We start from the raw sequence: 57,671 nt of genomic DNA, 5'->3' as shown, positions 1-57,671 counted from the left end.
CCCAGGGCCGGGAAATCTTCGGCCGCCTGACCGTGGAAGAAAACCTGCTGATGGGCCTGTCACGCTTCCCCGGCAGCGAAGCCAAGCTGGTGCCGGAGTTTATCTACGAGCTGTTCCCGGTACTGCGCGAGATGAAGCAACGCCGTGGCGGTGACCTTTCCGGCGGCCAGCAACAACAGCTGGCCATCGGCCGCGCGCTGGCCAGCAAGCCGCGCCTGCTGATCCTCGACGAACCCACCGAAGGCATTCAGCCTTCGGTGATCAAGGAGATTGGAGTGGTGATCAAGAAGCTCGCCGAGCGCGGCGATATGGCCATCCTGCTGGTCGAGCAGTTCTATGATTTTGCCGCCGAGCTGGCCGATCAGTACCTGGTGATGAGCCGTGGCGAGATCGTTCAGCAGGGCCGTGGCGAAACCATGCAGGCCGATGGCGTGCGCGGACTGGTGGCGATTTGAAGCAACCTGTAGGAGCGAGCTTGCTCGCGATTACGATTCGTGAGCAAGCTCGCTCCTACAGAACAATAAGACCCCATCCCCCGACAAAGATAACCATGAACGCACCTGCCCCCACCGCCCTGTTTACCCCCAGCTGGCACGCCGAGCTGGAGCTGGGCTATGGCCGCGATGGCGACTGCACGCGGCCGACCCTGCGTCGGCATAAGGGCCCGCTGCGGGTGCAAAAGCACCTGTACGGCGAAGGCCCACAGGTGTGTCAGCACATCATCGTCCATCCCCCGGGCGGCATCGCTGGCGGTGATCGTCTGGATATCTCGGCCACGGTCGGCAGCAACGCCTGGGCGCAGCTGACCAGCCCCGGTGCCGCCAAGTGGTACCGCGCCGCCGGCCCGGCCTACCAGAGCCTCAAGCTGCGCGTCGAAGCCGGTGCCACCCTGGAATGGCTGCCGCAGGAAACCATCGTCTATGCCGCCGCCCAGGCCGAGCTAACCACCGATATCGAGCTGCTCGGCGATGCCAGGCTGCTCTACTGGGACATCGTCGCCCTCGGCCGCCCTGCCAGTGGCGAACGTTTCGACGCCGGGCACTTTCAAGCGCAGCTGAATATCCGCCGCGACGGCCAACTGCTCTGGCACGAACGCCAGCGCGTGGTCGGCGGCGATGGCCTGCTCGACTCGCCCATCGGCCTGGACGGCAAACCGGTCTTCGCCACTCTGCTGATCAGCGGCGAAATCCACAGCGAACTGCTCGAACGCTGCCGCAACCTGCCTCATCCCATCTCCGGGGCGGTGCGCGGCGACCTCACTCAATTACCCGGCCTGCTGGTGGCCCGCTGCCTGGCCAGCGAGGCCCTGCACGCCCGCGCCTGGCTGATCGAACTCTGGCACCTGCTGCGCCCGGCCCTGCTCGGCCGCGCCGCCGTGCCCCCACGTATCTGGAGTACCTGATGGACCTGACCCCGAGAGAAAAAGACAAGCTGCTGATCTTCACCGCCGGCCTGGTGGCCGAACGGCGCCTGGCCCGTGGGGTAAAGCTCAACTACCCGGAAGCCATGGCCTATATCAGCGCCGCCCTGCTCGAAGGCGCGCGAGACGGCCAGACCGTGGCCGAGCTGATGCATTTCGGCACCACCCTGCTGAGCCGCGATCAGGTGATGGAAGGCATCGCGGAAATGATCCCGGAGATCCAGGTCGAAGCCACCTTCCCGGACGGCACCAAGTTGGTGACCGTCCACCAACCGATAGCCTGAGGAAATCGTCCAATGTCTACTGCGCTTACCCATGCTGCGTTGCAAGCCGGCTCGGATTGCTCATTGACAGGCGTCAACTCCGCATCCTCGCCGACTTGCGCCTTGCCTGAGCTGCGCTCGCTACGACCTTGAACGACTTCCTGGAGACTCTGAAGAATGATTATTCGCGATGCCCGCGACGACGACCTGGAAGCCATCCGCGAGATCTTCAACGACGCGGTACTCAACACCACAGCAATCTGGATGGACGCCACCGTCGACCTGGCCAACCGCCAGGCCTGGCTGGCCGCGCGCCGCCAGCAGGGCTACCCGGTGCTGGTGGCGGTAGACGCCGACGACAGCGTGCTCGGCTACGCCGCCTACGGCGACTGGCGGCCCTTCGATGGCTTCTGCAACACCGTGGAGAACTCCCTGTACGTACGCGCCGACCAGCGCGGCCGTGGCCTCGGCGTGCTGCTGCTCGGCGCGCTGATCGAGCGCGGCAGGGCCGGCGGCAAGCATGTGATGGTCGCCGCCATCGAGAGCGGCAACCTCGCCTCCATCGGCCTGCACCAGCGCTTCGGTTTCGTCACCACCGGGCAAATGCCCCAGGTAGGGCGCAAGTTCGGTCGCTGGCTCGACCTGACCTTTATGCAACTGACCCTTAGCCCCGAGAGGAGCGCGCCATGATCCCCGGCGAATACCAGATCCAGGACGGCGAGATCGAACTCAACGCCGGCCGCCGCACCCTGCACGTGACCGTGGCCAATAGCGGCGACCGGCCGATTCAGGTCGGCTCGCACTACCACTTCTTCGAAACCAACGACGCGCTGACCTTTGAGCGCAGCGCGACGCGAGGCATGCGCCTGAATATCCCGGCCGGCACCGCCGTGCGCTTCGAGCCAGGGCAGAGCCGCGAGGTCGAACTGGTCGATCTCGCCGGCCACCGCCGCGTATTCGGCTTTGCCGGGCGGGTGATGGGCGATCTGTAAATTTCGAGGCATCTGCTATGGCCGTATCGCGGGCAAGTCGGATCGCCGCATCGCCGCTCCTACATGTGATCGCATTTCTCTGTAGGAGCGGGCTTGCCCGCGATAGTGAGCGCAGCGAACGGTTGCAAACCCAATTGAATCTGAAGGCGAACCCATGAAAATCTCCCGCCAAGCCTACGCCGATATGTTCGGCCCCACCGTCGGCGACAAGGTGCGCCTGGCCGATACCGAGCTGTGGATCGAGGTGGAGAAAGACTTCACCACCTACGGCGAGGAAGTGAAGTTCGGCGGCGGAAAGGTGATCCGCGACGGCATGGGGCAGGGCCAGCTCTGCGCCAAGGATGTGGTCGATACGCTGATCACCAATGCGCTGATCATCGACCACTGGGGCATCGTCAAGGCCGACGTCGGCTTGAAGGACGGCCGTATCGCCGCCATCGGCAAGGCCGGCAACCCGGATATCCAGCCCGATGTGACCATCGCCATCGGCGCAGGCACCGAAGTAATTGCCGGCGAGGGCATGATCCTCACGGCGGGTGGTATCGACACCCATATCCACTTTATCTGCCCGCAGCAGATCGAAGAGGCGCTGATGAGCGGCGTCACCACCATGATCGGCGGCGGCACCGGGCCTGCAACCGGCACCAACGCCACCACCTGCACCTCCGGGCCCTGGCATATGGCGCGCATGCTGCAGGCCGCCGACGCCTTCCCGATGAACCTGGGCTTTACCGGCAAGGGTAATGCCAGCCTGCCCGAGCCGTTAATCGAGCAGGTCAAGGCCGGAGCCATTGGCCTCAAGCTGCACGAGGACTGGGGCACCACCCCGGCGGCGATCGACAATTGCCTGAGCGTCGCCGACCAGTACGATGTGCAGGTGGCGATCCATACCGACACCCTCAACGAGTCCGGCTTTGTCGAAACCACGCTGGGTGCGTTCAAGGGCCGCACCATCCACACCTATCACACCGAGGGTGCCGGCGGCGGCCATGCGCCGGACATCATCAAGGCCTGCGGCTTCCCCAACGTGCTGCCCAGCTCGACCAACCCGACCCGGCCGTTCACCAAGAACACCATCGACGAACACCTGGACATGCTGATGGTCTGCCACCACCTCGACCCGAGCATCGCCGAGGACGTGGCCTTCGCCGAAAGCCGCATTCGCCGCGAGACCATCGCCGCCGAAGATATCCTGCATGACCTCGGCGCGTTCAGCATGATCAGCTCCGACAGCCAGGCCATGGGCCGCGTGGGCGAGGTGATCACCCGCACCTGGCAGACCGCCGACAAGATGCACAAGCAGCGCGGCCCGCTGCCAGGCGACGGGGCAGGCAACAGCAACTTCCGGGTCAAACGCTATATCGCCAAATACACCATCAACCCGGCGATCACCCACGGCATCAGCCATGAAGTGGGCTCCATCGAAGTGGGCAAATGGGCTGACCTGGTGCTCTGGCGGCCGGCGTTTTTCGGGGTCAAACCGACGCTGATCCTCAAGGGCGGCGCGATTGCCGCCAGCCTGATGGGCGACGCCAATGCTTCAATCCCGACGCCGCAGCCGGTGCACTACCGACCGATGTTCGCCAGCTACGCCGGCAGCCGGCATGCCACCAGCATCACCTTTATCAGCCAGGCGGCATTCGACGCCGGGGTGCCCGCACAGCTTGGCTTGAAGAAAAAAATCGGCGTGGTCAAAGGCTGCCGCGAGGTGCAGAAGACCGACCTGATCCACAACGACTACCTGCCGACTATCGACGTCGACCCGCAGAACTATCAGGTCAAGGCCGACGGCCAGTTGCTCTGGTGCGAACCGGCCGAGGTGCTGCCGATGGCACAGCGTTATTTCCTGTTCTGAGCAGCCGGCGGGTGTTGGGCTTCGCTGCGCTCAACCACAACCGACGACTTCTCCTGCCGAGTAGTCGTCGGTTAGCTTGAGCCGCGCAGCGGCGAAGACGACGCGCACCATCAACGCAGCTGGCTGTCCTTGCTACCGCGGCGGTTATAACCGCTGAACCGGGCCTGCTCCTGGTCGTGTGCGGTCTGGCAGGCCACACACAGGCGCACGCCGACGATGGCCTTGCGCCGCGCCTCGGGAATGGCCGCCGCGCATTCCTCGCAGTGGCTCAGGCTCTCGCCGCTCGGCAGCTGGCTGCGGGCACGCTGGATGGCGTCCTCGATGCTGCTGTCGATCTGTTCCTGCACCGCCCCATCGTTTGTCCAGCCACCGGCCATGACGCCCTCCTGCCCAATTTGCCCATCTGCAACAGATATGAGCGCCGGCGAACGGCTTTACAAGTGCAGGTCATCGGCGCGGCTATTCCTTGACGTCCATAAACTCCTCGGCCCAAACGATGTACTCCTCGGGCAAGGTGTATTTGTGCGCCAATTCGGAGGCGCTGAGGTCGCTGGCATCCACGCCGCGCTGTTCGCGCAGGCAGTCGTAGGTGGCCTTGATCGCCGCGAAGTAGGCTGCGTGACCGTTGACCACGATGCGCACGCCGAGCTTGGCCAGCCGCGCGTTGTCACGCAGCTTGGGGTTGCCGTAGGTGACCAGCATCAACGGGATGCTCAGGTGTTCGGCGATTTTTTCCAGGTGCTCGAAGTCTTCGATGCCGACGATGCAGATGCCATCGGCACCAGCGGCTTGATAGGCCACGGTGCGGCGGATCACTTCGTCCACGGCCAGCACGCCGGCATGGGTACGGGCGATGATCGCCAGGTCTGGATCGACCCGCGCCTCCAGCGCCGCGCGGATCTTGCCGACGCCCTCCTCGACGCTGATCAGGTCCGTGGATTTGCGTCCGAACTGCGCCGGCAACAGGGTGTCCTCGATGGTCAGCGCGGCGATCCCGGCGCGCTCCAGCTCAACCACCGTGCGCATCACGTTGAGCGCGTTGCCGTAGCCGTGGTCGGCATCGGCGATCACCGGCAAGCGGCTGACCCGGCCAATGCGGCTGGCCTGTTCGACGAACTCGCTCAGCGTAATAAGGGCAAAGTCCGGCGCGGCCAGAACCTGCAAGGACGCGACCGAGCCACCCAGGATGCCCACTTCGAAACCCAGGTCGCCAGCAATCCGCGCCGACATCGGATCGAATACCGAAGCGGTGTGATAGCAGGCATCGGAGGACAGCAGCGCACGGAAGGCGCTGCGCAGTTCATGGTGAGAGGCACGTTGCATGATCGGCATAAGGCATTTTCCAAAACGACAGTTGAATCGGCTACAGCAGTCTACCGCCTCGGCTGCGCCCGCACTGCTGGCACACCGAAGAACGGACGCAACGACACGTAAATCGGACACGTAGGCCAGGCAGGTAATGAGCGCGCAGCAATATTCCCGCCAACTCGGCGCCGCCTGCGGCCATCCAGAGCAACAGCGCGGCATAGACCAGGCGCGGCAAGCTCACCGCCAGTTGCTCGCGAAAGCGATCGCGCCTGGGGGGACTCGACAGGGTAGCGGTTGATGGCCGCGACGAGGTGACCACCAGCAAGCCGGTCAGGCGCGGCTCAGTCACGTCCCGCGGGCAGCCAATGGCGGAAAATCGCCTCATAGCTGCCGTCCTGGCGCATTCCCGCCAGTTCACGCTGCCAGGCGGCGACCACCGCTGGGTCGGTTTGCCGAGAGAAGGCAATGTAGTAGGCCGTGTGCATGAACGGCACATGGGCCTGCACCTGATCCGGAGTCAGTTCGCCCGTGGCGAGCACGTCGGCGAGGGTCGCGTCATCGGTGGCGATCAGCTTGACCCGGCCGTGCTTGAGCATCGTCACCATGTGCCTGGGCGTGGGCACGCCATACAGATTGGTGAAGCCCAGCCCAGCCAGGGTTTCGTAGCTGTACCACTGCTTGGGCAGGGCCAATGGGCCGCTGGCGGCGGCATCGGCCAGGCTGTCGATATGCAGGTTGCGCGATTTCAGCGAGTAGAAACTGGTGGTGCCAAGCATGATCGGCCCAACCCACTGGAACTTGTCCTCGCGCTCCGGGGTGCGCACGGTGGAGAAGATCGCCGTATCGGCCTGGCGCTGGGCAAGGTGATAGGCGCGCGTCCAGGGCAACACCTGAATCTGCGCGGCATGCCCGGTACGTTTGATCAATGCCTGGACGATCTCCACCGACATGCCGTGCGGCTCGCCGTCCAGGCTGAAGCCCATCGGCGGCGCTTCTTCAGTGAATAGCTGCAACTCTGCCGCGGCCGGCCCGGCTAACAAGCCCAGCAGCAGGATGCCCAGCACCCGGTGTCGCATACAACCCATCAGGCTTCACTCCTGTTTTGCACTGCCTAGCCCCATGGTTGAAAGCCTTACGCCGCGCCTGCTCGCTAGGCTGCCAGGGCGGCCGGCCCAATCTCAAGGACGTTTGGGCAACGCCAGCAACTCTTTAACCTCAGGCTTGTGGAGGTTCTCGCGGGTCAACAGCAGCACATCCAGCTCGACCTGGCGGCGTTGCGGCTCCGTGCGTTTATCGCGCAGGGCACGCTGCGCCAGGCGCACGCTCTGGTAACCCATGGCATACGGCTGCTGGAGAATCAGCGCGTCCAACTGGCCGGCCTTGAGCGCATCCACCAGCAATTGGCCACCATCGAAGCCAATATGACGCAACTGCCCCGCCGCGTTCAGGCGCAACAACGCCGCATGGGTTTCACGGGTGGTGGAACCATTCGGGGTAAACAAGGCATCGAGGTGCGGCAGTTGATCGCGCAGGGCATCGAAGGTCAGCTCAGGGTCATCGCCGAGCGCCCGATCGAACACGATGCTCAGGCCCGCGTCTTTCGCCGCCTGAGCAAACCCGCGCTGACGCTCGCTGGTGGAGGTTACCGGCGGGCTCATGCGAATCACCCCGACCCGCCCCTTGCCGCCCATAACCTGCCCCAGGTGTTGGCCCGCCAACTGCCCGGCCTTGTAATTGTTGGTGGCGATCACCGCCTGTACATCGGCGCCGCCCACATCACGGTCGATGTAGAAGGTGAGGATGCCGCGCGCCTTGAGTTCGCGCACCTTGGCGATGATCTCGATGCCGCTCGGGGCAATGATCAACGCCTTGCAGCCTCGTTCGACAATCTTGTCGATCAGCTGCAACTGCGCGTCGATACTGCCCTCGCGGCTTGGCCCGCGAAAATAGATGTCGACCCCGGTTTCAGTGGCCGCCTGTAACGCACCGGCTTCCACCTGCGTCCAAAACGCATGGGCACTGGCCGGCACCACACCGATGCACTCCTTGGCCCACGACGGGCCAGCCAACAAGGCAAACGCAGCAAACACCAGGCGGCGCCAGCGAACAACGGTGACGGGTTGCATCAACAGACTCCTGCGGTCAGATAACCGCTACACGCTGAGTAATATCAATTTAGCATCAGCTCTTTAGCAGCGCCGATAAAGCCAGCAGAGAAAACAGCCAAAATCCCGCCAGCCGCCGCAACATAGCCTTCACTACAGCGTCCTAGACGCTTGCCGACAATACGACCGCACAACTTTGTCACAGTCCAACCGACAGTCGGGCTAGCCGCCGACGCTCAGGCAGGTGATCATCGCGGTTCTTTCCTGCGTTTTGAATGACATGACCGATACCACGCAAAACTCCCCCGCCACACATAAGCCTCGCCCGCTGATGGATTTATTGATCAGCATCCTGATTCCCTCGGTGGTGCTGATGAAGCTCAGCGGCGAAGCCAACCTCGGCGCCGACGGCGCATTGATCTTGGCGCTGGCCTTCCCCCTCGGCTGGGGTGCATTCGAACTGATCAAGTACCGCAAATTCAATTTCATTGCCCTGCTCGGCCTGGTCAGCGTGCTGCTCACCGGCGGTATCGGCCTGCTGCAACTGGACAACCAGTGGCTGGCGATCAAGGAAGCGGCGATTCCCGGACTGATCGGCATCGCGGTGCTGGTGTCGACCCGCACCCGCTACCCGCTGATCCGCACCATGCTGTTCAACAAGTCGGTCCTCAATGTCGACAAGATCCATGCGCGCCTTGAGCAAGGCGGCAACACCGAGCGCTTCGAAGCGCGCCTGCTAAAAGCCACATACTGGCTGAGCGGCACGTTCTTCTTCTCCTCGGCAATGAACTACGTGCTGGCCAAATGGATCGTCACCAGCCCGGCGGGCAGCGAGGCGTTCAATGCCGAGCTGGGTCGCCTGACCCTGCTCAGCTATCCGATGATCGCCATCCCGTCGATGCTCATGCTGATGGCGATCTTCTATTACCTGTGGCGCACCATCCACGGCCTGACCGGCCTCAAGCTGGAAGAAATCATGGCCAATGCCGAGCACGAACGGCAGTCCTGATTACTGCCCTGACGGCGCATCAGGCCGCTGATGCGCCACGTACCGGTAAGGCCTGATCCTACGTGCTAACGCTGTCCGCTTACCTAGGTTTGTTCCTCTCGGCATTCGGCGCCGCGACCGTGTTGCCGCTGCAATCCGAGGCATTGCTGGTGGCGCTGCTGCTGAGCGACGCCTATTCGCTGTGGATCTTGCTGGCGCTGGCCAGCATCGGCAACGTGCTCGGCGCGCTGGTCAACTGGCTGCTCGGCCGCTACCTCGAACACTTTCGCCAGCGCCGCTGGTTTCCGCTCAGCGCGCGCCGGCTGGAACAGGCACAGGGCTGGTATGCACGCTATGGCCGCTGGTCGCTGCTGCTCAGCTGGCTGCCGATCATTGGCGACCCCCTGACCCTGATCGCCGGGGTGATGCGCGAGTCGCTCTGGCGCTTCCTGCTGATCGTCGGCCTGGCCAAGACGGCGCGCTATGCCGTGCTGGCCGCACTGACCCTGGGCTGGAGCTGAGCGCAGCCGGCGCGGCGACGAGGAAGGTTGAGGATCAGGCCCGCCTCCGGGATACTGCGTCACCTGTTCGTTGGCAAAACGCCCGTAATGGCCGTATCAGACGGCTGCGGCAACCAGGCGTGAGCACCTCATTGAGCCCACTCAATCCCGTGGTCTGCGGCATAAAGCCAGCCAACCCGCGACTGTAGCCGCACGTCGAAGGAACTCCATCACCGATGAAAAGGGCTGATCTCATCTGGACGCTGATAGGTCTTGGCGCCGTTCTGCTGTCTGGCTTCCTGCTCTACCACGAGGTGCGCAACATCTCCTTCGAGGAGATTGCCGACAGCCTGCGGGCGATTCCACAGCTGAACTGGCTGCTGGCCGCGGGCGCGACTCTGGGGGCGTACAGCGCCCTGGCCTGGTACGACCGGATTGCCATCGCCCACCTCGGCAAGAAGATTTCCTGGCGCTTCATCACCCTGTGCTCGTTCACCACCTACGCCCTGGCCCACAACATTGGCGCATCGATGTTTTCCGGGGCACTGGTGCGTTACCGCGCCTACCGCACCAAGGGGCTGACGCCCCACGAAATCGGCATCCTGATCGTCTTCTGCTCCTTCACCTTCGTGCTTGGCACCCTGCTGGCCAGCGGTTGCGTGCTGATCTTGCAACCGGAGCTGATCCATCGGGTGGCCAAGGTCACGCCACTGTTTTCCGTGGCCATCGGCGCGCTCCTGCTGCTGTTGGTCGGGTTGTATGTGCTCGGCTCCTGGCGCCACTTCAAACCCTGGCACCTCGGCAAGCTGCATATCGAATACCCGCGCCTGGGCATCGTCGCCCGCCAGTTGCTGGCCAGCCCGCTGGAACTGGTGTGCGCCGCGGCGATCATCTACTTCGCCCTGCCGGCCGAAAACAACCCGGGCTTTCTGGTCGTGCTCGGGGTATTCCTCGCGTCCTTTTCCCTGGCCCTGCTGTCCCATGCACCGGGCGGCCTTGGCGTGCTCGAGGTGACATTCCTCGCGGCCATGCCCGAGCTGCCTGCCTCAGACGTACTGGCCGCGCTGATCGTGTTCCGCGGTTTCTACCTGCTGCTGCCATTCGCCCTGTCGCTGCTGGTCGTGCTGGGCTTCGAGTGGACGCAGTGGAAGGATCGCCGAGACGCCGCCAACAACCCGCCGCTGCCCTGACCACCGGGGGCAGCATTGCGCGGCGCACTCGCATAGAATGCGCGGCCGTTTTTGTGGCCATGCCATCCATGGCGGCCACCCTCCGGGCCGTCGCAGTGGCCTGTGTGGCTAGTGGGTTAACTGAGGTTCTGAGGCAAGGCACTGCGACGCAGTATCAGGGTCTCAGACGCCGAAATTGACTCCTTGAACTAGCCATACAGGCCAGCAGGCGACGTCAAAAATTTCTCCCGGTCATTTTTCAGGAACAGCGCGCCGCATGCCTTTCACCACTCCCGCCCGCGCCTGCGGCATCGACTTCGGCACCTCCAACTCCACCGTCGGCTGGCTGCGCCCAGGCACCGAGACGCTGATCGAACTGGAGGACGGCAAGATCACCCTGCCCTCGGTGGTGTTCTTCAACCTCGAAGAACGCCGCCCGGTCTACGGCCGCCTGGCCCTGCAGGAATACCTGGAAGGCTACGAAGGCCGCCTGATGCGCTCGCTGAAGAGCCTGCTGGGCAGCAAGCTGCTGAAGAGCGAAACCACCGTGCTGGGCAGCGCCCTGCCGTTCAAGGACCTGCTCGGCTTCTTTATCGGCGAGCTGAAAACCCGCGCGGAAAACACCGCCGGCCGGCCGTTCGAAGAAGTGGTGCTGGGCCGCCCGGTGTTCTTCGTCGACGACGATCCGGTGGCCGACCTGGAAGCGCAGAACACCCTGGTGGCGGTGGCGCACAAGCTCGGTTTCAAGGACGTGTCGTTCCAGTACGAACCAATTGCCGCGGCCTTCGATTACGAGTCGGGCATCAGCCGCGAAGAACTGGTACTGATCGTCGATATCGGCGGTGGTACCTCGGACTTTTCCCTGGTGCGCCTGGCCCCCGAGCGGCGCAGCGTGGCCGACCGGCAGGACGATATCCTGGCCACCGGCGGCGTGCATATCGGCGGTACCGACTTCGACAAGCAGCTCTCGCTGGCCGGCGTGATGCCGCTGTTCGGCTACGGCAGCCGGATGAAGAGCGACGCGCCGATGCCCACCAGTACCCACCTGAACCTAGCCACCTGGCACACCATCAACGCGGTGTACTCGGCGCAGTCGCAGCGCCAACTGCAAAGCATGCGCTACGACATCGTCGACCCGACTGGCATCGACCGCCTGTTCCAGCTGATCGAACGGCGTGACGGCCACTGGCTGGCGATGCAAGTGGAAGACAGCAAGATAGCCCTGACCGAGCAGGATGCCCGCCCCATCGACCTCAGCCGCCTGGAAGACGGCCTGGTCGCCGAGCTGACCCGCGAGCTGTTTGAAGGCGCCATCGAGCCGCTGCTGGAACGCGTGCGTGCCAGCGTCAGCCAGTTGCTGAGTGATGCCGGGGTCAGCGTTGCCCAGGTCGATACGGTGTTCTTTACCGGCGGTTCCAGCGGCATTCCGGCACTGCGCCAGAGCGTCGCGGCGATGCTGCCCAACGCCCGCCATGTCGAAGGCAACACCTTCGGCAGCATCGGCAGCGGCCTGGCCATCGAAGCGAAAAAGCGCTACGGCTAAACACTGCAATAGCTCGCGGCTAAAGCCCCTCCCACTGGACCCGATGCGTTTTGTGGGAGGGGCTTTAGCCGCGACAAAACCGCAAACACCAGCATAAAAAACGCCAGCTCGAAGCTGGCGTTTTTTATTACTGCAGAATCAGCGCGGTACAACCGGCTTCTTCGGCGGCTTCTTGCCTTTGCCCTTGGCCGCGTCGGCACGCTCCTTGGCCGCCTGCTGGTTGCGCGCCTGTGCGGCCGCCTTGGCCTGCTCACGCTTGTCCCAGGGGTTACCGCCTGCTGCGCCGGTATCACGCGGCGGCAAGCCGGTGTGCTGGGTGAGCAGCGGCTTGCTCTTGGTGGTTTCCTTGGCCACCTTGTGGCTGCCAGCCGGCGTCGAGTTCTTGCGGCGCGCGCTCTGGTAGCTGTCGGTAGCCGGCTGGTGCAGCGGGATCAGTTGGTTCTTGCCCGGGCCGATCAGGTCGGCGCGGCCCATGCGGGTCAGCGCTTCGCGCAGCATCGGCCAGCCTTTCGGGTCGTGATAACGCAGGAAGGCCTTGTGCAAACGGCGCTGCTCCTCGCTCTTGACGATGGTCACGCCGTCGCTCTTGTAGCTGACCTTGCGCAGCGGGTTCTTGCCCGAGTGGTACATGGCCGTGGCGGTGGCCATCGGCGAGGGGTAGAACGCCTGCACCTGGTCGGCGCGGAAGCCGTTGCCCTTGAGCCACAGAGCCAGGTTCATCATGTCTTCGTCGGTGGTGCCCGGGTGCGCGGCGATAAAGTACGGGATCAGGTACTGCTCTTTGCCCGCCTCTTTCGAGTACTTCTCAAACATGCGCTTGAACTTGTCATAGCTGCCAATACCCGGCTTCATCATCTGATTCAACGGGCCTTCCTCGGTGTGTTCCGGGGCGATCTTCAGGTAGCCACCGACGTGGTGGGTCACCAGCTCCTTCACATATTCCGGCGACTCGACCGCCAGGTCGTAACGCAGGCCCGAGGCGATGAGGATCTTCTTCACCCCCGGCAGCGCACGGGCGCTACGGTACAGCTGGATCAGCGAGCTGTGGTCGGTATTCAGGTTCGGGCAGATGCCAGGGAACACGCACGACGGCTTGCGGCACGCGGACTCGATCTCCGGGCTCTTGCAGGCGATGCGGTACATATTGGCCGTAGGGCCACCCAAATCCGAGATAACCCCAGTAAACCCCGGCACCTTGTCGCGGATCTCTTCGATCTCGCGGATGATCGATTCTTCCGAGCGGTTCTGGATGATCCGCCCTTCGTGTTCGGTGATCGAGCAGAAGGTGCATCCGCCGAAGCAGCCACGCATGATGTTCACCGAGAAACGGATCATGTCGTAGGCCGGGATCTTCTCCTTGCCGTACGCCGGGTGCGGAATGCGCGCGTAAGGCATGCCGAACACGTAATCCATCTCTTCGGTGGTCATCGGGATGGGCGGCGGGTTGAACCACACGTCCACCTCACCATGCTTCTGTACCAGCGCGCGGGCGTTGCCCGGATTGGTTTCCAGGTGCAGCACGCGGTTGGCGTGGGCGTACAGCACCGGGTCGTTGCGCACCTTCTCCATCGACGGCAGGCGGATCACGGTCTTGTCGCGGGTCATCCGCGGGCTGGCGAGGATCTGCACCACCTTGGCTTCGTTGGGGTCCTCAACCGGGCCTTTCTCTTGCTCGATGGCGCAGGCCTGGGTGTCCTGGGTGTTGACGTACGGGTTGATGATCTTGTCGACCTTGCCCGGCCGGTCGATACGGGTCGAGTCGACCTCGTACCAGCCTTGCGGCGTATCACGACGGATAAACGCGGTGCCGCGCACGTCGGTGATGTCTTCGATCTTGTGGCCGTAGGACAGGCGCTGAGCCACTTCGACGATGGCGCGCTCGGCGTTGCCGTACAGCAGGATGTCGGCGCTGGCGTCGATCAGAATCGAGTTGCGTACTTTGTCCTGCCAATAATCGTAATGGGCGATGCGGCGCAGCGAGGCCTCGATACCGCCGAGCACGATCGGCACGTGCTTGTAGGCTTCCTTGCAGCGCTGGCTGTACACCAGGCTGGCGCGGTCCGGGCGCTTGCCGGCCATGCCGCCGGGGGTGTAGGCATCGTCCGAGCGGATTTTCTTGTCGGCGGTGTAGCGGTTGATCATCGAATCCATGTTGCCGGCCGCGACGCCGAAGAACAGGTTCGGCTCGCCGAGCTTCATAAAGTCGTCTTTCGACTGCCAGTTCGGCTGGGCGATGATGCCGACGCGAAAGCCTTGCGACTCCAGCAGCCGGCCGATGATCGCCATACCGAACGACGGATGGTCGACATAGGCATCGCCGGTGACGATGATGATGTCGCAGCTGTCCCAGCCAAGCTGATCCATTTCTTCCCGGCTCATCGGCAGGAAAGGCGCTGGCCCGAAACACTCGGCCCAGTATTTTGGATAGTCGAATAACGGCTTGGCTGCTTGCATGAGGATGACCGAAGTTTCTGCGATTTGAACGGCCGCGAAATATAGCACAAAAATTGACCAAATCCGACGACAGCGCTAGGTTTAGCGGGCATGCGCAGGCACGCAATGCGCAAGGCAATTTGTGATCACACCTGCCACTTATGGCTATACTCGGCTCAATAACGACATCGGTAATAACTAGCCGGGACAAGGAGTGTGCAGTGCCGCAGTTAGTCTCCTCGATCATCCTGCTGTTGAGTCTGGCCGGCCTATCCGCAGCGGCCAGCGGCGCCCCGTTATTGCTGAGCAATGACAGCAGCGGCGCTTCGCTGAATGAGCACATCGAGCTGCTGGAAGACGTCGGGGCGCAACTGAGCATCGCCGACATGGCCGACCCCGCCGTGCAAGCGCGCTTTCAACCGGCGGCCGGGCGCGCCACCGTGGGCCAAAGCCGCAATCCCTGGTGGGTCAAAGTGACCCTGCAACGTAGCGCAGACGCACCGCGCCAGTGGTGGCTGGAAAATGCCGGCATCACCATTTTCAACCTGCAGCTCTACCTGCCCGACGGCCAGGGCGGCTGGCAGCTTCGCGAAACCGGCGATGCGGTGCCCTACCTTGAAGGGCGCGATCACGCTTACCGGCGCATGCTGTTCAAACTACCGGAGCTGAGCAACGAACCGCTGACCCTGTATTTCCGCAGCCTCGACCCCGCCGGCAACTCCTTTCCACTGAAGATCTGGCAACTCGGCGACCTCGAGCAGCACGCGAGCAACGAGAACATCGGCTTCGGCCTGATCTATGGCGTGATCCTCGCCCTGCTGCTGTACAACCTGTTCATCCTCATCGCCCTGCGCGACAAAGCCTATTTCTGGTACGTAATGGCCACCGCCTGCGTGCTGATCTTCATCCTCAGCATGACCGGCCATGGCTTCCAGTACCTGTGGCCAGACAGCGCCGTGCCCTTCTGGCTCGACCGCATCACCCTGCCCTCGCTGTGGGGCATCTTCGTCATGCGCTTCACCCAAGAGCTGCTGTATACCAGGCGCGGCCTGATCTGGCCGCACCGCCTGCTGAATGCCGGCTGCGTGCTGTATGTCATCGCCATCGTGATCAATGCCTTCGGCTACCGCGCCGAGGGCGCCCTGATGATTGCCGTCACACCGATCGTCACCGTACCGACCGCGCTGTTCAGCGCCGGCGTGCGCTGCTATCAGGGTTTTATTCCCGCACGCTTCTACCTGCTCGGCTACGGCGCTGTGCTGGCCAGCACCGTGGTGTTGGTGATGCGTGCCGCCGGCTTGATCGAGCCGAGCAATTTCACCGCCTACCTGTTTCCCTTGTCGGTCGCTGCGGAAACCATCCTCTTCTCCTTCGCCCTGGCCTATCGCATTCAAATGCTCAAGCTGGAGAAAGCCGAAGCCTTGCAGCAAGCCGATCGTGAGAAAACCGCGCGCCTGGCGCTGTTTCAGGCCAATGCCGATGAATTGCAGGGGGCGGTGGCGCAGCGCACCGCCGAGCTGGCGGCCGCCAATACTCGCTTGCAGCAACGCGAGCAGGAGCTGGAGCATGCGGCCTTTCACGACTCACTGACCGAACTGCCCAACCGCCGCTACCTGGTCGAGCGCTGCGAGTCGGCGCTGGGCAACGCCGCCCGCCACAACGAAAGCGTGGCCTTGATGCTGATCGACCTCGATCACTTCAAACCGATCAACGACCGCTTCGGCCACGATGCCGGCGACCTGATGCTGCAGGCGATCGCCAAGCGCCTGCGCGTGCATGTGCGCAGCGGCGACACGGTGGCCCGCCTGGGCGGCGACGAGTTCGCCGTACTGATCTGCGGCGCCGATGCCGAACAGCATTCGCGCGAGATTGCCGAACGCCTGCTTGCCGAACTGGCGCAGCCGGTGCTGTATGGCGCCGAGCGGCTCATCGTCACCATCAGCATCGGGGTGGCGCTCTACCCTCAGCATGCCCAGCAGTTCGCCGGCCTCTACAAGTCCGCCGACGAGGCGCTGTACAAGGTCAAGGCCCGCGGCCGCTCAGGCTCGTCGATAAGCGGTGAGGATGGCGAATTGAGCAGCAGCGCGCGCCTGCACCTGGACGTAATCAAGGTCACCAGCGGCCTTTGACCGGTCATCCACCCGCTAGCCGTTGAACGCGCAACGGCGGGGGCGAGCACGCGCATGGCGCCGGCACTCACGCGTTGTGGTAGCGCCGCGGTACACGCCGAGTAACCTTGCTCAGCAACTCATAGCCGATGGTGCCCGCCGCATGTGCCACTTCGTCCACCGGCAACTGCGCGCCCCACAACTGCACCTCATCGCCGAGCTGCGCGGCCGGCAGGTCGGTAAGGTCCACAGCTAACATATCCATCGACACGCGCCCCACCAGCGGCAAGCGCTGACCGCGTATCAGCAGCGGCGTACCGGATGGCGCATGACGCGGGTAACCATCGGCGTAACCACAGCTCACCGTCCCGATACGCGAGGCGCGCGCGGCAGTCCAACTGGCACCGTAACCGACGCTCTCCCCCACGGCCACCTGACGAATCGCCAGCAATTGCGCGCTCAGGGTCATGACTGGCTGAAGGCCCAATTCACCGGCACTGAGCTCGCTAAATGGCGTGGCACCGTAGAGCATGATGCCCGGCCGCAGCCAGTCCATGTGGGCCGCCGGAATCGTCAGAATCGCCGCCGAGTTGGCCAATGAGCGCTGGGCGAAGTCCAGGTCGAGCAGATCGAGAAAGCCTTCCAACTGCTGCTCGGTCAGGGCGTGACCACGCTCGTCGGCGCAGGCGAAGTGGCTGAGCAGGTTCAGCTCGGCAACCTGCTCTGCACCCTGCAGCCGCGCGTGCCAGTCGCGCACAGCCGCCGCACTGAAACCCAGGCGGTGCATGCCGCTGTCCAGTTTCAGCCAGGTATTCAAGGGCCGCCTCAGCGAGGCCGCGAGCAGCTGCACCGCCTGCGGCTCAGTGTGCACCACCACATCCAGGCCCAGTTGCGCGGCCAACTGATATTCGGCCGCCTCGAAACAGCCCTCGAGCAGCAGAAGACGGGCATCGGCATGCAATGCGCGCACCTCGGCCGCCTCCTCCAAGCATGCCACGGCAAAGCCATCGGCCAGATCGTGCAAAGCCGTGACCACTTCACGCACGCCATGCCCATAGGCATTCGCCTTGACCACGGCAAACGCCGAGCGGCCCGGCGCACAGCGTTTGGCCACGGCGTAGTTATGGCGAATGGCGGCCAAGTCGATGCTGGCGACAAGTGGGCGCATGCGAAGACGTCCTTAAAACAAAACGGGCGCTCAGTTTAACCACTGGGCGCCCGTTTTTATTGATCTGACTGGCTGAAGAGCACAGTTTTTCGGCGCTGCCGGATCAATCCTCGTCGAACTGATAGCTGCCTGGGGCGAGGTTTTCGAAACGCGAATACTTGCCGAGAAAGGCCAGGCGGGTAGTGCCCAGCGGGCCGTTACGCTGCTTGCCGATGATGATCTCGGCCACGCCCTTGTACTCGGTCTCGGGGTGATACACCTCGTCGCGGTAGACGAACATGATGATGTCGGCGTCCTGCTCGATCGCCCCGGACTCACGTAAGTCGGAGTTGATCGGGCGTTTGTTCGGGCGCTGTTCGAGGCCGCGGTTGAGCTGCGACAGGGCGATCACCGGGCAATTGAACTCTTTCGCCAGGGCCTTCAACGAGCGGGAGATTTCGGAAATTTCGTTGACTCGGCTGTCGCCACTGGAGCCGGGAATCTGCATCAGCTGCAGGTAGTCGACCATGATCAGGCCGATCTCGCCGTGCTCACGGGCCAAACGGCGGGTACGTGCGCGCATTTCCGAGGGCGAGATACCGGCGGTATCGTCGATAAACAGCTTGCGGTCGTTGAGCAGGTTGACCGCAGAGGTCAGCCGCGGCCAATCGTCATCATCCAGGCGACCGGCACGCACCTTGGTCTGATCGATGCGCCCCAGGGACGCCAGCATACGCATGACGATGGAGTCGGAAGGCATCTCCAGCGAGTACACCATCACCACCTTGTCGCTGCGCATCAGCGCGTTTTCCACCAGGTTCATGGCAAAGGTGGTCTTACCCATGGATGGGCGACCGGCGACGATAATCAGGTCCGCCGGCTGCAAGCCGCTGGTCAGGTTGTCCAGGTCGGTAAAGCCGGTGGACAGACCGGTGATTGCATCGCCGGAGTTGAACAGGGTATCGATACGGTCGATGGCCTTGACCAGGATGTCGTTGATCCCCACCGGGCCGCCGGTCTTCGGCCGCGCTTCGGCAATCTGGAAGATCAGCCGCTCGGCCTCGTCGAGAATCTCGCCACCGGTGCGGCCCTGCGGCGCATAGGCGCTGTCGGCGATTTCCGCACTGATACCGATCAACTGGCGCAGGGTGGCGCGCTCACGAATGATCTGCGCATAGGCCTTGATGTTGGCCACTGACGGGGTGTTCTTCGCCAGCTCGCCGAGATAGGCCAGACCGCCGACCTGAGGCAATTGGCCTTCTTTATCCAGCTGCTCGGACAGGGTCACCACATCGAACGGGTGATTGCGCTCGGCCAGCTTGAAGATGGCGCGGAAGATCAGGCGATGGTCATGCCGGTAAAAGTCGCCATCGGAGACCTGATCGAGCACGCGCTCCCAGGCATTGTTGTCGAGCATCAGGCCACCCAACACGGCTTGCTCGGCCTCGATCGAGTGCGGCGGCACCTTCAGGGCGGAGGTTTGCAGGTCGTACTGTTCGGGCAGGCTGATGTCGTTCATAAGGCTCTGGGCAGAATTCTGGTGTAGAAAAACAAAGGGCACGGCATCGCTTTCGCAATGCCGTGCCCGATGTTAGCGGGCCTGCACCTAAGTGCAAGGCCCGCTTAGCAGGCGACCGTAGCACCTTTCTACGATCTCGCGAGCTAGAGCCATGCAAGGCAAAAACAGGCGAGGAAGCGGAGTTTACGAGCTGTAAATCAGCATTCCGAGCCTGTTTTTAACGCAGCAGGGCCGACGCGCAGCAGATCGTAGATAGGTTCTTAGGCAGCTACTACTACCACCTTGACGGTCGCTTCAACGTCGCTGTGCAGGTGCACGGCCACGTCGTATTCGCCCACTTGGCGAATGGTGCCGTTCGGCAGACGCACTTCAGCTTTAGCCACTTCAACGCCAGAGGCGGTCAGGGCATCAGCGATGTCGTGCGTACCGATGGAACCGAACAGTTTGCCTTCATCGCCCGCGGTAGCGGTGATGGTGACTTCCAGTTCAGCCAGCTGAGCAGCGCGAGTTTCAGCAGAAGCTTTCTTCTCGGCAGCCAGTTTTTCCAGCTCGGCGCGACGTGCTTCGAATGCAGCAACGTTCGCAGCGGTAGCAGCGGTGGCTTTACCGAACGGCAGCAGGAAGTTACGACCGTAACCAGCCTTGACGTTCACTTTATCGCCCAGGTTGCCCAGGTTGGCGATTTTTTCCAGCAGGATGACTTCCATTTGGGTCTTACCTCTTAACTTTTAACCTTCACCGTTCGTGGGACTTGAGCCGTGCTTGCGCTCAAAGCGACCACGAAAATCAAACAGACTGTCGACAATGGCCAAAACCACCAGTAACGGATAAGTCAGCTGCATGAACAACAGCAGCGTGATGTACAGCCCGACCAGCCAGAACTTCGCCAATCGCCCTTGCGCCACCAGCCCATGCAACAGGGCGATGGCCGCAAACACCAGCGGGACACTGCACAGCGGTGTCAGCATGGCCATTTGCGGCCCCAGATTGGGACCTAACAGCATGCCGACCAGCAGCAACATCGCCAGCGACGGAGGCAGTCGCAGGGCACGAAATTCGTGCCCGAAACCACCCGGGTTGTACAACAGCGCCTGCCAATAACGCCCCAGCATCAGGCTCAGCAGGCTGACGATCTGCAACAAAGCCGCCAATAAACCGGTCAGCACCGGTGCAATCAGGCTCTCCAGGCGCGCTCGCTCGTCCACCGACATCTGTTGGTGAACCCCCTCGAGCATTTGCGGCAGAAGCTTGTTCAGCTCACCTGCCATCGCCTCGATGGGTTCGCGGAACACCGCACCCAAAATCAGCCCGTACACCAGGCCCAACGCCACGCTGCACAGCAGCACGCGGTTCCAGGACAGATTGGCGCGCAACAACAACGCCAAACTCAGTGCACCGAGCAACACCAACAGGGTGCGCGGCTCACCGAAATACCACCAGCCAATGGCCGGCAGCAGGGCCCAGGCGAGGATGCCGACGGCATCGCTCCAACCACGCCGCAGAAGCACCAGGCTCCCGGCGGCAGCACTCAACCAGAACAGCAGCGGCAATGCCGCAGAAACGACCACCACGAGAGTGGCCTGCATACGGCCGCGCATAATGAATTCAGCTAAGGCGCGCATGCGATTTATCCCTTACTTTTTGTCGAACATCCGGTTTCAGCGGCCGTGGCTGTCGGTGTAGGGCAGCAGGGCCAGGAAGCGGGCGCGCTTGATAGCGGTAGCCAGCTGACGCTGATAACGAGCCTTGGTACCGGTGATACGGCTAGGAACGATTTTGCCGGTTTCCGAGATGTAGGCTTTCAGGGTGTTGAGATCTTTGAAATCGATCTCTTTCACGTCTTCAGCGGTGAAACGGCAGAATTTACGACGACGGAAGAAACGTGCCATGAGAGTGGCTCCTCAATAGATCCGTGGATTACTCGTCAGCGTTGTCGCTGTTGTCACTGTTGTCGCTGTCATCGCCATCGGCGGAATCGGCGTGCTCAGGACGGTCGCGACGCTCACGGCGCTCACTGCGGTTTTCTTCAGCCTTGAGCATCTCGGACTGGTCGATAACGGCCTCGTCGCGACGGATGACCAGGTTACGGATCACGGCATCGTTGTAACGGAAGTTGTCTTCCAGCTCAGCCAAGGCTTTGCCGGTGCACTCAACGTTGAGCATCACGTAGTGGGCTTTGTGGACGTTGTTGATGGCGTAAGCCAGCTGACGACGGCCCCAATCTTCCAGACGGTGGATTTTGCCGCCGTCTTCTTCGATCAGCTTGGTGTAACGCTCAACCATGCCGCCGACTTGCTCGCTCTGATCCGGGTGAACCAGAAAGATGATTTCGTAATGACGCATAAATGCTCCTTACGGGTTGTAGCCTGCCGCCAAATGCGGTCAGGCAAGGAGTGAATTTCACTTGTTTGTCTTGCTACGACAGAAAGGCACAAACGCACCTGCCGTCGCGGCAAGGGGCGACATTCTAGAGAAGCCCCCCGCCACACGCAAGGCGAACTGGTGATTATTTGAACAGCGCGGAAGTTGGGGCGGGGCGCAGCGACGAAGCCCAACAGTGCGCGCGAGGTGCTCCGCTCGACGACCTCGACAGCCGCGTTGGGCTTCGCCAGCTCAACCCAACCTACGCCCTACGCCTTGCGGGCAGCACTGCGCTGCCGCAGCGCTTCGAACAGGCAGACGCCGGTGGCCACCGAGACATTCAGGCTGCTGACGCTGCCAGCCATCGGCAGCTTGACCAGATAATCGCAATGCTCGCGGGTCAACCGGCGCATGCCCTTGCCTTCAGCGCCCATGATCAGCACGGTTGGCCCGGTCAGGTCATGCTGGTACAGCTCCTGCTCGGCCTCGCCGGCAGTGCCGACGATCCACAAGCCGCGCTGCTGGAGCTTTTCCAGGCTGCGCGCTAGGTTGGTCACCGCCACCAGCGGAATCACTTCGGCGGCGCCACACGCGACCTTGCGCACGGTCGCCGTGAGCGTGGCGGACTTGTCTTTCGGCACAATCACCGCCAGCGCGCCAGCCGCATCGGCCGTGCGCAAACACGCGCCAAGGTTGTGCGGATCGGTCACGCCATCGAGCACCAGCAACAGCGGCGGGCCTTCGGCACGATCAAGCAACTCTTCAAGCATGGCCTCGCCCCACACCTGACTCGGGCTGACATCCGCCACCACTCCCTGGTGCACGCCCTCGACCCAGGCATCCATCTCCCGCCGTTCGCACTGCCCTACCGCAACCCGCGCCTGCGCCGCCAACTCGAGCAACGGCTGCACCCGCGGATCACTGCGGCCCTCGGCCAGCCACACCTGCTTGACGCGTTTCGGGTGATGGTGCAACAACGCCTCCACGGCATGCACACCGTAGATTTTTTCCAACTGACTCATGATTTCGCCTTACGTTTGCGCGGCCCGCCACTGGCAGCCGGCGCCGCCCCGCTCTTCGGCGGACCCTTGCGGTGCGTGCCGGACTTCGCGCCTTTGCCCGTCGCGGCAGGCGCCTCGGCTTTGCCGCCGCGCCCCTTGCCCGACTTGCTTTTCGACTCGGCCAGCAACGCCTGCTTCAGCTCGCGGCTCTTCTGCACATTGGTATTGCCCGGACCGGCAGCGCTGCGATCGGCAGCGGTGGTGCTTTTCGTGCCACGCCCGGCCTTGTCCGCCGGCACATCGCCAGCACCGCGACGCTTACGCCCAACTGGCGCCTCGGTAACGCTCTGCGCCATTTCGAAGTCGATCTTGCGCTCGTCCAGATCGACGCGCATGACCTTCACCTCGACGCTGTCGCCCAAGCGGAAGTTACGCCCGCTGCGCTCGCCGGCCAACCGGTGATGCACCGGGTCGAAGTGGTAGTAATCCGCCGGCAGTGCGGTGACGTGCACCAGACCTTCGACATAGATATCGGTCAACTCGACGAACAAGCCAAAGCCGGTCACGGCGGTAATGACGCCGGGGAAAATCTCGCCGACGCGGTCTTTCATAAACTCGCATTTCAGCCAGTTCACCACATCGCGGGTCGCTTCGTCGGCGCGCCGCTCGGACATCGAGCATTGTTCGCCAAGCTGCTCCAGGGCCGCCTCGTCGTAGGGATAGATACGTGCCTTGGGTACGCTTATGGCACCGGCGCGCTTGACGTGCGGGGTGTCGAGCTTGGAGCGGATCACACTGCGAATCGCCCGATGGATCAACAGATCCGGGTAGCGGCGGATCGGCGAAGTGAAGTGCGCATACGCCTCGTAATTCAGACCGAAGTGGCCATGATTGTCGGCGCTGTACACCGCCTGGCTCAGCGAACGCAGCATCACGGTCTGAATCAGATGATAGTCCGGGCGCCCGCGGATACTTTCCAGCAAGGCCTGGTAATCCTTGGGCGACGGGCCTTCTTTGGCCTTGCCACGGTGCAGGGACAAGCCCAGCTCGGTGAGAAACGCCTTGAGCTTCTCCAAACGCTCCGGCGGCGGACCATCGTGCACCCGGTACAGCGCCGGAATTTCATGCTTCTGCATAAACGCGGCGGTCGCCACGTTGGCCGCCAGCATGCATTCTTCGATCAACTTGTGCGCATCGTTGCGCTGGGTCGGGCGAATCTCGGCGATCTTGCGCCCGGCGCCGAAGATGATCCGCGTTTCCTGGGTCTCGAAGTCGATGGCACCGCGCTCATGGCGTGCCGCCAACAACACCTGGTACAGCGAATAGAGCTGATTGAGGTGCGGCAACACTTCCTTGTACTCACCGCGCAACGCCTTGCCTTCACTGCTTTTCGGCTGCTCGAGCATGGCGCTGACCTTGTTGTACGTCAGCCGCGCGTGCGAGTGGATCACCGCCTCGTAGAACTGGTAGTCGGTCATCTTGCCGGTTTTCGAGATGCTCATCTCGCAGACCATGGCCAGACGATCTACCTGCGGATTCAACGAGCAGAGGCCGTTGGACAACTCCTCCGGCAGCATCGGAATCACCCGCTCAGGGAAATACACCGAGTTGCCGCGCACCTGCGCCTCGGCATCCAGCGCCGAGTCGACCTTGACGTAATGCGACACGTCAGCGATGGCCACATAGAGCTTCCAGCCGCCGGAGAACAGTCGCCAGTTGCTACCATTTTTCTCGCAATACACCGCGTCGTCGAAGTCGCGGGCATCTTCGCCGTCGATGGTGACGAACGGCAGATGACGCAAATCGATGCGTTTTTCCTTGTCCTTCTCCTCGACTTCCGGCTTGAGCTTGCGCGCCTCCTTGACCACGGCCTCGGGCCAGACGTGCGGGATGTCGTAGCTGCGCAGCGCCACGTCGATTTCCATGCCCGGCGCCATGTAGTTGCCGACCACTTCGAGTACATCGCCCTGGGGCTGGAAGCGCGGGGTCGGCCAGTGGGTGATCTTCACCTCGACGAACTGCCCCTGCTTGGCGCCGGCATTCCGCCCCGGAGTGACCAGCACTTCCTGCTGAATCTTCGGGTTATCGGCGACCACGAAACCAATACCGCTTTCTTCGTAGTAGCGGCCAACGATGGTTTCATGGGCACGGGAAATCACCTCGACCACGCCACCTTCGCGCCGACCACGGCGATCGAGGCCGGTGACGCGCGCCAATGCACGGTCGCCATCGAACACCAGGCGCATCTGCGCCGGGCTCAAGAACAGGTCGTCGCTGCCATCGTCCGGAATCAAGAAACCGAAACCATCGCGATGACCGCTGATGCGCCCAAGAATCAAATCCAGCTTGTCGACCGGCGCATACGTGCCACGACGGGTGTAGATCAGTTGCCCGTCACGCTCCATGGCGCGCAGGCGGCGACGCAAGGCTTCGATCTGCTCTTCGGTGCTGAGGCCAAATTCTTCGAGTAGCTGCTCGCGATTCGCCGGTGAGCCGCGCTCGGCGAGGTGCTGCAAAATCAGCTCGCGACTGGGGATAGGATTTTCGTATTTTTCCGCTTCGCGGGCGGCCTCGGGATCGAGGGATTGCCAATCGGCCATTAGAGAGAGTTCACCTTTTCTATATAAAGTCGGTTTGCCATGTGCCTATTGAAGCGCGAAACCACTGCCCGGGTCAGCCCGGCACACGCAATAAAATTTTTTAACAACAGGGGTTTACAAGTAAAAAGTCGGTCCGTATTATGCGCGCCACAACGACGGCAAACGTGGTTGTAGTTGATAGTAAATGAGCGATCATTGCAATCGACGCCCAGGTGGTGAAATTGGTAGACACGCCAGCTTCAGGTGCTGGTGACCTTACGGTCGTGGAAGTTCGAGTCTTCTCCTGGGCACCAATTCAAAAAACCGAGCCAAGCGCTCGGTTTTTTATTGCCTGCATTTTCTTTCCTAGCCTTTCACCTGCGGCGAAGCAACCCTGCCTCCGGCGCCCCACGCCCTCCCCCGACGGAGAAGGACGCAGCGCGAGCGCCGCCATACGACCTTCACACTAAACCCGAAACTGCCCCAGACTGGCCTTCAACTGCGCCGCCAGCCCATCCAGCACCCGACCACTCTTGGCAGTGGCCGCCACCGCTTCTGCCGCACGCTGCGCCTCGGCATGAATCACCTCGACCCGTCCGCGCACCGCATCGGCACCCTGCGCCTGATGGGCCGCTGCCTGAGTAGCAGCATTGATCGCGCCATGCACTTCGTCGACCGCCGCCTGCACCGACTGCTGAACCCGCGCACTTTCTCGCAACGCCGCCAAGCCCTGATTAGCCTGCTGCCCAGCCTGAGCTATGGCGCCGACGGCCTCCTGCGCGCCCTTCTGCAAGGCACCGATGTGCGCCTGGATGTCGCCGGTCGACTGCTGCGTCTTGCTTGCCAGCGCGCGCACTTCGTCGGCCACCACGGCAAAGCCGCGACCGCTTTCCCCCGCACGCGCCGCCTCGATCGCCGCATTCAGGGCCAGCAGGTTGGTCTGCTCGGCAATCGAGCGAATCACCGTGAGCACCACCTCGATCTGCTCGCTTTGCTTGGCCAGGCGCTCAATGACCGCCGCACCGCTTTCGACACGCAACACTAGCTCGTCAATCGAGCCGCCAACCCGCGCCGCAATCGCAGCATTCTCGTGCGCCGCCTGACGGATCGCCGCCACACGCTGCTGCGCCTCCTGCATCGCCCGGCTTTCCGCCTGCGCCTCGCCCGCCATCAACGCCAGAGCCTGTAGACTGCCCGCCACCTCATCGCGCTGACGCTCGGCCGCCGCCTCTGCCGCAGCACTGCGGGTGGCCAGACTGGCGATTTCCTGACCGGTACGCACCGCCACTTCGCCCGCCTCACGCACAATGGGCTGCAGCTTGGCGACAAAACGGTTGACCGCCGCCGCCATGTCGCCAATTTCATCGCGACTGTCCAGCTCGACCCGCCGGGTCAGGTCGCCCTCGCCGGCCGCCCAGTCATTCAATACCGCAATCAGCGTATGCAGCTTGCTGACCACGCGCCGCCCCAGCACCAACGCCAGAACCAGCAAAATGCCCAGCCCGACCAGGGCCAAGCCCAGGCTGATATTCCAACGCAAGCTCGCGGCCGCTCGCTCCACCACCGCACCACTGCTATACGCCATGCCAGAGGCCGCCTCACGTGCGGTATCCAAGCGCGCAGCCAACGCCGCACTGCTATCGGCCGCCGCACCACTGAGGCTATCGGAGACCAAGCGACCACTGCTGTCGATCAACGCAACAAAGCGCTGATCCAGCGCCGCCAGCTCTTCGTCGACCGCCACGGTAGATACACCCAGCAGCACCTTGCCGATCTCCGACCCCATCGGACTGATCGAGGCCTCGGCGAGATAGACCCCCGTATCGTTACGCGCCGCCTGCAGCACTTTATCCAGCGCACCGCGCCCCTCACCCTTATCCAGCAGCGCCTTCACGCGCAGGTCCTGCCTGTTCAGGTGGCGAGTCAATCGTTCGCCCTGGGCATCGGAATACACCACGAACAGCACCGCCGGGTTGCGCTGGGCAACCCGCGCCAACTCGGTCAGCGCCGGCACGTCGTTATCCCAGATCGCCTTAGGCGCAACGGCCGCAAGCAACTGCGCCAAGTCATCCGCCGAGCGCTTGAGGTTGCTTTCCAGCACCCCACGGAGTTGCTCCTGCTCTTGTGCCAGGCGCGCCGAAAGCCCAGCAGCCAACTGGCTTTGCGTGCGCCCGGAAAGGCTTTCCAGCCCGCCCTGCACTTCCTGTCCCGCCAACTCCAGCTCGCCCGCCAGGCGCTGGGTATCCGCCTGCAAACCTGCGCTCAAATCAGCCACCAGGGTTGCCACCGTGCCGCGCGTCAACGCCACGGCCACCAGCACCTGCGCCAACAAGGCAACGCCCAAGGCCAGAAATACTGGACGCAACAAGCGACTGCGCAATAACGACAGAATGGCGGACACCGCAAATACTCCTAACGACCGTATTGGCTATAACGGCGGACGCGCCGTTTTATAAAGCCCCGCACCCGTACTTAATTCCAGCGCACCGGCAAAAACGACAAAGGGCCGCACATGGCGACCCCTTCCTGCACAGCACACGCCAATCAAGCAAACGGATGACGCAACACAATAGTCTCGTTACGGTCCGGGCCGGTGGAGACGATATCGATCGGTGCACCGACCAACTCTTCCACACGCTTGATGTAGGCACGCGCCGCCGCTGGCAGTTCTTCCAGGGTCTTGGCACCCAGGGTCGACTCGCTCCAGCCGGGCATTTCTTCGTAGACCGGCTGCAGGCCCAGGTAGCTGTCGGCATCGGTCGGCGCATCGACCAGCACGTCACCGTTCTGATCCTTGTAACCGACACAGATACGGATGGTGTCCAGACCGTCGAGCACGTCGAGCTTGGTCAGGCACAGGCCGGAGATGCTGTTGATTTCGATGGCGCGACGCAGGATCACCGCATCGAACCAACCGCAGCGACGCGCGCGGCCGGTGGTCGAACCGAACTCATGGCCACGCTTGGCGAGGAACGCACCGGTTTCGTCGAACAGCTCAGTCGGGAACGGACCCGAACCGACGCGAGTGGTGTAGGCCTTGGTGATGCCGAGGATGTAATCCAGATACATCGGACCGAAGCCCGAACCCGTGGCAATGCCGCCCGCGGTGGTATTGGAGCTGGTCACGTAGGGGTAGGTGCCGTGGTCGATATCCAGCAGCGAACCCTGCGCGCCTTCGAACATGATGTCCTTACCCTCACGACGCATGTCGTGCAGCACGGCGGTCACGTCGCTCATCATCGGTTTGAGCAGCTCGGCGTATTCCATGCACTCGTCGAGCGTCTTCTGGAAGTCGATGGCCGGCTCTTTGTAGTAATTGACCAGCACGAAGTTGTGGTAATCCAGCAACTCGCCAAGCTTGGCGGCAAAACGCTCACGGTGGAACAAGTCGCCAATGCGCAGACCGCGGCGCGCCACCTTGTCTTCGTAAGCCGGGCCAATACCACGGCCAGTGGTGCCGATCTTGGCATCGCCGCGGGCTTTCTCACGCGCCTGATCGAGGGCCACGTGGTACGGCAGAATCAGCGGGCAGGACGGGCTGATGCGCAGGCGCTCGCGCACCGGCACGCCCTTCTCTTCCAGCTTGATGATTTCGCGCATCAGCGCATCGGGGGCAACCACTACGCCGTTGCCGATCAGACACTGCACGTTTTCACGCAGGATGCCCGAAGGGATCAGGTGCAGAACGGTCTTTTCGCCGTCGATCACCAGGGTGTGGCCGGCGTTGTGGCCGCCCTGATAACGCACAACAGCTGCAGCCTGTTCGGTCAGCAGGTCGACGATCTTGCCCTTGCCTTCATCGCCCCACTGGGTGCCCAGGACTACGACATTCTTACCCATAACACTAACCCTCTTCGCGCAAACTTGATGCCGGCCGCAGCCGACGGAAACATTTCAGGACGCCGCTCAGGATGCCAATGCAGCCAACTGCCAACGGCCATCACGCAACAGCAACTGACGATCACAGCCTGCCGCCTCGGCATCAGCCGCAGCCTGGCCAGGCAATGCCTGCACCACGCGCTGACCGTCCTGGCGCAAGCGCACAATCGCCTGCCACAAAAACACATCATGGTTATCCGGGGCCCAGACGCCGGCAGGCTCTTCACCCAACTGCATCTGCCCCAGACTGACCAAGGTCTTCAAATCGGTGGAGAAACCTGTCGCCGGACGGGCGCGACCGAAGTCGGCACCGATATCGTCATACCGGCCGCCCTGGGCAATTGCATACCCCACACCCGGCACAAAGGCCGCGAACACCACACCGGTGTGGTAGTGGTAACCGCGAAGCTCACCCAGATCGAAGTACAGCGGTAATTCCGGGTAGCGCAAGCTCAGCGCATCGGCAATTGCCATCAGATCATCCAATGCCGCATGCACGTCATCCGGGGCATCAACCAGACAAGCCTGCGCCAGATCCAACACCTCACGACCGCCGCACAACTCGCTGAGCGCGCGCAACATCTTGCGCAGCTCATCGGGCAAGCTTTCAGTCAGCTCGGCAACTTCATCCATCGCCTTGCGCTGCAGCGCGTCGAACAGCTGCTGCTCGACCTCGCCAGACAGCTCGGCAGCACGCGCCAGGCCGCGGTAGATACCGACATGGCCAAGGTCCATGTGCACATCCGGCACCGCAGCCAACTCGAGGGTATTGACCAGCAGGCTGATCACTTCCACGTCGCTGGCCGGGCTGGCGTCGCCATACAGCTCGGCACCCAACTGGATCGGGCTGCGCGAGGTGGTCAGCGCCCGCGGCTGGGCATGCACCACGCTGCCGGCGTAGCACAGGCGGCTCGGCCCTTCACGGCGCAGGGTGTGCGCATCGATGCGCGCCACCTGCGGCGTAATGTCGGCACGAAAGCCCATCTGCCGACCGGACAGCGGGTCGGTCACTTTGAAGGTGCGCAGATCCAGGTCCTGGCCCGCGCCGGTCAGCAGCGACTCCAGATATTCGATATGCGGCGTTACCACGAATTCATAGCCCCAGCGCTGGAACAGATCCAGCACCTGGCGGCGCGCCACTTCAATACGCCCCGCGTACGGTGGCAGTACTTCTTCGATGCCATCTGGCAGCAGCCAGCGGTCTACCGTTGCCATTTCGCCATTCCCCTCTTGGACCGGGCGGCACAAGCCTTCAGTGAAGCCAATAAAGGACAGTTGTTCCCAGCAGCATGCTGGCCAACCCGATCAGACGCAGCTGTCGATCAGACAGCCGGGTCAATTGTAAAAGCGCGCCACGCCAATGACGCGGACACAGGAAGGGCAGGATGCCTTCCAGCACCAGCAATAGACACAATGCGATGCCCAGTTCCTGCCACATGCTTCCCACAGACGCAAAAAAGCCGGGATTTTCCCGGCTGCCGCATGATACCACGTTTTCCACAACGGTCACCCCGGCGGACGGCTGGCGCCCGCCGGGGTGAAGGTCAAGGCTTGGATTTCTCCAGGTAACGGAAGAAGTCGCTGCTCGGGTCCAACACCAACACATCACGCTTGTCCGCGAAGCTTTCGCGGTAAGCCCTCAGGCTGCGATAGAACGAGTAGAACTCCTGATCCTGACCATAAGCATCAGAATAGATAGCCGCTGCCTGTGCATCCCCCTCACCGCGCAGCTCTTCAGCCTGGCGGTAGGCCTCAGCCAGCAACACGCGGCGCTGGCGATCGGCATCGGCACGAATACCTTCAGCCAGCTCCTTACCTTTGGCACGATGCTCGCGAGCCTCACGCTCACGCTCGGAACTCATGCGATCGAACACGCTGCGATTGACCTCCTTCGGCAGGTCGATGGCCTTGACCCGCACATCCACTACCTCGATACCCAGCTCACGCTGCGCAGCACGGTTCAACGAAGCCGTCACGTCAGCCATCAATGCATCACGCTCGCCGGAAACCGACTCGTGCAGCGTGCGCTTACCGAATTGGTCGCGCAGCGATGCTTCGAGACGACGCGCCAGACGTTCGTCGGCAATCTGCTTGATACCAGACGTCGCGGTGTAGTACCGCTCGGCATCGAGCACGCGCCACTTGGCGAACGCATCGACCATCAGCGCTTTCTTCTCCAGGGTCAGGAAGCGCGAACTGGTCGAATCGAGCGTCAGCAAACGTGCATCGAACTTGCGTACCTGGTTAACGTACGGGATCTTCACATGCAGGCCAGGCTGTACATCCGGCTGCACGATACGACCGAACTGCAGCAGCACCGCACGCTCGGTTTGCGCCACGATATAGAAGCTATTCCAGGCGACCAGCGCCAGCACTACGCCACCAATAAGGGCGATCAGCGATTTATTGCTCATCAACGACTCTCCCTTGTACGCAGCTCAGGTTGGCGCAGGTCATTGCCCACCCGCGCACCCAGGTCGCTGGCGGCACTACTTGAGATGGCGTTAGGCGTGGAGCTGCCGCGACCGTCGATCATTTTATCCAGCGGCAGGTAGAGCAGGTTGTTCTGCCCCTTGTCACCGGTTACCAACACCTTGCTGGTGTTACTCATCAGCTCTTGCATGGTGTCCAGGTACAAACGCTCGCGCGTCACTTCCGGCGCCTTGCGGTACTCGGCAACCAGCGCAGAGAAGCGATCCGCCTCACCCTGGGCACGCGAAACCACTTCGTCGCGATAACCGCTGGCGTCCTCGATCAAGCGCTGAGCCTGACCACGCGCCTCAGGCACCACGCCATTGGCATAGGTTTCTGCCTGGTTCTTCTCGCGCTGCTCGTCTTCACGGGCACGAATCACGTCATCGAAGGCTTCCTGCACTTCACGCGGCGCTGCCGCACTCTGCACGTTCACCTGAGTCACGGTGATCCCGGTGCGATAGGTGTCGAGGAACCGCTGCAAGCGATCCTTCACTTCGCTGGCCATCAGTTCGCGACCTTCGGTCAGCACCTGATCCATTTCGGTGGAGCCGACCACATGCCGCACCGCACTGTCGGTGGCATGCTGCAGGCTGACCTCAGGCTGATCGACGTTGAGCACGAAATCCTGCAAATTGCTGATCTTGTACTGCACGGTCAGCGGCACTTCGATGATGTTCTCGTCTTCGGTGAGCATCTGCCCTTGCTTGCTGTAAGCACGCTCGCGGGTGACGTTCTCCTGGAACTTGCGGTCGATCGGCGGGAAATAGATGTTCAGACCCGGCCCTACGGTTTCGTAGTACTTGCCGAAGCGCAGCACCACGGCCTGCTCCTGCTCGTCGACGACATAAATCGCGCTGTACAACCAAACGGCCGCAAGCAACCCCAGGCCAATGAACAACAGACCGAAACCACCGCCCTTACTGGCGCCATCGTCACTGCCACGTTTCTTACCGCCGCCGAACAGCCCATTGAGGCTTTCCTGCAGCTTGCGGAAGGCCTCATCGAGATCCGGTGGCCCCTTGCGGTCGCCGCCCTTGCGTCCACCCCAAGGATCCTGATTGTTCGAGTTGCCACCCGGCTCATTCCAAGCCATAGCGCTCTCCATACTGATAAAGCAAAGACGCGCCCACGGCGCGCCCACCAATGCTACCGAATGCCCGCCACCAGCGGCAAAATCACTGCCGCAGGCTTTATTGCAAAGTGTGTTGCTCGATGAACTCCAGCGGCTGCAGCCCTTCACGACTGACCAACCGATTCAACTCAACCCGCGGCAAACGCACCGCCAGCAAACTGCTACCGTCATCGGCATGCCCTTCGTTTTGCACGGCACCCAAGGCGAAAAACTGTGCCCGCAACCGTGCCAGGTTCTGCGGCAAGTGCAGGGTACCGACAAACAAGTCATCACCCAATAGCTCGGCAATCGCCTGCTTGAGTAACGGTAAACCGCGCCCATCGTGCGCCGACAACCAAACGCGCTGCGGCTTACCTTCGGCGTTACGCTGAATCTGCGGCTCGACACCTTCCAACAAATCCAGCTTGTTATACACCTCAAGAATCGGCAGTTCTTGCGCACCGATCTCCACCAGCACCGCCATTACCTGCTCAATCTGCGCCATGCGCTCAGGCTCATGGGCATCGATCACGTGCAACAGCAAATCGGAGTTGCTCGACTCTTCGAGGGTCGCGCGAAACGCCTCGACCAACTTGTGCGGCAAATGGCGGATAAACCCCACCGTATCGGCCAGCACAATCGGCCCGAGGTCATCCAGCTCCAGGCGCCGCAAGGTTGGATCGAGGGTAGCGAACAACTGGTCGGCCGCGTAAACATCCGACTCGGTCAGCGCATTGAACAAGGTGGATTTGCCGGCGTTGGTATACCCCACCAAAGACACGGACGGGATATCCGCGCGCTTGCGCCCGCGCCTTGCCTGTTCGCGCTGACTGCGCACCTTTTCCAGTTTCTGCTTGATCTGACGAATGCGCACACGCAACAGGCGCCGGTCGGTTTCCAGCTGCGTTTCGCCCGGACCGCGCAGACCGATACCGCCCTTCTGCCGCTCCAAGTGCGTCCAGCCGCGCACCAAGCGGGTGCTCATGTGCTCCAACTGGGCCAGCTCAACCTGCAACTTGCCTTCGTGAGTACGTGCGCGCTGGGCAAAGATATCGAGAATCAGCCCGGTACGATCCAGCACGCGACACTCGAAAACGCGCTCGAGGTTGCGCTCCTGACTGGGCGTGAGGGTATGATTGAAGATGACCAGATCGGCTTCGGCAGTCTTTACATGGTCGCGTAACTCTTCGACCTTGCCGCTGCCAATCAAGTATTTCGCGGTCAGCCGATTGCTCGGCACACTGAGGAAGGCCACCGTTTCAGCGCCGGCCGACAAAGCCAGCTCCTGAAACTCTTGCGGATCTTCGCGCGCCTCGGCGTCTTGACCGTCCAGATGAACCAGGATGGCCCGTTCACCGCCTTCATGACGCTCGAAGAACAATGCAGCCTCCTAGATCAGGCGTTACCCGGTTCGGCTTCGGCCTGCTCGGTCTCGGAAGCGCTCGGCAGACGTACCGGACGGCTCGGAACCACAGTGGAGATAGCGTGCTTGTAGACCATCTGGCTGACAGTGTTCTTCAGCAAAATCACGAACTGGTCGAAAGACTCGATCTGGCCTTGCAGCTTGATGCCGTTAACCAAATAGATGGAAACCGGGACGCGTTCCTTACGCAGGGTATTGAGGTAAGGGTCTTGTAGCGAATGCCCTTTTGACATGTGCCGCACTCCTTTAAGAATCAATAATAATCAGTAGTTTTAGTAAACCAACAAACGGCTTAAGGCCGCCTTACCCCCAAGGATAGACGGCCAACGGCAAGGTCTCAGTTCAATATGGAGACCGACACCAGGTATTTCAAGGCACGCGGCAGATTGTCGCAGTCCAGGCTGTCCAGCCAATGTAAATCAGCCCAACTGCGCAACCAGGTGAACTGTCGCTTGGCGAGCTGGCGCGTGGCGATGATGCCGCGTTCCTGCATCTGCGCCTTGCTCTGGTTGCCCTCCAGGTAATCCCACACTTGGCGATAACCTACCGCCCGTATAGACGGCAACCCCGCGTGCAAGTCACTTCTCTGGCGCAGGCGTTCGACCTCGTCGATAAAGCCCTGTTCCACCATCCGCTGAAATCGTTGCGCAATTCGCGCATGCAGCAGTTGGCGCTGCGCCGGCGCAATAGCCAGATGCGCCACATTATAGGGGAGTTGCCCCGTGCCCGGCGCACCGGCGCCGAGATTTTCCACTGCCTGGCGCTGACGCAGGGCGGTCATCGTCAAGCCACTGACGCGGTAGACCTCCAACGCACGGATCAGGCGTTGCGGGTCATTCGGGTGGATACGTGCGGCAGATTGCGGATCAAGCGCTTGCAACTCACGGTGCAAGGCCTGCCAGCCCTCGACCTCGGCACGCGCCTCCAGCTCACGACGCACCTGCGGATCGGCGCCCGGCATATCGGCCAGCCCTTCCAGCAACGCCTTGTAATACAGCATGGTGCCGCCCACCAGCAGCGGAATGCGTCCACGACCAGTAATTTCGGCCATTGCCTGCAACGCGTCGGCGCGAAACTCGGCGGCCGAATAGCTCTCGACCGGGTCGCGAATATCGATCAAACGGTGGGGGAATTCAGCCAAAACCGCCTTGTCAGGCTTGGCAGTTCCAATATCCATGCCGCGGTAGATCAGCGCCGAGTCGACGCTGATCAGCTCGCAAGGCAGCGCCCGCGCCAACTCCAGCGCCAGATCGGTCTTGCCGGCCGCTGTCGGACCCATCAGGAAAATCGCCGGCGGCAGACGCTCAGACATCGTCACTCGTTCTCTATTTATATGTCGCGAACTGCGGGTTACGCAGCCGGTTTAACGGCCGCGCAGGAACAGCTTATCCAAATCATCCATGCCAAGCTGCGTCCAGGTTGGACGACCATGGTTGCATTGACCACTGCGCTCGGTGTGTTCCATATCGCGCAGCAGGCCATTCATTTCCGGCAGGGTCAGGCGGCGATTGGCCCGCACGGCACCGTGACACGCCATGGTGCCGAGCAGCTCATTGAGGTGCGCTTGAATTCGGTCGCTGGTGCCGTACTCGAGCAAGTCGGCCAGCACATCGCGCACCAACTGAGTGGCCTCGGCCTGCTTGAGTAAGGCGGGAATCTGGCGAATCGCCAGGCTTTCCGGGCCCAGGCGCTGCAACTCGAACCCCAGGCGCTGGAACCAACTGCCATGCTCTTCGGCGCAATCGGCCTCGCGCTGGCTGACGGCAAGCGACTCAGGCACCAACAATGGCTGGCCGCGCAGCCCCTCGCTGGCCATGGCGAGTTTCAGGCGCTCATAGGTAATCCGCTCGTGAGCCGCGTGCATGTCGACCAATACCAGCCCCTGCACATTCTCCGCCAGGATATACACGCCCTTCAGCTGAGCGATGGCATAACCGAGCGGCGGCACGTCGCCCTGCGCCTCGGGCAGCACCGCAGGCGCGGCCGCTAGCGGTGAGAAAAATTCACGGTACGCGCCCTGCGCTTCAGCCGCTGGCAATCCGCTCTCTGCACGCGCGCCCTGATAACCCGCCCCCGGCGAGCGCCAGGTCGAGTCCGTCGCCGGGCGCTCCAGCAAGCTGGCCGCCAAACCGATCTCGCCTTGCGGGCCGAACTCGCCGGCACTCTGGCCCGTCGTACGCAACATGCCGCTCACGGCGGCAGGCGCGGCCACCTGATCCTCCGGGCGCACTTCGCCTAGCGCACGATGCAGCGTGCCGTAGAGGAAGTCATGGACCATGCGACCGTCACGGAAACGTACTTCGTGCTTGGTCGGGTGGACGTTGACGTCGACCACCGACGGCTCGATTTCCAGGAACAACACAAAGGTCGGATGGCGGCCATTGAACAGTACGTCGCGATACGCCTGACGTACCGCGTGGGCCACCAGCTTGTCGCGCACCATGCGCCCATTGACGTAGAAATACTGCAAATCCGCCTGGCTGCGCGAGAACGTCGGCAAACCCACCCAGCCCCACAGATGCAAGCCATTACGCTCGATTTCGATGGGCAGTGCCTGCTCAAGGAACGCCGGGCCACAGACCGAGGCGACGCGCCGCGCGCGACTGACTTCGTCGGGCGCTTCGTGTAACGACAGCACGGTTTTACCGTTGTGGCGCAGATGGAAGGCCACATCGAAGCGGGCCAAGGCCAGGCGCTTGATCACTTCCTGCAAGTGGTCGAATTCGGTTTTCTCGGCCTTGAGGAACTTGCGCCGCGCCGGGGTATTGAAGAACAGGTCGCGCACTTCCACCGAGGTGCCGACCGGATGCGCCGCTGGCTGCACCCGCGGCTGCATATCGCGACCTTCGGTTTCCACCTGCCAGGCCTGCTCGGCCTCGGCGGTACGCGAGGTCAGGGTTAGGCGCGCGACCGAGCTGATCGAGGCCAGGGCCTCACCGCGAAAGCCCAGGCTCATCACCTGCTCAAGGTCTTCCAGCTCGCGAATCTTGCTGGTGGCGTGGCGCGCCAGTGCCAGCGGCAGGTCGTCCGGCGGGATGCCGCTGCCGTCGTCGCGCACGCGCAGCAACTTGACCCCGCCCTGTTCGACATCCACATCAATACGCTTGGCGCCGGAGTCCAGGCTGTTTTCCAACAGTTCCTTGATCACCGAGGCCGGCCGTTCGACCACCTCACCGGCGGCAATCTGGTTGGCCAGCCGCGGGCTGAGCAGCTGGATACGCGCGAAGTCGCTCATGGCTGCGCCGCCAGCGCGGTCGCCGGAATCTGCAGGGTCTGGCCGACCTTGATCACATCGCTGCGCAAGGCGTTGGCACTGCGCAGGGCGCCGAGGCTGACCTGGTAACGCTGGGCAATCAGCGCCAGGCTTTCGCCGGAGCTGACCAGGTGCTCGCGCGGCCCCTGAGGGATTTTGCCGTTGTCGCGCATCCAGGCAATGTAAGTACCCGGCGGCGGGTTCTGCTGAAAGAATTGCCGTACGCCGGTCACGATGGAGCGCGACAGCGCTTGCTGATGGCTGGCGCTGGCCAGTTTTCTGGCCTCGTTGGGGTTGGAAATAAACCCGGTTTCCACCAGGATCGACGGGATATCCGGCGACTTCAGCACCATGAACCCGGCCTGCTCGACCCGGCGCTTATGCAGCGGGGTGATCCGCCCCATATTGCTCAACACCTTGTTGCCGACGTTCAAACTGGACGACAGCGAAGCCGTCATCGACAAGTCCAGCAATACCCCGGCGAGCATGCGGTCCTTGTCGTCCAGGCTGACATTCCCGGCACCGCCAATCAGGTCGGACTGGTTTTCCGAGTCGGCCAGCCAACGCGCGGTTTCCGAGGTGGCGCCGCGGTCGGACAAGGCGTACACCGAGGCACCAAACGCCGCCGCGCGCGGTGCCGCGTCGGCGTGAATCGAGACGAACAAATCGGCGCCTTTTTTGCGGGCAATTTCGGTACGTTTGCGCAACGGGATGAAGTAGTCACCGGTGCGCACCAGTTCACCACGGAAACCGCGCTCGGCATTGATCTGGCGCTGCAACTCTTTGGAAATCGCCAGGGTCACGTGTTTCTCGAACTGTCCTTTGACCGGTGACAGCGCACCCGGGTCTTCGCCACCATGCCCGGCGTCGATGGCAATCACGATATCGCGCTTGCCGTTGGGCACTGGCGTCAGCTTCGGCGGCGCCTGAGTCGGTGATACCGGCACTTGCGGCGCACTGGCCACGGCCGTGTCGGGCAAGCTGGGGGCTGCCCCCGACTCTTGATCGAACAAGTCGACCACCAGGCGATGGCCGTATTGCTGATTGGGCGCCAGGGTGAAGCTCTTCGGCGTCACGGCAGCGGACAGATCGATGACCACGCGCAGGTCTTGCGGCGTACGCTGCGCCGAGCGCACCCCGGTAATCGGCGTATTGCTCAGCGACAGCTGGTTCAATTGAGTCGCGAGCTTGGCGCCGTTGACATCGATCACGATGCGATTCGGCGCACTCAGGGTGAACACACTGTGCTGCACCGGCCCGGACAGGTCGAAGACCAGGCGGGTGTTATCCGGCGCCCGCCACAGCCGCACGCTGCGCACATCCGAAGCGGCAAGCACCTCAACGGCGAATGCCGCCATTACCACCCCAACCGCGATGAAACGCGCGCCTATGCGCATACCCAACCCCATTTTGTTTTGCTCATGCTCCGATGGCCAACGCGGCACACCAGGTTTCGCCGCGCGGGCTTTGAGCCAGCAGCTGCAGCGAGCGGCCGGCCGCTTGTGCGGTAATGGTAATGTCCAGGTCGGGCTTTGGCAAAACGCCAAGACCGCGTTGCGGCCACTCCACCAGACACAGGGCATCGCCCTCGAAATAGTCGCGAATGCCGAGAAACTCCAACTCTTCCGGATCGAGCAACCGATAGAGGTCGAAGTGGAACGCCCGGATGTCGCCTATCTCATAGGGCTCAACGAGGGTAAAGGTCGGACTTTTCACCGCCCCAACATGGCCCAGCCCGCGAATGATCCCGCGTGACAGCGTGGTTTTGCCGGCCCCGAGGTCGCCGTGCAGATAAATCACCCCGCGACCGGCGGTCAGTTGGGCAACACGCGCCCCCAGCACCAGCATCGCCTCTTCATCGGCGACATACAGCTCTAGTTCGGACACCCAGCATGCTCCTGCAATACCTGACGAATGGCGGCGCACAAGTCGCTCGCCGCCAACCCACACCCCTCTAGCGCCTGCCGCTCACCGGCCAGCGCATGCGCCCACACCCCCAGACAGGCCGCCGCCGTGGCGGGCAAGCCCTGGGCGCGCAGCGCACCAATCAAACCGGCGAGGACATCACCCAGACCGGCACCGGCCATCGCCGGGTGGCCGCGGTCACATAACCACACGTGCCCGGACGGCTCGGCGATCAGCGTGCCGGCGCCTTTCAACACACACACCACTCCGTAGCGACGGGCCAGCGCCCGCGCGGCAGCCGGGCGATCCGCCTGCACCGCGGCCGTGCTAATCGCCAGCAGGCGCGCCGCCTCGCCTGGATGCGGGGTGAGCAGGCAATCCGCCGGCAGCGTGACCGCGCCCGCCGCCAACAGGTTGAGCGCATCGGCATCCCAGACCTGCGCCGCCGCGCTGACCTGCGCCGCCGACAGCAGACTGCGACCCCAGGCGCCCTGACCCAAACCAGGCCCGACCACCCAGACCGAGGCGGCTGCGCCGAGCGAGCGTAACTGATTGGCCGAGGCCATCGCCGCGGCCATTACCTCGGGCAAACGCGCCTGGGCCGCCGCCAGGTGCTCCGCGCGCGTGGCCAGCGAGACCAGGCCCGCGCCGCTGCGCAAGGCACTCTGCGCCGCCAGCAACGCGGCGCCGGCAAAACCGCGATCGCCCCCCACCACCAACACATGCCCCAACTGGCCCTTGTGCACCCCCGCTAGCCGCGCCGGCAGACGCGGCAGGTTGCTGCCCGCCAGACGCTGCGCGGCGCTGGCCTGCGCGGCCACGATCAGCGCATCGGCCTGCACATCGTCGAATACCAACTCGCCAACCCACTGCGCCGCCTCGCCGGTGAACAGCCCGAGCTTCAGGCCGATCAGTGTCACCGTCAGCTGCGAGCGCACCGCCACGCCCAGCACCTGCCCGGTGTCGCTGCACAGGCCGGAGGGAATATCCACCGCCAGCACCGGCAGGCCGCTGGCATTCAGCAGACGGATCGCCTGGGCATAGGGCTCGCGTACCGCGCCGCTGAGGCCGGTGCCGAGCAACGCATCGACCACTACACCGTCGAGCGGCGCGCACTCGCTCCAAGGCTGCACCACAACGCCAGCCGCCAACGCTTCGTCGCGCGCCTGTGCGGCAGCGCCGAGCAGCGCGGCCGAATCGCCCACTGCCAGCACCTGCACGCGCCATCCGGCACGCAGGGCCAGGGCCGCCAGCAGATAACCATCACCGGCGTTGTTGCCGCGCCCAGCCAACACGGTCAGCACGCCGACATCCGGCCAGCGTCGGCGCAACGCGCGCCAGATGGCATGCGCGGCGCGGCTCATCAGCGTGAATCCCGGCGTACCGGCGGCGATCAGCCGTGCATCGAGTTCGCGCACCTGCGCGGCGGTATACAGGGCAAGCGGAAGATTGTCTGGAGAATGCGGCATGCGTCGGCTCCGATGTCTGGCAGAATTATACCCACCTCCGCCCCGGTTACCTGCCTTAGATGAACGCCGACACCCTCGATCTTGCCGCCCTCGCCCAGTCGATCAAGGACTGGGGCCGCGAGCTGGGTTTCCAGCAGGTGGGCATCGCCGGCCTCGATCTCGGCGAACATGAAGCGCACCTGCAGCGCTGGCTGGACGCCGGCTACCAGGGCGAGATGGACTATATGGCGGCCCACGGCAGCAAGCGCTCGCACCCGGAGCAACTGGTGACCGGCACGCTGCGCGTGGTGTCGTTGCGTATGGATTACCTGCCCGGCGACACGCAGATGGCGCAGCGCCTCGGCCAGCCGGAAAAAGCCTACGTGTCGCGCTACGCCCTGGGCCGCGACTACCACAAGCTGATTCGCAAACGCCTGCAGCAACTGGCTGAGCGCATTCAGCAGCAGATTGGCCCGTTCGGTTACCGCGCCTTTGTCGACAGTGCGCCGGTGCTGGAGAAAGCCATCGCCGAGCAGGCGGGACTGGGCTGGATCGGCAAGAACACCCTGGTACTCAACCGCAAGGCAGGCAGCTACTTCTTTCTCGGCGAGCTGTTCGTCGACCTGCCGCTGCCAGTGGATGCGCCACATGCCACGGAGCATTGCGGGCGTTGCACGGCCTGCATGGACATCTGCCCGACCGCCGCCTTCGTTGGCCCCTATGTGCTGGATGCGCGGCGCTGCATCTCCTACCTGACCATCGAACTGAAAGGCCCGATCCCGGTCGAGCTGCGCGCGCCCATCGGCAACCGGGTGTTCGGCTGCGACGACTGCCAGATGGTCTGCCCGTGGAACCGTTTCGCCCGCCCCACCGAGCAGAGCGACTTCCAGCCGCGCCACCAACTGGACAACGCCGAACTAGCCGAGCTGTTTCGCTGGAGCGAAGAGGAATTTCTCAGCCGCACCGAAGGCTCGCCACTGCGCCGCGCCGGCTACGAACGCTGGCTGCGCAACCTGGCGGTTGGCCTGGGCAATGCGCCGTCGAGCATTCCGGTGCTGGAGGCCTTGCAGGCGCGCCGCGAGCACCCCTCGGCGCTGGTACGCGAGCATGTCGAGTGGGCGCTGGCGCAACATGCGCGCCGCTAGGAGCGGATGGCGCTTTAGCCGGAACAGAACGTCATCTACCCTCGCCTCACTCAGATATTGTGAAAATATCGAACGCCGTAGCGAGACCGTCTCCAAGCGTCCGCGGCAAGGCGCGCTACACGGAAAGTAGGGGAGTTTAGTGAGCTAAATGACCCTGCTTTTCAGGTAGCGCAACACCGCAGCGGGCGTTTGGAGGCGGTCGCAGTAGGCGAGAGTTTTTCACAAGCTCTCAAACCTTGAGGAAGTGCTCGCGGTAGTACTGCAGCTCGGCGATGGACTCGCGGATATCGTCCAGCGCCTGGTGCGTGCCCTTCTTCTGGAAGCCTTCCTTGATCGTCGGCGCCCAGCGGTCGGCGAGAATCTTCAGGGTCGAGACATCCAGGTAGCGGTAGTGGAAAAACGCTTCCAGGTCGGGCATGTAGCGGTAGAGAAAACGCCGATCCTGACCGATGCTGTTACCACAGATCGGCGACTTGCCCTTGGGCACCCATTGCTCCAGAAAGGCGATGGTCTGCGCCTCGGCTTCGGCCTGGCTGATCGTGCTCGCGCGCACCCGCTGGGTCAGGCCGCTTTCGCCGTGGGTGCGGGTGTTCCACTCGTCCATGCCGGCGAGCAGCGCATCGCTCTGGTGCACGGCAATCACCGGCCCCTCGGCAAGGATGTTCAGGTCGCTGTCGGTGACAATGGTGGCCATCTCGATGATGACGTCTTGCTCGGGGTCCAGACCGGTCATTTCCAGGTCGATCCAGATCAGATTCTGTGGGTTTTGCATGCTGCGCTCCTCGGCTTGAGTCGCCAGTTTAGCGAATAAATCAGCCGGGGACGCGCCACAGCAGCAGGCGCGAATGCCGCCAATCCTTCAGCTCGACCACTTCATCCGCCGCTACACCAGGCACCTCGAAGCTATTGCTGATCAACCAGGCACCCGTCGGCAGCTCCGCGCACACCTTCGCCCACACTGCCGCCATCGGCGCGGGCGAGAGAAAGCTGTAGGCCACATCGAAGCTGGACAGGTCGCTGCGCCACAGGTTCTCGTAGCGCACCTGGCAGTTCTGCCGCGGCAGACTGCGCAACCAGGCGATGGCGAAGGACAGCGGCGCCGTCTCCACGCCGACGAACTGCGCCTGCGGAAACTGCCGCGCCAGCCACAGCAAGGTGCCCGCCGGCCCGCAGCCGAGGTCGATGAAGCGAAACACCGGCTGCCGGCGGGCCAGCAGCGCCGCCAGTTCACGCCGGCTGCGCGCGCCCGTCAGGTACAGCGGCACCCGCTCGCCCACGCTGTTCCAGTTGAGCAGCAGCACCAGGAAAAAGCCCAGGAGAAATACCCAGGAGGGCAACGCCGCGCCACTGACCAGCAGCACGGCTGGGACAAACCCCAGGTTCAGCCACCACCACCAGCGCGACAGCCCCAGCCAGCGGCCGAAGCTGGCCGCCAGCAAACCTTGCAGCAGGCCGGCGACCAACCCGCTGGGGCGCCAGCTGGATAACTGCGCCGCCGCGTAGATCAGCACACCGAGCAACACGACCGCCGCGAGCTGCGCCAACAGCGCCAGCAACACTGGGTATCGCGCGAACCACTGCCCCTGCATCACCGCCATGTACGTGCCACCCAGCCGCTATAGATTGCCGCGCAGTGTAGCCGCAGCACGAGTCGATACGCAGCGCGTGCTAGACTCGCGACCGCTTTTCACTGCAACTCACCTCCGGAATCCCCATGGCCAAACGCCAACTCAACCGCCGGCAAAACTGGCGCATCGAAAAAATCCAGGGCGAACGCGCCGCCCGCGCCGCCAAACGCGAGTCGCAGGCGGTGCAAACCTTGGAAGGCGGCGATCTCGGCCCGGAACAGCTCGGCTTGGTGATTGCCCACTTCGGCGTGCAAATCGAGGTTGAGGCGCTGGATGGCGAACTGGCCGGCCAGGTATTCCGCTGCCACCTGCGCGCCAACCTGCCGACCATGGTCACCGGCGACCGCGTGGTATGGCGCGCCGGCAATCAGGGCATCGGCGTGATCGTCGCGCAATTGCCGCGCCACACCGAGCTGTGCCGCCCGGACACGCGCGGCCAGCTGAAGCCGGTAGCCGCCAACGTCGACCTGATCGTGATCGTCTTCGCGCCCCTGCCGGAACCGCACGCCAACCTGATCGACCGCTACCTGGTGGCCGCCGAGCACGCCGGCATTCGCCCGCTGCTGCTGCTGAACAAAGCCGACCTGATCGACGCGCAGAATGCCGTGGCGCTGAATGCCCTGCTCGGCGTCTACCGCCAACTGGGTTATCCGCTGCTGGAGGTGTCGGCCCATGCAGGCGACGGCATGGAGCAGCTCAAGCAGCAGCTGGACGGCCACGTCAGCGTATTCGTCGGCCAGTCGGGCGTGGGCAAGTCCTCGCTGGTCAACAGCCTGCTGCCCGGTGTCGACACCCGCGTCGGGCCGTTGTCGGAGTTGACCGGCAAAGGCACGCACACCACCACCACCGCGCGGCTGTTCCACTTCCCCGGCGGCGGCGAGCTGATCGACTCCCCCGGCATTCGCGAGTTTGGCCTGGTGCACGTCAGCCGCGACGATGTCGAGGCCGGCTTCATCGAGTTTCACGAGCTGCTCGGGCATTGCCGCTTCCGCGACTGCAAGCATGACCGCGAGCCCGGCTGCGCCCTGCTCAAGGCCCTGGAAGACGGACGCATCCAACCGCAACGGATGGCTAGCTACCGGCACATTCTCGCCAGCCTGCCGGAAAGCGACTACTGATACGACAAGGCCGCGATCACTCGCGGCCTTGGGCATTACAGCAGACGCATCATTCGCTCGGCTGATCGAATTGCAGCACGCCATCTTCGAAGATATTCAAGCGCTCGCGCAGCACGTCCGGGGCAATCGGCTCAGCCGCAGGCGCAGTGCCCGGCGCAGCAGTGCCAGGCAGCGACGCACCGCCATCGGCATCAGAAGCCGGGGTTTCAGGGGTTTCGCCAGCGTCCTGCTCGCCTTCGATGGCGCGCTGGGCTTTTTTCGTCAACACAGTGATGTCGATACGCCGATTGACCGGATTGAGCGGATTTTGCCGGTCGAACAGCGCCGACGAGGCATAACCGACCACCCGCGCCACCTGCTCTTCGTCGTAGCCACCGGCCACCAGCACGCGCCGCGCGGCGTTGGCACGGTTGGCCGAAAGCTCCCAGTTACCGAAGTCGCCCGAGCCGGCAAACGGCTTGGCATCGGTATGGCCGCTGATGCTGATCTTGTTCGGCACCGCCTTGATGGTGTCGACCATGGCCAGCAGGATGTCTTCGAAATAGGGCTGCAAGCGCGCACTGCCGAGGTCGAACATCGGCCGGTTCTCGGCATCCATGATCTGGATGCGCAGGCCATCCTGGGTGATTTCGAAGAGGATCTGATCCTTGAACCGTTGCAACTGCGGGTCTTCTTCGACTTTGTTCTGCAGCTCTTGCAGCAGCAATTCCAGCCGCTCGCGCTCCAGTTCTTCGGCCAGGCTTTCGACCTGCTCCGGCTCGATCTCCTGCTGTTCGCTGTCCGCCTGGTCCTGCGCCTCGGGGTTCAGTGTGCGATCCGGCGCAGGCGTTGGCGAACCGCCCAAGTCGATCACATAAGGGCTGGCGCTTTCGGAAAAGCCGATCGGGTCTTTGAAATAACCGGAAATCAGTTTCTTCTGCTCAGGCGTGGCCGAGGACATCAGCCACATCACCAAAAAGAACGCCATCATCGCCGTGGCGAAGTCAGCAAAGGCGATTTTCCAGGCACCACCGTGGTGGCCGCCGGCAACCTTCTTGACCCGCTTGACGATAATCGGCTGATTATTCTCCATGGCTCAGCCGTCAGCTCCCGCGCATCGCCTGTTCCAGCTCGATAAAGCTGGGGCGGTGCGCCGGATAGAGTGCCTTGCGCGCGAACTCCACGGCCAGCGACGGCGGCATGCCGGACGCCGAGGCGACCAAGCCGGCCTTGATTGCCTCGTAGATATTCAGCTCTTCCTTGGCATCGTGCTCCAACGCACCGGCCAGCGGCCCAAAGAAACCGTAGGAGGCAAGAATCCCGAGGAAGGTCCCTACCAGGGCTGTACCAACCTTCTGACCGATCTCGGCGTTATCCGCCTCGGCGAGGATCGACATGGTGATCACGATCCCCAGCACCGCAGCCACGATCCCCATCGCCGGCATACCGTCGGCAACCTTGGCCACGGCGTGCGCGGGGTGATCGAGGTCTTCCTTGATCCCCGCCAACTCCATGTCGAACAGGCCTTCCAGCTCATGCGGCGCCATGTTGCCGGACGACATGATGCGCAGGTAATCACAAATGTAAGCGGTCATCCGCTCGTCTTTGAGGATCGCCGGGTACTTGCTGAAAATCGGGCTGGCGGCTGGGTCTTCGAGGTCAGCCTCGATGGCCATCATGCCCTCGCGCCGACTCTTGTTGAGAATCTCGTAGAGCAGGCGCAGCACTTCCAGGTAGTAGGTGTGGGTGAACCGCGTGCTGAACATCTTCAAGGACTTCTTGAAGACATGCATGAACATGCTGCCCGGGTTGGCCTGTAAAAAGGCACCCAGCGCCGCGCCGCCAATGATCAACACTTCGAACGGGTGCACCAGCGCCATAAACTGGCCGCCAGAAAGCATGAACCCGCCGAGCACGCTGGCGAATACAACAATGATGCCGATGATTTTTGCCATAGAAAGGAACTTGCCAGAGCCAGTAGTAAGGGTTTTGCAAAACAACCCTTCTATTTATCGGAAGTTGTGCGCGAGACTATAGCCAGTTAAGGCTAAAAGCCAGCTTGGCTCAACACTCATGCCCACGTCACGACCGCTACCGCGCACTCTCGATACCTGGCTCAAGCTGCTGGACGGGCAACTATTGCCGGTGCCGATCGAGAGCCATCAACAGGTGCGCCGTGCCCTGGCCGATAGCCGCCGCTCGCTGCGCGACATCGCCGACCTGATGCAAAGCAGCCCGGCCCTGGCGCTGAGCGTGATGCGCGAAGCCAACCGCAAAAGCACCACCCTCAATGAGCCGGCGGAAAGCCTGGAGAGCGCACTCAGCCGACTGGGATTGAAACGCACCGAGGAACTGCTTGAGCGTCAACCCGCCTTGCCGGCCAACGAAATCCCACATGCTTTGCGACAAATCCAGCTGATCAGCCAACATGCCACGCAGCAGGCCAATGGCTTGTTCGCCGGCCGCCTGGCGCGGCTCTGGCAGGAAATCCACTGGGGCAGCCTGTTGTTTCTCGCACCACTCTGGTCGCTGCTCGCCGCCCACCCCGAGCTACTCGAAGTCTGGCAGCAGCGGGTACTGGTCAAGGGCGAGCCGGCCGCCAAGGTCGAACGCGAGGTCCTCGGTGTTCCACTGCTCAAGCTTTGCCTGGCGTTGGCTGAGCAATGGCGCCTGCCGGAGTGGATCATCGCGGGTTATCGCCTGCTGGTAAACGACCGACGCATGCTGGCCAAGGCCCTGCACATCGCCAGGAACAACCAGCATCCGCTGCAACAACAGCAACACCTCGACGCCGACAGCGGCCTACGCCGCTGGCTGACCCAGCCGGCTAACAGCATCCTGCTGGCCAACGGCCTGGCCATCTCCGCGCACCACGCCTGGAACGGCCCGCACAGCTTGCGCTGGCAACGCCTGACCGGGCTATACCTGCAACTGCCGCTGGATGAACTGCAGCAACAGATTCACCAACACGCCGCCCACAGCGCACGCCAGCAAAACACGGCCGAGCTCTGGCACCCGGCCGAAGCTCTGCTGTGGCCTTGGGATGCCCGGCGCTGGCAAGCCCGGCCCGCCGCTCTCGCCCCCAGCGCCGTCCATGACTGGCGCCAGCACTGCGCACAACTGCTGGCGCAGCCCAGTGCGTTCAGCAATGTGCTGCAACTCAGTGCCTGCGCCAGCCAAGCCTTGCAGGCCTGCGGCATGCGCCGCGTGTTGCTGCTGCTGGCCGACCGCACGCACACGCGCCTGCTCGCCCAGCAGTCGATTGGCCTTGACCCGGCCAGCGCCGGATTATCCCTCGACCCGCAGCACAGCCAGGTGCTGCGCCGCTTGCTGCGTGAGCCCGGGCAACTGCGCCTGACGCCGACCAACATCGCACAATTCTCCGCCCTGCTACCCGGCGCGCTGAAGGCCCTGTTCCCCAGCGAACACCTGTTGCTTCGCTCGCTGGTCAGCAACGGGCGAGTGGTGATGCTCGTCGTCGCCGACCAGGCCGGCACCGCGTTCAGCGACACCAGCCTGCAAGCCTTCAGTAAAACCGCGCAATGCATCGAACGCGCCCTCGGCAGCTTTGCCAACCGCGGGCGCTAGGCTTTCCGCTACACTTCGCCCCCTTCCCTTACTGACGAGGCCCAGCATGACTGCCTTCGCTGAGTTGCCATTGGTTATTGAGCCGGCCGAGCTGGCCAGCCGCCTGGGTGCGCCGGACTTGATCCTGGTCGACCTGACCAGCGCCGCGCGCTATGCCAGCGGACACATCCCCGGGGCGTATTTCGTCGACCCCAAACGCACCCAGCTGGGCCAACCGCCAGCGCCGGGTCTGCTACCGGAGCCGGCGCAACTTGAGCAGTTATTCGCCGAACTGGGACATCGCCCCGATGCGGTCTACGTGGTCTACGACGACGAAGGCGGCGGCTGGGCCGGCCGCTTCATCTGGCTGCTCGACGTGATCGGCCACCACCGCTACCACTACCTCGATGGCGGCCTGCATGCCTGGCTGGCCGAGGCTCGCCCGCTTAGCAGCGAACCACGCGCAGCACAGACCGGCACGTTGAAGCTGAACCTGCACGATGCGCCAACGGCCACCCGCGAATACCTGCAAAGCCGTCTGGGCGCCGCCGACCTGGCGATCTGGGATGCACGCACGCCAGCCGAATACCGCGGCGAAAAAGTCCTCGCGGCGAAAGCCGGGCACATCCCTGGCGCCGTCAATTTCGAGTGGACCGCCGGCATGGATCAAGCCCGCGCCCTGCGCATCCGCCAGGACATGCCGGCGATCCTCGCCGACCTCGGCATCACCGCAGACAAAGAAATCATCACCCACTGCCAAACCCACCACCGCTCCGGCTTCACCTACTTGGTGGCCAAAGCGCTCGGTTACCCACGTGTCAAAGCCTATGCCGGCTCTTGGGGCGAATGGGGCAACCATCCGGACACACCGGTTGATCGCTGATCGACCGCACGCCCTCCAGGCCTCTTAAGGAATCCCGATGAAACAACGTCTGTTTATCTTCAGCCAGTACCTGCTGCCGCATCACCTGCTGTCGCGCCTGATCGGCTGCGCGGCCGAATGCCGTGCCGGCTGGTTCAAGAACCGCCTGATCGGCTGGTTCGCCAAGCAATACCAGGTTGACATGAGCGAAGCGCAGATCGAAGACCCGACGGCCTTCGAGCACTTCAACGCCTTCTTCACCCGCGCCCTGAAAGACGGCGCTCGCCCGCTCGACACCACCCCAGGCGCGGTGCTCTGCCCGGCCGACGGCGCCATCAGCCAACTCGGCAAAATCGAGCATGGCCGGGTGTTCCAGGCCAAGGGCCACAGCTTCAGCGTGGTCGAGCTGCTCGGTGGCGACAGCCAGCGCGCCAGCCCGTTCATGGGTGGCGACTTCGCCACCGTGTACCTCTCGCCGAAGGATTACCACCGCGTGCACATGCCGCTGGCCGGCACCCTGCGCGAGATGGTCTACGTGCCGGGCCGGCTGTTTTCGGTCAACCAAACCACTGCGGAAAATGTGCCCGAACTGTTTGCCCGTAACGAGCGCGTGGTCTGCCTGTTCGACACCGAGCGCGGGCCGATGGCAGTGGTGCTGGTCGGCGCGATGATCGTCGCCTCGATCGAAACGGTCTGGGCCGGCCTGGTCACGCCCCCCAAGCGCACCCTGAAAAGCGTGCGTTACGATGAAGCCGCACGCGCACCGATCAGCCTGGAAAAAGGCGCCGAACTCGGTCGTTTCAAACTGGGCTCGACGGCCATAGTGCTGTTCGGCCCGGAGCAAGTGCAGTGGGCCGAAGCGCTGGGCGCCAACAGCGGCGTACGCATGGGCCAACGCCTGAGCAATTAATACCAAACGTTGCGCGGGCCAAGCCGCCGCTTGGCCCTGCAACTCGACCGACCATGCGGCCAACACCGCAGCGCATTGAACACTTAGTGCTTTCCATGAGTCCAACCCAGTACCACTCGCCCCCTCTCACCGCCGCTGCTCAACGCACAGCCGCTAGACCTTTATAGGGCTGCGATAGCCAGCAGATGCTGCTAGAGTTCGGGCACTATTACTAGAACGACTCGCCTTACCTGCTGGCGTTGGAGTATCCGAGTTAGATGGATAAACAGAGTCCCCACCTGCTGCTCCGCGTCCCCACACCAAACAAGCAGAGCCTGTCTTTCTGCGATGCTACGCCGCGCGACCTGAAACGCTGGATCGCCGGCTTACCGAAAGCCAATATTGGTGAAACCGCCCGCCAGCTGTACCAAGCCCTGGTTGAACTCAACCAACTGCTGACCCCCTCGGATAACCGCCTGCAACTGCTGGAGCAGCTGCGGCCGGAGGTGTATTTCGTCTGCAAACACCTCGAGCGGCACTTCCTCAGCCAAGCCATCGTCCTCGATGAGCGCCCGCGCAAGGTCGCCAACCTCTGCCAAGCCCTGCAAAACCACTTGGCCGTAGGCTACAAACTGATCATCGCCCGCGTGGCGCCGCAGGATAATCGCGAACGCAATCAACTGCTGGCGATCGCCCTGCAGCGTGCCACGCACAGCTTGTGCGCCCCGTTGATACGCGCCAGCCAACTGTATTGCCCGGTCCCGGAAGGCCTGTGGCTGGAGCTGCACCAGCTCTACCAGATCGCCCGTGACCGCGACCTGCAAAAGATGGTGATCCGCGACCCGCTGGCACGCCACACCCCTGGCTTGAGCACGGAACAAAGCTACCTGGTCGCCCTGCTGCTCGGCTGCGCGCGCTGCAACCAAATGCGCCAAAACGCTATCGCCCGCCTGGCAGAGGTGCTGGAGCCCTGGAGCGCACTGGTCAATCTGCAGGCCGGCGACATCCCGTCGAGTCTGTTCGCCGTCGCCCCCCAGCTGGATGGACCGCCACGCTACACCTCGCTGTTCCAGGACAACGAACTGCACAACGCACTGGGCATCGACCCACACCCACTGGTCGACGCGATCAAAGAACACCTGCTGCTACCGGCGGAAAACCTCGCGCAGTCACGCCTGTTCGTCCCCGACGGGTTCAGCCTGGACATGCTGCAACACCTCGGCGCCGCGTGGGGCGATATTTCCGAGCGCACCTTCCAGCGCACTCAGGGCCAGGGCAGCATGACCCTGTGCATTGGCATGAGCGCCCTGCACTTCTTCATGGCCAACCAACGGTCATTCAACGAAGTGCTGCAACTGCCGGCCGAAACCAGCGCGGCGGTCTTCAAAGCCGACACCGGCACCCCGGATATCTGGTCCAGCGCCTTCGATGCGCACAAAAGCAATAACTGGGAAAACGGCATGCCGTTCGAGGAAATCCAGTACAGCAAGCCGCCATCGCCAGACGTGCACGTTGAAGCCAGCGGCAGCGAGAGCTACCCGGCATTCGAACTGCCCATCGTCAATCACAGCCCAGGCGGCTATTGCCTGTCCTGGCCAAAAGACGTCCCCAGCCAACTGCAAGCCGGTGAATTGCTAGGCGTGCAGGATTCCCCCGAACAAGGCTGGAGCGTGGCAGTGGTACGCTGGATTCGCCAAGTCCGCGGCGGCGGTACGCAAATGGGCATCGAGCTGATCGCCCCGCACGCGCAATCCTGCGGCCTGCAATTGGTGCGCAAAGCCGAGCAGAACAGCCAATACCTGCGCGCCCTGCTGCTGCCGGAAATCAGTGCGATTTCCCGTCCCGCCACCCTGATCACTCCGCGCCTGCCCTTCCAGGAAGGCAACAAGGTGCTGATCAACCTCAGCGGCACCGAGCGCCGCGCTGTACTCAGCCGCCGGCAAACCAGCAGCGGCAGCTTCAGCCAGTTCGAATACCGTAGCGTCGAACAGGTTCCTACCGCTCTCGGGAAGCCCGTCACAGCCCCGGGAACCCGCAGCGCAGGTGGGGAGGAAGACTTTGACTCACTCTGGAAGTCGCTGTAGATTGCCGACACACCACCTTTTGTCGCCTTTTCGCGCCCGTTTGGCGCAGATTTGACTCTCGCCATGGCCATCGAAAAAAAAACTATTCGGCTACTGATTCTCGAAGACTCGCAGAACGAGGCTGAACGCCTGGTTAGCCTGTTCCGCAATGCCGGCCGCGCGACCCGCGTGCATCGCCTGACCTCAAGCGACGACCTCGCCGAAGCCCTGCAACAAAGCTGGGATTTGTTGATCGCCGCACCCAGCAGCGAGCAACTCGATCCCAGCGAGGCGATCAACGCCATCCGCCGGCAAGCCAAAGACATCCCGGTGATCCAGCTACTCGCCAACAATGACTCCGACAGCATCACCGAAGCGCTGACCCTGGGCGCCCAGGATGCGCTGCCGCAAGGCGAGGACGAGCGCCTGGTGCTGGTGGCCAAACGCGAACTGGCCAACCTCGAAGAACGCCGCGCCCGCCGCGCCGCCGAAGTGGCCCTGCGCGAAGCGGAAAAACGCTGCCAGTTGCTGCTCGACAGCTCCGTCGATGCCATCACCTATGTGCACGACGGCATGCATATTTACGCCAACCGTGCGTACCTCGAACTCTTCGACTACGAAGACGCCGATGAGCTCGAAGGCATGCCGATGATTGATTTGATCGGCGCCGCCGACCAGGCCAACTTCAAGGACTTCCTGAAGAACTACCAAAGCGCCGAAGGCAGCGCCGAACTGGCCTGCACGGGCGTCAAGGCCGATGGCCAGACGTTCCAGGCACGCATGAGTTTTTCCCCGGCCACCTACGATAGCGAGCCATGCATTCAGGTGGTGATCCGCGCGGAAAGCGACAATGCCGAGCTGGAAGAAAAACTGCGCGAGATCAGCAGCCAAGACTTGGTCACCGGCCTGTACAACCGCACCTACTTCCTCGAATTGATGGACGCTGCCGCCGAACGCGCCATCAATGCCGGACAACCGGCCAGCCTGGCCTACATCCGCGTCGACCGCTACGCCCCCTTGCTCGCCGAAGTCGGCCTGGCCGGCATCGACCTGCTGCTCACCGACCTGGCCAATCTGCTGCGCGCGCACTTCGCCGGCGAAGCACAGCTGGCGCGCTTCGGCGACGATGTCTTCGCGGTACTGCAACCGGGGCAAACGCCGGAGCAATCCGAAGCGAGCCTGGCGGCTTTACTGAAAAAACTCGAAGGCCACCTGTTTGACGTCAGCGGCCGCACCGCACAAACCACCTTGTCGATTGGTGTCGCCGGTCTCAACGAAAAAACCGCGAAAGCCCAGGAAGTGGTCGACCGTGCGCACCGCTGCGCCGACGAGCTGAGCGATGGCAATGCCCTGAAACTCTACAACCCGGCCGACGAACTGGCCGCCGCCGCCAACCGTGGCAGCATCGTCGCCATGGTCCAGCAGGCCCTCGAACACAACAGCTTCCGCCTGCTGTTTCAGCCGATCATCAGCCTGCGCGGCGACAGCTACGAGCATTACGAAGTGCTGCTGCGTCTGCTTAACCCGCAAGGCGATGAAGTTCCGCCACTGGACTTCCTCAACGCGGCGAAAGAGGCCGGGCTGGGCGAGAAGATCGACCGCTGGGTCATCCTCAACTCGATCAAGCTGCTGGCCGATCACCGCAGCAAGGGCCACAACACTCGCCTGTTCGTGCACCTGTCGAGCGTCAGTTTGCAGGACCAAACGCTGCTGCCCTGGCTCAGCGTGGCGTTGAAAGCCGCTCGCCTGCCCTCCGACTCGCTGGTCTTCCAGTTCAGCGAGCCGGATGCCATCGCCTACCTTAAACAGGCCAAACTCCTGACCCAGGGTTTGAGCGAGCTGCACTGCAAAGTCGCACTCAGCCAGTTCGGTTGCGCATTGAACCCGTTCAATACGCTCAAACACCTGAATATCGACTTCGTCAAGATCGACGGCTCGTTCTCCCAAGACCTGAGCAAAGCGGAGCATCAGGAAGCCCTGAAAACCTTACTGGCCAGCCTGCACGCCCAGGCCAAACTGACCATCGTGCCCTTCGTCGAGAGCGCCAGCGTACTGGCCACACTCTGGCAGGCCGGGGTCAATTACATCCAGGGTTACTACCTGCAAGGCCCCAGCCAGTCGATGAATTACGACTTCTCCGCCGGCGACGAGTAACCCACGCACGTACAAAAAAGCCGCCTGAGGGCGGCTTTTTGCTGTGCGTGCGTGGCGGTTTAATCCAGGCCGTCGCGATCACGGAAGCCGAGCAAATACAGGATACCGTCCAGGCCCAAGGTCGAAATTGCCTGCTTGGCCGACTGTTTGACCAGCGGTTTGGCGCGAAACGCCACCCCCAAGCCCGCTATCGCCAGCATCGGCAGGTCATTGGCACCATCGCCGACCGCGATGCTCTGCTCCAGACGCAACCCTTCCTTGTGCGCCAGCTCGCGCAGCAGGTCGGCCTTGCGCTGGGCATCGACGATTGGCTCGACCGCCACGCCGGTGACCAGGCCATCGACAATCTGCAACTCGTTGGCGAACACATAATCGATGCCCAGCTTGGCTTGCAACTGCTTGGCAAAATAGGTGAAGCCACCGGAGAGGATCGCGGTTTTGTAGCCGAGACGGCGCAGCTCGCTGAACAGCGTTTCGGCGCCCTCGGTCAGGCGTAGCGAAGCACCGATCTCGGCCAGCACGCTTTCCGGCAGGCCCTTGAGCAGCGCCAGACGCTCCCTGAAACTGGCGGCAAAATCCAGCTCGCCGCGCATCGCCCGCTCGGTGATGGCGGAAACCTGCTCACCCACACCCGCGGCCTTGGCCAACTCGTCGATCACCTCGGCCTCGATCAGCGTCGAGTCCATGTCGAATACCGCCAAACGGCGGTTACGGCGAAACAGCGAATCGCGCTGGAAGGCGATGTCGACGTTCAGCTCCTGCGCCACGCTGAGAAACTCGGCACGCAGCGCCACCGGATCGGCCGGTTCGCCGCGCACGGAAAACTCGATGCAGCCCTTGCCCTGCTCGGCCGGCATGTCCAGCGGCATGCGCCCGGACAGACGGTCGATATGGTCAATGTTCAAGCCGTATTTGGCGGTGATTGCGCTGACGCGCTGCAATTGCTCGGCCGTCACCTTGCGCGTCAGCAGGGTAACGATATGCCGCGCCTTGCCCTGACCGCCAACCCACTGCTGGTAATCCGCTTCGGACACCGGCGTGAAGCGCACCTGCTGGTCAAGTTTGTAGGCCGTGAACAGCACATCCTTGAGCACCGACGAGGCCCGCTCGGTATCCGGAATTTCTACCAGAATGCCGAACGACAAGGTGTCGTGGATTACCGCCTGGCCGATGTCGAGGATATTCACCCCGCCCTGGGCCAGCACGCCGGTGATGGCGGCAGTCAGACCGGGACGATCTTCGCCGGTGATGTTGATCAGGACGATTTCGCGCAAGGCGCACCCTCCGGGGCTCGATTAGTTGCTGGCGGCCTGCCGAACAGTCGGCAAGCCGGAGAAAAGGCGCACATTCTACCCATTTTCGCCGCCATACGGGCACGCGCGGCGCTTTGCCCTGTGCGGGCCGCTCGCTATACTGCGCGGCAACTACAGTCGACAAGAGCCGAGCTCTGTGAACCGGCCCGCCCCCGTTAAGCCCGATAATTTCTTCCTCCTGCTGTTTCAAGCCCTGCGCCAACGCCGCGTGCCGCTGGCCTTGCGCATCGCCAGCCACAGTTTGTTGCTGGTGGCGCTGGCCCTGGTGATTTACGCCTGGGTGATCGGCATGCAGTTCAAGCAGGCCATGGAGCAGCAGGCCGAAGCCCTGGGCACCAGCCTGATTACTCAAACAGCCTCGTCGGCAACCGAGTTGCTGGTGTCCAACGACATCCTCAGCCTCAACGTGCTGCTCAACAATCTGGTGAAAAACCCGCTGGTGGCCCATGCGGCCATCTATAGCGTGGACAACCGCATCCTCGCCGAGGCGGGCTCACGCCCGAGCAAAAGCATGCTCGGCGAAACCGAGGGGCTGTACTCGACGCCGATCACCTTCCAGGAAGTGATCGCCGGGCAACTGCGCATCAGCCTGGACATGCGTCAGTTTCAGCAGCCGATGACCATCAGCCTGCAAAGCATGGGCATTCTCAGTTTGATCCTGTTGGCCCTGGCCTTGTCGCTGAGCATGCGCCTGGGCCGGCACATCTCCACGCCGCTGCTGCAACTGCGCGTCTGGTTGCGCGACCCGGATGACCCGGCGCCCGGCGCTGGCCGCCAGGACGAAATCGGCGACCTGGCGCGCCAACTGCAAGCGCGCCTGGTTCCACAAAAACCTGAGCCCGAACCAGAAACCGAAGACGCCTACGACGAGCAGGACGAGACGGACTACCCGCACACGCTGGCGGACGACGAACCGACCTTCGAGATGCGCGACCTGCATGACGAGCGTTTCGACGACCTGGGCGAAGACGAGCAAACGACGCAACGCCAGAGCCATTTCAGCGACCCGCAAGAGCACGACCCATTCGCCGATCTGCGCGACGACAGCACTGCGCTAATGCCCGTTGCCGCGCCAGCCCCGCATGAACCGCAGCAAAGCGCAGTCCTGGCGATCCAACTGGGTGCCCAGGAACAATTGCGCCGACTGCCGCGCATGCGCCTGCTGGACCTGCTGCAACGCTACCGCGATTGCCTGAATCAGGCGTCAGCGCTGTATCAGGGCGAACTGCACACCCTGAACGACGGCAGCAGCCTGATGCTGTTCCACCGCCAAGACAGCGGCGAAGACTACCTGACCCACGCCATGTGCTGCGGCGAGCTGATGCGCGCACTCGGCCATGCCCTGCAAATCGAGGTCGCGGACAGCGGCATCACCTTGCAATTGCAGCTGGGCCTGACCCAAGGCGAGGATCTGCTGGGCATGAGCCAGGGCGATCTGCTACTCAGCGAAACCGCCCAGGACGCCCTGGCGCTGTCGCAGCACAGTCGCAATCTGCTGTTGCTCGAACGGCGGGTCGGCGATGACCCACTGGTACGTCAGCGAGCGCGCATTCGTGCCATCGCCAGCCCGGAAGGCGCGTGCTGCGTGGAGCGCCTGCTGGAGCCCTACCCATCGCTGCTGGAGCGGCAGCTGGCGCGAATGCACGAGAGTCGCCCGCACTGATCAGACGCTATAGCCACTCTGCTTAGCCACCCCCTACCGCTACCCGCGATCGGCATCGCGGCCTTAGTCAATCATGGCCGTTTGCTGCGTTATATACGCTGATCGGCGCACTTGGCGGCCACGAGAGCACAGCGCCGACCATACAAGACGATGTACCTGTTAACTGTTGTACGTCGATTCTGTAGGGTGGGTTAGTGGCGCTGAGGCGGGCTGGCAAAGCAACTGCGCAATGGATGCGCCACATAACCCACCAAGCGTTAATCGGCCTAGCCCCTCTGGTGGGTTACGGCGCAACTGACTATGCGGCAGCCGATAGTCCGTGGTCATGCGCCTAACCCACCCTACGAATTACTACGCTCCAGGCATCGTCTAGCCGGCTGCACGTTTCAACCCATAACTGGGACATAGCCATAAAAAAGGCTATGTCCCAGTTACGTGTTGCAGGAGAAGCCGCGCTGTTGTGGGAGCGGATTTATCCGCGAAAATCTTTGAAAACTGAAGATCT

Annotated in this window: 50 protein-coding genes, 1 tRNA gene and 1 pseudogene (1 of these 52 running past the window's edge); 20 read left to right on the top strand and 32 right to left on the bottom strand. The window is 62.9% G+C overall.

Going from position 1 to position 57,671, the window contains the following annotated elements; genetic code table 11:
* The 6 genes from urtE to ureC form a co-directional block, all read left to right on the top strand.
* A protein-coding gene (gene urtE / locus B3M58_RS02100; protein ID WP_296216902.1) for an urea ABC transporter ATP-binding subunit UrtE crosses the window boundary here: on the top strand, positions 1-455 show its 3' portion. It extends 244 nt beyond the left edge of the window; only the last 455 of its 699 coding nucleotides appear in the window; the start codon falls outside the window, past its left edge; it ends in the stop codon at positions 453-455.
* A gap of 95 nt (positions 456-550) precedes the next feature.
* The gene (locus B3M58_RS02095) at positions 551-1,402 is read left to right on the top strand and encodes an urease accessory protein UreD (protein ID WP_296216901.1); all 852 of its coding nucleotides are present in this window, start codon (positions 551-553) and stop codon (positions 1,400-1,402) included.
* Complete coding sequence (ureA, locus tag B3M58_RS02090) at positions 1,402-1,704, top strand: urease subunit gamma (protein WP_275960583.1); 303 nt, start codon at positions 1,402-1,404, stop codon at positions 1,702-1,704. The genes B3M58_RS02095 and ureA overlap by 1 nt, the downstream gene beginning before the upstream one ends.
* Before the next feature lie 156 nt (positions 1,705-1,860).
* The gene (locus tag B3M58_RS02085) at positions 1,861-2,373 is read left to right on the top strand and encodes a GNAT family N-acetyltransferase (protein WP_296216900.1); all 513 of its coding nucleotides are present in this window, start codon (positions 1,861-1,863) and stop codon (positions 2,371-2,373) included.
* Positions 2,370-2,675, top strand: coding sequence for an urease subunit beta (locus tag B3M58_RS02080; protein WP_296216899.1), 306 nt, complete (start codon positions 2,370-2,372; stop codon positions 2,673-2,675). Before B3M58_RS02085 ends, B3M58_RS02080 begins: the two co-directional genes overlap by 4 nt.
* A gap of 154 nt (positions 2,676-2,829) precedes the next feature.
* Positions 2,830-4,530, top strand: a complete 1,701-nt coding sequence (ureC, locus tag B3M58_RS02075) for an urease subunit alpha (RefSeq protein WP_296216898.1) — start codon at positions 2,830-2,832, stop codon at positions 4,528-4,530.
* A gap of 110 nt (positions 4,531-4,640) precedes the next feature.
* Here ureC and B3M58_RS02070 read toward each other — a convergent pair whose 3' ends face one another.
* The 4 genes from B3M58_RS02070 to B3M58_RS02055 form a co-directional block, all read right to left on the bottom strand.
* Positions 4,641-4,907: a DksA/TraR family C4-type zinc finger protein gene (locus tag B3M58_RS02070; RefSeq protein WP_296216897.1), complete on the bottom strand. Its 267-nt coding sequence runs from the start codon at positions 4,905-4,907 to the stop codon at positions 4,641-4,643.
* Between the two features lie 82 nt (positions 4,908-4,989).
* Positions 4,990-5,853 carry an isocitrate lyase/PEP mutase family protein gene (locus tag B3M58_RS02065; protein WP_296216991.1) on the bottom strand — a complete coding sequence of 288 codons (864 nt, stop codon included), beginning with the start codon at positions 5,851-5,853 and terminating at the stop codon, positions 4,990-4,992.
* A gap of 326 nt (positions 5,854-6,179) precedes the next feature.
* Positions 6,180-6,923: a substrate-binding periplasmic protein gene (locus B3M58_RS02060; RefSeq protein WP_296216896.1), complete on the bottom strand. Its 744-nt coding sequence runs from the start codon at positions 6,921-6,923 to the stop codon at positions 6,180-6,182.
* A 93-nt stretch (positions 6,924-7,016) separates the two neighbouring features.
* Complete coding sequence (locus B3M58_RS02055) at positions 7,017-7,964, bottom strand: substrate-binding domain-containing protein (protein ID WP_296216895.1); 948 nt, start codon at positions 7,962-7,964, stop codon at positions 7,017-7,019.
* Between the two features lie 259 nt (positions 7,965-8,223).
* Here B3M58_RS02055 and B3M58_RS02050 point away from each other — a divergent pair, with 259 nt between their 5' ends.
* From B3M58_RS02050 to B3M58_RS02035, 4 genes are all read left to right on the top strand, one after another.
* Positions 8,224-8,952, top strand: coding sequence for a VC0807 family protein (locus B3M58_RS02050; protein WP_296216894.1), 729 nt, complete (start codon positions 8,224-8,226; stop codon positions 8,950-8,952).
* Positions 8,953-9,014: 62 nt separating this feature from the next.
* Positions 9,015-9,452 (top strand): YqaA family protein, encoded by a 438-nt coding sequence (locus tag B3M58_RS02045; RefSeq protein WP_296216893.1) that lies wholly within the window; start codon positions 9,015-9,017, stop codon positions 9,450-9,452.
* 215 nt (positions 9,453-9,667) lie between these two features.
* A complete protein-coding gene (locus B3M58_RS02040; RefSeq protein WP_296216892.1) occupies positions 9,668-10,621 on the top strand; it encodes a lysylphosphatidylglycerol synthase transmembrane domain-containing protein in 954 nt (317 codons plus the stop codon).
* Between the two features lie 256 nt (positions 10,622-10,877).
* On the top strand, positions 10,878-12,143 hold the full coding sequence (locus tag B3M58_RS02035) for an Hsp70 family protein (RefSeq protein WP_296216891.1): 1,266 nt from the start codon (positions 10,878-10,880) through the stop codon (positions 12,141-12,143).
* Between the two features lie 138 nt (positions 12,144-12,281).
* Here B3M58_RS02035 and B3M58_RS02030 read toward each other — a convergent pair whose 3' ends face one another.
* Entirely contained in the window at positions 12,282-14,597 is a 2,316-nt protein-coding gene (locus B3M58_RS02030) for a YgiQ family radical SAM protein (RefSeq protein ID WP_296216890.1), read from the bottom strand.
* Positions 14,598-14,797: 200 nt separating this feature from the next.
* On the opposite strand from B3M58_RS02030, the gene B3M58_RS02025 reads away from it, so the two are divergent.
* The gene (locus tag B3M58_RS02025; RefSeq protein ID WP_414704038.1) at positions 14,798-16,705 is read left to right on the top strand and encodes a diguanylate cyclase domain-containing protein; all 1,908 of its coding nucleotides are present in this window, start codon (positions 14,798-14,800) and stop codon (positions 16,703-16,705) included.
* Positions 16,706-16,772: 67 nt separating this feature from the next.
* Here the strand turns inward: B3M58_RS02025 and alr are convergent, their stop codons facing one another.
* The 8 genes from alr to rnr form a co-directional block, all read right to left on the bottom strand.
* On the bottom strand, positions 16,773-17,852 hold the full coding sequence (gene alr / locus B3M58_RS02020; RefSeq protein ID WP_296216889.1) for an alanine racemase: 1,080 nt from the start codon (positions 17,850-17,852) through the stop codon (positions 16,773-16,775).
* A 103-nt stretch (positions 17,853-17,955) separates the two neighbouring features.
* Entirely contained in the window at positions 17,956-19,350 is a 1,395-nt protein-coding gene (gene dnaB, locus B3M58_RS02015; protein ID WP_296216888.1) for a replicative DNA helicase, read from the bottom strand.
* 260 nt (positions 19,351-19,610) lie between these two features.
* Positions 19,611-20,057: a 50S ribosomal protein L9 gene (gene rplI / locus B3M58_RS02010; RefSeq protein WP_296216886.1), complete on the bottom strand. Its 447-nt coding sequence runs from the start codon at positions 20,055-20,057 to the stop codon at positions 19,611-19,613.
* A gap of 21 nt (positions 20,058-20,078) precedes the next feature.
* The gene (locus B3M58_RS02005) at positions 20,079-20,972 is read right to left on the bottom strand and encodes a hypothetical protein (protein ID WP_296216884.1); all 894 of its coding nucleotides are present in this window, start codon (positions 20,970-20,972) and stop codon (positions 20,079-20,081) included.
* A 36-nt stretch (positions 20,973-21,008) separates the two neighbouring features.
* Positions 21,009-21,239, bottom strand: coding sequence for a 30S ribosomal protein S18 (gene rpsR, locus B3M58_RS02000; protein WP_003246847.1), 231 nt, complete (start codon positions 21,237-21,239; stop codon positions 21,009-21,011).
* A 28-nt stretch (positions 21,240-21,267) separates the two neighbouring features.
* On the bottom strand, positions 21,268-21,693 hold the full coding sequence (gene rpsF, locus B3M58_RS01995; protein ID WP_296216874.1) for a 30S ribosomal protein S6: 426 nt from the start codon (positions 21,691-21,693) through the stop codon (positions 21,268-21,270).
* Between the two features lie 287 nt (positions 21,694-21,980).
* Positions 21,981-22,733, bottom strand: coding sequence for a 23S rRNA (guanosine(2251)-2'-O)-methyltransferase RlmB (gene rlmB, locus B3M58_RS01990; protein WP_296216873.1), 753 nt, complete (start codon positions 22,731-22,733; stop codon positions 21,981-21,983).
* Entirely contained in the window at positions 22,730-25,312 is a 2,583-nt protein-coding gene (gene rnr, locus B3M58_RS01985) for a ribonuclease R (protein WP_296216872.1), read from the bottom strand. Before rnr ends, rlmB begins: the two co-directional genes overlap by 4 nt.
* A 206-nt stretch (positions 25,313-25,518) precedes the next feature.
* Between rnr and B3M58_RS01980 the strand changes: the two genes are divergently transcribed.
* Positions 25,519-25,605 (top strand) — tRNA-Leu (locus tag B3M58_RS01980).
* A gap of 152 nt (positions 25,606-25,757) precedes the next feature.
* Here B3M58_RS01980 and B3M58_RS22515 read toward each other — a convergent pair.
* The 14 genes and pseudogenes from B3M58_RS22515 to B3M58_RS01915 all read right to left on the bottom strand — a co-directional run bounded on the left by B3M58_RS22515 (position 25,758) and on the right by B3M58_RS01915 (position 40,806).
* Entirely contained in the window at positions 25,758-26,642 is an 885-nt protein-coding gene (locus B3M58_RS22515) for a methyl-accepting chemotaxis protein (protein WP_414704040.1), read from the bottom strand.
* Positions 26,616-26,876, bottom strand: a pseudogene (locus B3M58_RS22510) (HAMP domain-containing protein); the annotation flags it as partial. The pseudogene B3M58_RS22510 and the gene B3M58_RS22515, both read right to left, overlap by 27 nt.
* Before the next feature lie 959 nt (positions 26,877-27,835).
* Positions 27,836-29,131: an adenylosuccinate synthase gene (locus B3M58_RS01970; RefSeq protein WP_296216870.1), complete on the bottom strand. Its 1,296-nt coding sequence runs from the start codon at positions 29,129-29,131 to the stop codon at positions 27,836-27,838.
* 66 nt (positions 29,132-29,197) lie between these two features.
* The gene (locus B3M58_RS01965; RefSeq protein ID WP_296216869.1) at positions 29,198-30,385 is read right to left on the bottom strand and encodes an ATP phosphoribosyltransferase regulatory subunit; all 1,188 of its coding nucleotides are present in this window, start codon (positions 30,383-30,385) and stop codon (positions 29,198-29,200) included.
* Positions 30,386-30,422: 37 nt separating this feature from the next.
* Entirely contained in the window at positions 30,423-30,608 is a 186-nt protein-coding gene (locus B3M58_RS01960; protein WP_296216989.1) for a DUF2065 domain-containing protein, read from the bottom strand.
* Between the two features lie 106 nt (positions 30,609-30,714).
* Complete coding sequence (gene hflC, locus B3M58_RS01955) at positions 30,715-31,584, bottom strand: protease modulator HflC (RefSeq protein ID WP_296216868.1); 870 nt, start codon at positions 31,582-31,584, stop codon at positions 30,715-30,717.
* Positions 31,584-32,738 carry an FtsH protease activity modulator HflK gene (gene hflK / locus B3M58_RS01950; protein ID WP_296216867.1) on the bottom strand — a complete coding sequence of 385 codons (1,155 nt, stop codon included), beginning with the start codon at positions 32,736-32,738 and terminating at the stop codon, positions 31,584-31,586. Before hflK ends, hflC begins: the two co-directional genes overlap by 1 nt.
* A gap of 97 nt (positions 32,739-32,835) precedes the next feature.
* Complete coding sequence (gene hflX / locus B3M58_RS01945) at positions 32,836-34,137, bottom strand: ribosome rescue GTPase HflX (RefSeq protein WP_296216866.1); 1,302 nt, start codon at positions 34,135-34,137, stop codon at positions 32,836-32,838.
* Positions 34,138-34,151: 14 nt separating this feature from the next.
* Positions 34,152-34,412 (bottom strand): RNA chaperone Hfq, encoded by a 261-nt coding sequence (gene hfq / locus B3M58_RS01940; RefSeq protein ID WP_090249679.1) that lies wholly within the window; start codon positions 34,410-34,412, stop codon positions 34,152-34,154.
* A 104-nt stretch (positions 34,413-34,516) separates the two neighbouring features.
* Positions 34,517-35,491 carry a tRNA (adenosine(37)-N6)-dimethylallyltransferase MiaA gene (miaA, locus tag B3M58_RS01935; RefSeq protein ID WP_296216865.1) on the bottom strand — a complete coding sequence of 325 codons (975 nt, stop codon included), beginning with the start codon at positions 35,489-35,491 and terminating at the stop codon, positions 34,517-34,519.
* A gap of 51 nt (positions 35,492-35,542) precedes the next feature.
* Positions 35,543-37,414, bottom strand: a complete 1,872-nt coding sequence (mutL, locus tag B3M58_RS01930) for a DNA mismatch repair endonuclease MutL (RefSeq protein ID WP_296216864.1) — start codon at positions 37,412-37,414, stop codon at positions 35,543-35,545.
* Positions 37,411-38,841 carry an N-acetylmuramoyl-L-alanine amidase gene (locus B3M58_RS01925; protein WP_414704037.1) on the bottom strand — a complete coding sequence of 477 codons (1,431 nt, stop codon included), beginning with the start codon at positions 38,839-38,841 and terminating at the stop codon, positions 37,411-37,413. Before B3M58_RS01925 ends, mutL begins: the two co-directional genes overlap by 4 nt.
* 10 nt (positions 38,842-38,851) lie before the next feature.
* A complete protein-coding gene (gene tsaE, locus B3M58_RS01920) occupies positions 38,852-39,319 on the bottom strand; it encodes a tRNA (adenosine(37)-N6)-threonylcarbamoyltransferase complex ATPase subunit type 1 TsaE (RefSeq protein WP_296216862.1) in 468 nt (155 codons plus the stop codon).
* Entirely contained in the window at positions 39,307-40,806 is a 1,500-nt protein-coding gene (locus tag B3M58_RS01915; protein WP_296216861.1) for an NAD(P)H-hydrate dehydratase, read from the bottom strand. The genes tsaE and B3M58_RS01915 overlap by 13 nt, the downstream gene beginning before the upstream one ends.
* A 59-nt stretch (positions 40,807-40,865) precedes the next feature.
* Here B3M58_RS01915 and queG point away from each other — a divergent pair, with 59 nt between their 5' ends.
* A complete protein-coding gene (queG, locus tag B3M58_RS01910; RefSeq protein WP_296216860.1) occupies positions 40,866-41,930 on the top strand; it encodes a tRNA epoxyqueuosine(34) reductase QueG in 1,065 nt (354 codons plus the stop codon).
* A gap of 229 nt (positions 41,931-42,159) precedes the next feature.
* Here queG and orn read toward each other — a convergent pair whose 3' ends face one another.
* Complete coding sequence (gene orn, locus B3M58_RS01905; RefSeq protein WP_296216859.1) at positions 42,160-42,702, bottom strand: oligoribonuclease; 543 nt, start codon at positions 42,700-42,702, stop codon at positions 42,160-42,162.
* Between the two features lie 40 nt (positions 42,703-42,742).
* Entirely contained in the window at positions 42,743-43,528 is a 786-nt protein-coding gene (locus tag B3M58_RS01900; protein WP_296216858.1) for a class I SAM-dependent methyltransferase, read from the bottom strand.
* Between the two features lie 116 nt (positions 43,529-43,644).
* Here B3M58_RS01900 and rsgA point away from each other — a divergent pair, with 116 nt between their 5' ends.
* The gene (gene rsgA, locus B3M58_RS01895) at positions 43,645-44,676 is read left to right on the top strand and encodes a small ribosomal subunit biogenesis GTPase RsgA (protein ID WP_296216857.1); all 1,032 of its coding nucleotides are present in this window, start codon (positions 43,645-43,647) and stop codon (positions 44,674-44,676) included.
* 49 nt (positions 44,677-44,725) lie between these two features.
* Here the strand turns inward: rsgA and motB are convergent, their stop codons facing one another.
* Entirely contained in the window at positions 44,726-45,748 is a 1,023-nt protein-coding gene (gene motB / locus B3M58_RS01890) for a flagellar motor protein MotB (protein ID WP_296216856.1), read from the bottom strand.
* Between the two features lie 10 nt (positions 45,749-45,758).
* On the bottom strand, positions 45,759-46,610 hold the full coding sequence (gene motA, locus B3M58_RS01885; protein WP_296216855.1) for a flagellar motor stator protein MotA: 852 nt from the start codon (positions 46,608-46,610) through the stop codon (positions 45,759-45,761).
* A 118-nt stretch (positions 46,611-46,728) separates the two neighbouring features.
* On the opposite strand from motA, the gene B3M58_RS01880 reads away from it, so the two are divergent.
* From B3M58_RS01880 to B3M58_RS01860, 5 genes are all read left to right on the top strand, one after another.
* Positions 46,729-48,243: an HDOD domain-containing protein gene (locus B3M58_RS01880; protein ID WP_296216854.1), complete on the top strand. Its 1,515-nt coding sequence runs from the start codon at positions 46,729-46,731 to the stop codon at positions 48,241-48,243.
* Positions 48,244-48,289: 46 nt separating this feature from the next.
* A complete protein-coding gene (locus tag B3M58_RS01875; RefSeq protein ID WP_296216853.1) occupies positions 48,290-49,105 on the top strand; it encodes a rhodanese-like domain-containing protein in 816 nt (271 codons plus the stop codon).
* 31 nt (positions 49,106-49,136) lie between these two features.
* Positions 49,137-49,994 (top strand): archaetidylserine decarboxylase, encoded by an 858-nt coding sequence (asd, locus tag B3M58_RS01870; protein WP_296216988.1) that lies wholly within the window; start codon positions 49,137-49,139, stop codon positions 49,992-49,994.
* 257 nt (positions 49,995-50,251) lie between these two features.
* Positions 50,252-52,057: a molecular chaperone gene (locus B3M58_RS01865; RefSeq protein ID WP_296216852.1), complete on the top strand. Its 1,806-nt coding sequence runs from the start codon at positions 50,252-50,254 to the stop codon at positions 52,055-52,057.
* A 63-nt stretch (positions 52,058-52,120) separates the two neighbouring features.
* Complete coding sequence (locus B3M58_RS01860) at positions 52,121-54,190, top strand: EAL domain-containing response regulator (RefSeq protein ID WP_296216851.1); 2,070 nt, start codon at positions 52,121-52,123, stop codon at positions 54,188-54,190.
* 59 nt (positions 54,191-54,249) lie between these two features.
* Here B3M58_RS01860 and serB read toward each other — a convergent pair whose 3' ends face one another.
* Positions 54,250-55,464 (bottom strand): phosphoserine phosphatase SerB, encoded by a 1,215-nt coding sequence (gene serB / locus B3M58_RS01855; protein ID WP_296216850.1) that lies wholly within the window; start codon positions 55,462-55,464, stop codon positions 54,250-54,252.
* Positions 55,465-55,639: 175 nt separating this feature from the next.
* Between serB and B3M58_RS01850 the strand changes: the two genes are divergently transcribed.
* Positions 55,640-57,166, top strand: a complete 1,527-nt coding sequence (locus B3M58_RS01850) for an AhpA/YtjB family protein (RefSeq protein WP_296216849.1) — start codon at positions 55,640-55,642, stop codon at positions 57,164-57,166.
* Positions 57,167-57,671 lie beyond the last annotated feature (505 nt).

This window comes from Pseudomonas sp. UBA2684 (assembly GCA_002354655.1).
GTDB lineage: Bacteria > Pseudomonadota > Gammaproteobacteria > Pseudomonadales > Pseudomonadaceae > Aquipseudomonas.
This window is presented reverse-complemented; position numbering and strand designations above follow the sequence as displayed.

Coding starts and splice junctions, on each gene's coding strand:
- B3M58_RS02095 (WP_296216901.1), top strand. CDS start 551: ATGAACGCACCTGCCCCCACCGCCCTGTTTACCCCCAGCTGGCACGCC.
- ureA (WP_275960583.1), top strand. CDS start 1,402: ATGGACCTGACCCCGAGAGAAAAAGACAAGCTGCTGATCTTCACCGCC.
- B3M58_RS02085 (WP_296216900.1), top strand. CDS start 1,861: ATGATTATTCGCGATGCCCGCGACGACGACCTGGAAGCCATCCGCGAG.
- B3M58_RS02080 (WP_296216899.1), top strand. CDS start 2,370: ATGATCCCCGGCGAATACCAGATCCAGGACGGCGAGATCGAACTCAAC.
- ureC (WP_296216898.1), top strand. CDS start 2,830: ATGAAAATCTCCCGCCAAGCCTACGCCGATATGTTCGGCCCCACCGTC.
- B3M58_RS02070 (WP_296216897.1), bottom strand. CDS start 4,907: ATGGCCGGTGGCTGGACAAACGATGGGGCGGTGCAGGAACAGATCGAC.
- B3M58_RS02065 (WP_296216991.1), bottom strand. CDS start 5,853: ATGCAACGTGCCTCTCACCATGAACTGCGCAGCGCCTTCCGTGCGCTG.
- B3M58_RS02060 (WP_296216896.1), bottom strand. CDS start 6,923: ATGGGTTGTATGCGACACCGGGTGCTGGGCATCCTGCTGCTGGGCTTG.
- B3M58_RS02055 (WP_296216895.1), bottom strand. CDS start 7,964: ATGCAACCCGTCACCGTTGTTCGCTGGCGCCGCCTGGTGTTTGCTGCG.
- B3M58_RS02050 (WP_296216894.1), top strand. CDS start 8,224: ATGACCGATACCACGCAAAACTCCCCCGCCACACATAAGCCTCGCCCG.
- B3M58_RS02040 (WP_296216892.1), top strand. CDS start 9,668: ATGAAAAGGGCTGATCTCATCTGGACGCTGATAGGTCTTGGCGCCGTT.
- B3M58_RS02035 (WP_296216891.1), top strand. CDS start 10,878: ATGCCTTTCACCACTCCCGCCCGCGCCTGCGGCATCGACTTCGGCACC.
- B3M58_RS02030 (WP_296216890.1), bottom strand. CDS start 14,597: ATGCAAGCAGCCAAGCCGTTATTCGACTATCCAAAATACTGGGCCGAG.
- alr (WP_296216889.1), bottom strand. CDS start 17,852: ATGCGCCCACTTGTCGCCAGCATCGACTTGGCCGCCATTCGCCATAAC.
- dnaB (WP_296216888.1), bottom strand. CDS start 19,350: ATGAACGACATCAGCCTGCCCGAACAGTACGACCTGCAAACCTCCGCC.
- rplI (WP_296216886.1), bottom strand. CDS start 20,057: ATGGAAGTCATCCTGCTGGAAAAAATCGCCAACCTGGGCAACCTGGGC.
- B3M58_RS02005 (WP_296216884.1), bottom strand. CDS start 20,972: ATGCGCGCCTTAGCTGAATTCATTATGCGCGGCCGTATGCAGGCCACT.
- rpsR (WP_003246847.1), bottom strand. CDS start 21,239: ATGGCACGTTTCTTCCGTCGTCGTAAATTCTGCCGTTTCACCGCTGAA.
- rpsF (WP_296216874.1), bottom strand. CDS start 21,693: ATGCGTCATTACGAAATCATCTTTCTGGTTCACCCGGATCAGAGCGAG.
- rlmB (WP_296216873.1), bottom strand. CDS start 22,733: ATGAGTCAGTTGGAAAAAATCTACGGTGTGCATGCCGTGGAGGCGTTG.
- rnr (WP_296216872.1), bottom strand. CDS start 25,312: ATGGCCGATTGGCAATCCCTCGATCCCGAGGCCGCCCGCGAAGCGGAA.
- B3M58_RS22515 (WP_414704040.1), bottom strand. CDS start 26,642: ATGGCGGCGGCGGTCAACCGTTTTGTCGCCAAGCTGCAGCCCATTGTG.
- B3M58_RS01970 (WP_296216870.1), bottom strand. CDS start 29,131: ATGGGTAAGAATGTCGTAGTCCTGGGCACCCAGTGGGGCGATGAAGGC.
- B3M58_RS01965 (WP_296216869.1), bottom strand. CDS start 30,385: ATGGCAACGGTAGACCGCTGGCTGCTGCCAGATGGCATCGAAGAAGTA.
- B3M58_RS01960 (WP_296216989.1), bottom strand. CDS start 30,608: ATGTGGCAGGAACTGGGCATCGCATTGTGTCTATTGCTGGTGCTGGAA.
- hflC (WP_296216868.1), bottom strand. CDS start 31,584: ATGAGCAATAAATCGCTGATCGCCCTTATTGGTGGCGTAGTGCTGGCG.
- hflK (WP_296216867.1), bottom strand. CDS start 32,738: ATGGCTTGGAATGAGCCGGGTGGCAACTCGAACAATCAGGATCCTTGG.
- hfq (WP_090249679.1), bottom strand. CDS start 34,412: ATGTCAAAAGGGCATTCGCTACAAGACCCTTACCTCAATACCCTGCGT.
- miaA (WP_296216865.1), bottom strand. CDS start 35,491: ATGTCTGAGCGTCTGCCGCCGGCGATTTTCCTGATGGGTCCGACAGCG.
- mutL (WP_296216864.1), bottom strand. CDS start 37,414: ATGAGCGACTTCGCGCGTATCCAGCTGCTCAGCCCGCGGCTGGCCAAC.
- B3M58_RS01925 (WP_414704037.1), bottom strand. CDS start 38,841: ATGGGGTTGGGTATGCGCATAGGCGCGCGTTTCATCGCGGTTGGGGTG.
- B3M58_RS01915 (WP_296216861.1), bottom strand. CDS start 40,806: ATGCCGCATTCTCCAGACAATCTTCCGCTTGCCCTGTATACCGCCGCG.
- queG (WP_296216860.1), top strand. CDS start 40,866: ATGAACGCCGACACCCTCGATCTTGCCGCCCTCGCCCAGTCGATCAAG.
- orn (WP_296216859.1), bottom strand. CDS start 42,702: ATGCAAAACCCACAGAATCTGATCTGGATCGACCTGGAAATGACCGGT.
- B3M58_RS01900 (WP_296216858.1), bottom strand. CDS start 43,528: ATGGCGGTGATGCAGGGGCAGTGGTTCGCGCGATACCCAGTGTTGCTG.
- rsgA (WP_296216857.1), top strand. CDS start 43,645: ATGGCCAAACGCCAACTCAACCGCCGGCAAAACTGGCGCATCGAAAAA.
- motB (WP_296216856.1), bottom strand. CDS start 45,748: ATGGAGAATAATCAGCCGATTATCGTCAAGCGGGTCAAGAAGGTTGCC.
- motA (WP_296216855.1), bottom strand. CDS start 46,610: ATGGCAAAAATCATCGGCATCATTGTTGTATTCGCCAGCGTGCTCGGC.
- B3M58_RS01880 (WP_296216854.1), top strand. CDS start 46,729: ATGCCCACGTCACGACCGCTACCGCGCACTCTCGATACCTGGCTCAAG.
- B3M58_RS01875 (WP_296216853.1), top strand. CDS start 48,290: ATGACTGCCTTCGCTGAGTTGCCATTGGTTATTGAGCCGGCCGAGCTG.
- B3M58_RS01865 (WP_296216852.1), top strand. CDS start 50,252: ATGGATAAACAGAGTCCCCACCTGCTGCTCCGCGTCCCCACACCAAAC.
- B3M58_RS01860 (WP_296216851.1), top strand. CDS start 52,121: ATGGCCATCGAAAAAAAAACTATTCGGCTACTGATTCTCGAAGACTCG.